Origin of the sequence: Novosphingobium sp. PC22D (assembly GCF_002556635.1) — a bacterium.
Taxonomy (GTDB): domain Bacteria; phylum Pseudomonadota; class Alphaproteobacteria; order Sphingomonadales; family Sphingomonadaceae; genus Novosphingobium.
On the sequence record NZ_MWMO01000008.1, the window covers coordinates 1 to 56,297 of the forward strand.

The window sequence follows — 56,297 nt, forward strand, 5'->3', positions numbered from 1 at the left end:
AACCGCTGAATCAACGACTTGGGCAGCCGTCAAGCTAACCCGCTGATACCACTCAACTTAATTTCAGATCAGGCTCTAAAGCGGCCAAGCCACCTTGGCTCAAACTGTAACTTCTAACTGAAACGAATAGCTAGAAGCAGCGCAGCCGGAGAAAAAGTGGTCACAATGCGCTTAACTGTGGCGAAGTTGCCCGGTAGGACCCACAAACTTTGCACCCGCCGGCCCACATACCAGCCAAGCGAAGCCGGACCCGTCGCCTGCGAATCGCAAGCTTGCTCTGCGCTGCATTCCACCAAGGATCGGCGCTGCCACAATCGAGACTCTGCACCGCCCCAGCGGACGGCAAGTACCCCCTCATTTTCCGTACCCATTCCATACGGAGCCAGCGGGAATTCGCTAAGTAATTGAAACGATGGTGCTGCTGGGGAGGATTGAACTCCCGACCTCACCCTTACCAAGGGTGCGCTCTACCACTGAGCTACAGCAGCGCTCCATGCGGGCGGCGCACGAAGGCGGCCCGGCAGGCGGGCGCTATTGTGCGCGGGAGGGGCGAATGTCAAGCGCGGCTTGCGCCGGAACGGCCCGCGAGGCATGGCGTGGCCATGGCCGGAACGCCCGAGAAGCCCGAACATCAGCCGACGCGCGAGGAACGCCTCGCGGCGAAGCTGCGAGAGAACCTGCGCAAGCGCAAGGCGCAGGCGCGCGCCGCCGGATCGGCGATCCCCGGCCCGTCGCCCGACGCACGCGATGGCGAAAACGAATCGGGCGTACTTTTCAAGACGCCGCCGAAAAGCTAGGGGGTGCCGCTCCTGAACAAGGGAGCTCAGACCTTGCCTCGACTCATTCTCGTCCGCCACGGCCAGAGCCAGTGGAATCTCGAAAATCGCTTCACCGGCTGGTGGGACGTCGATCTCACCGAAAGGGGCGAGGCCGAAGCGCGCGCGGCGGGCGAGCTGATGAAGGCCAAGGGCATGCTTCCCAACGTCGCCTTCACCTCGTTCCAGACCCGCGCGATCAAGACGCTGCACATCGCGCTCGAAGCGGCCGGGCTCCTGTGGATTCCCGAGACCAAGGACTGGCGGCTCAACGAGCGGCACTACGGCGGCCTCACCGGGCTCGACAAGGCCGAGACGGCGGCCCGGCACGGCGCGGACCAGGTCAAGATCTGGCGCCGCAGCTTCGACACGCCGCCCCCCGATCAGGAGCGCGGCAGCGAATTCGATCTCTCGGCCGACCCGCGCTACGCCGGAATCGACGTGCCGATGACCGAGAGCCTCAAGGACACGATCGCCCGCGTGCTGCCCTATTACCAGAGTTCGATCGTCCCGCACCTCAAGGCGAGCGCGCGGTCGACGGTGCTGGTCTCGGCGCACGGCAACTCGCTGCGCGCGCTGGTCAAGCACTTGTCGGGCATTTCCGACGACGAGATCACCGGGCTCGAGATCCCAACCGGCCAGCCGATCGTCTACGACATGGACGAGGATCTCAAGGTGCTCGACCGTTACTACCTCTCGGAGCGCTGAGTTGCCGAGCACGCCCGTCGCCTCGTCCTCCTGCGCCCCCGTCGCCATCATCATGGGCAGCCAGTCCGACTGGCCGACCATGGAGCGCGCCGCGCAAGTGCTCGACAAGCTGGGCGTCGCCTACGACGCGCGGATCGTCTCGGCCCACCGCACGCCCGACCGTCTGGTGGCCTTCGCGAAAGGCGCGGAGGCCGAGGGCTTCAAGGTGGTGATCGCGGGCGCGGGCGGCGCCGCGCACCTGCCGGGCATGGTCGCCGCGATGACGCACCTGCCGGTGCTCGGCGTCCCGGTGCAGTCGAAGGCGCTCTCGGGGCAGGACAGCCTGCTTTCGATCGTGCAGATGCCCGCGGGCATTCCCGTCGGCACGCTGGCGATCGGCGAGGCGGGCGCGGCCAACGCCGGCCTGCTCGCCGCCGCGATCCTCGCCACGAGCGATGCCGACCTCGCCGATCGGCTCAAGGCCTACCGCGCCACGCAGACCGCGAGCGTCGCCGAGCGTCCGGCCTGATGCCGCGACACGCCCGGACCCGAAACGAGTGATGATCGCCCCAGGCTCGACCATCGGCATCCTCGGCGGCGGCCAGCTTGGCCGCATGCTCGCCGTGGCCGCCGCCCAGCTTGGCTATCGCTGCCATATCTTCGCGCCGGAAGCCGATTCGGTCGCCGCCGAAGTCAGCGCCGAATTCACTTGCGCCGAGTGGGACGACGCCGAAGCCATGGCGCGCTTCGCCAGGTCCTGCGCGGTCGTCACCTACGAGTTCGAGAACGTGCCCGTGGCCCCGCTCGCGGCGATCGGCGAGGTGCCGCTGCGCCCGCACCCGCGCGCGCTGGAGACGGCGCAGGACCGGCTCGCCGAAAAGCGCTTCGTTGCCGGGCTCGGCGGCAAGCCCGCGCCGTTCGCGCCGGTCGACGACCGCGACGACCTCGCCGCCGCGATCCGCGAGATCGGCACGCCGGGCATCCTCAAGACCCGCCGCGACGGCTACGACGGCAAAGGCCAGTGGCGGATCAGGACCGCCGCCGATGCCGAGGCGCTCGACTGGCCGGGATCGCCGCTGGTCTACGAAGGCTTCGTCGATTTCTCCGCCGAGTTCTCGGTGATCGCGTGCCGCGCCGCCGACGGCACGATCCGCTTCTACGATTCGCCCGCCAACCGCCACGAGAACGGCATCCTCGCGCTTTCGGCCGCGCCCGCGCCCGCGGCCGTGCTCGAACAGGTCGGCGCCGCGCGCGAGCTGGCCGCCGAGATCGCGCAGGGGCTGGGCTATGTCGGCGTGCTCACGCTCGAATTCTTCGCCACCGAGGGCGGCCCGGTGTTCAACGAGATGGCGCCGCGCGTGCACAATTCGGGCCACTGGACGATCGAGGGCGCGGTCACCTCGCAGTTCGAGAACCACATCCGCGCGATCTGCGGGCTGCCGCTGGGCGACACCGCGCTCGCGGCCCGGGCGGTCGAGATGCGCAACCTCATCGGCGAGCAGGCCGGCGACTGGGCCGCGATCCTCGCCGACCCCGGCAACCATCTGCATCTCTACGGCAAGAGCGAGATCCGCGCCGGACGCAAGATGGGTCACGTCACCCGGCTGACGCTCTGAGCGCCGTGAGCAGCGACCTTTTCCTGATCTACGCCCGCGCGGAGAACGGCACGATCGGCAAGGACGGCGCGCTGCCCTGGCGGATTCCGGCGGATCTCAAGCGATTCAAGGCGATTACCATGGGCCGGCCGATGATCATGGGCCGCAAGACCTTCGAAGGTTTCGCCGCGCCCCTGCCCGGGCGGCGCCACATCGTCCTCACGCGCGACACCGGCTGGCGCGATCCGGCCGCGGAGATCGCGCATACGCCCGAGGCCGCGCTGACGCTCGCGGGTCAGGGCGAGGTCGCGGTGATCGGCGGGGCCGAGGTGTTCGAGGTGTTCCTGCCGCTCGCCGGACGCGTCGAGCTGACCGAAGTCCACGCCGATTACGCGGGCGACACGCATGTCCCGCCGCTCGGCCCCGAATGGCGCGAAGTGGCGCGCGAAGACCATCCCGCCAGCGAGACGAGGCCCGGCTTTGCTTTCGTCACCCTCGTGCGCGACCTATAGGCGCTTCACGCCATGATTCGTCTCGACCACCGCGACCCCCTGCCCGACGCCATGCGCGGCGCCATCCTGGCGCTGGGCAACTTCGACGGCTTCCACCAGGGCCACCAGGCCGTGATCGGCGAGGCGGTGCGCTGGGCGCGCGAGGAAGGCCGCCCGGCGATCGTCGCCACCTTCGATCCGCATCCGGTGCGCTATTTCCAGCCCGACGCGGCGCCGTTCCGGCTGACCTCGCTCGACCAGCGGGAGGAGCTGTTCGGCGAGGCCGGGGCCGACGCCATGCTGGTGTTCCACTTCGACGGCGCGATCGCGGGCATGACCGCGAGCCAGTGGACCGAGGAAATGATCCATGCGCGGCTCAAGGTGGCGGGCGTTGTCACCGGGCAGGACTTCGTCTTCGGCAAGGGCCGCAGCGGCTCGGCGCAGGCGCTGCGCGCGCTGTGCGAGCCGTTCGAGATCGAGACGCGCGCGGTCGCGCCGGTGCACGATTCGGAAGGGACGATCTCCTCCAGCCGCATCCGCGACGCGCTCAAGGCGGGCGACTGCACCACCGCGCGCCGCCTGCTGACGCGCCCCTTCGCGATCCGCGGCACCGTGCAGCACGGCGACAAGCGCGGCCGCACCATCGGCTTTCCGACCGCGAATCTCGATCTCGGCACCTACCTGCGGCCGCGCTACGGGATCTATGCGGTCACGGGACGCCTGCCCGGCGATCGCACGGTCATCGGCGCGGCCAATCTCGGCGTGCGCCCCACCTTCGATCCGCCCAGGGAACTGCTCGAGCCCTATTTCTTCGATTTCTCGGGTGACCTTTACGGCGCCGAGATCGAGGTCGCCTTCCACCATTTCCTGCGGCCCGAGGCGAAGTTCGATTCGCTCGAAGCGCTGACCGAGCAGATGCAGCGGGATTGCGAGACCGCGCGCAAGCTTCTAGGTGCGCTGCTTTAGTGTCCGTCAAAAGTCGCCCGCCGGCGGCTTTCGGATGAGCATAGCAGGCGACATGAGCGAAGAGCGCGACTACAGAAACACCGTCTTCCTGCCGAAGACCGATTTCCCGATGAAGGCCGGCCTCCCGCAGAAGGAGCCGGGCCTGCTCGCGCGCTGGCAGGAGATCGATCTCTACCGCCGGATTCGCGAGGCGCGCGAGGGCCGCGAGAAGTTCATCCTCCACGACGGCCCGCCCTACGCCAACGGCGACATCCACGTCGGCCACGCGCTCAACCACGTGCTCAAGGACATGGTGGTGCGCACGCAGAGCCTGCTCGGCAAGGACGCGCCCTACGTCCCCGGCTGGGACTGCCACGGCTTGCCGATCGAGTGGAAGGTCGAAGAGGAATACCGCAAGAAAAAGAAGAACAAGGACGAGGTTCCGCCGGAGGAATTCCGCGCCGAGTGTCGCGCCTACGCGCAGAAGTGGGTCGACACCCAGCGCGAGCAGTTGAAGCGCCTCGGCATCGGCGGCGACTGGGACAACCCCTACCTGACGATGGACTTCGCCGCCGAGGCGACGATCGTCGCCGAACTGATGAAGTTCGCGCGCTCCGGCCAGCTCTACCGCGGCGCCAAGCCGGTGATGTGGAGCCCGGTCGAAAAGACGGCGCTGGCCGAAGCCGAGGTCGAGTACGAGGACATCACCTCGACCCAGATCGACGTCGCCTTCGAGATCACCGAATCGCCGATCCCGGAGCTGGTCGGCGCCTATGCGGTGATCTGGACGACCACGCCTTGGACGATCCCGGTGAACCAGGCCTTGGCCTATGGGCCGGAGGTCTTCTACCTGCTCGCGCAATCCGGTGAGCGGCGTGTACTGGTCGCGGGCGACCTCTATCCTTCGTTCACGCAAAGGGTGTCTGGTGAATGGAGCCAGGTGACCGACGACGCCGGGCAACCCATCGTTGTCAAAGGCGCCGACCTCGCCGGCACCGTGGCGCGCCACCCGATGCACGACAAGGGTGAATTCTTCGCCCGCCCGCGTCCGTTCCTGCCCGGTGACTTCGTCACCACCGAGAGCGGCACCGGGCTCGTCCACATGGCGCCCGACCACGGCGAGGACGACTTCGACTTGTGCAAGGCGCACGGCATCGAGCCGGTCTTCGCGGTCGAGGGCGACGGCAAGTACCGCGCCGACTGGGCCTGGCTCGGCGGCGAGGGCTCGGTGATCAATCCCAAGTTCAACGCGCCCGACGGGCCGATCTGCTCCGACCTCAAGTCCGCTGGAGGTCTGCTCGCCGCGTCCGCCGACTACCGCCACAGCTATCCGCATAGCTGGCGCTCGAAGGCCAAGGTGATCTTCCGCTGCACGCCGCAGTGGTTCGTGCCGATGGACAAGCACGGCGTGCTCGAACACGAGGATACGCCCGCCGAGGCGCGTTGGGAGAACGAGGGCGGATCGCAGGAGCCCAGCCCCTCGCTGCGCCAGCTCGCGATGGAAGCGCTCGGCAAGACGCGTTTCGTGCCCGAGAAGGGCCGCAACCGCATCGGCGCGATGGTCGAGGGGCGGCCCGACTGGGTGCTCTCGCGCCAGCGCGCGTGGGGCGTGCCGATCACGCTGTTCGTGGAGCGCAAGACCGGCCAGTACCTCGCCGATCCCGAAGTCAATGCCCGCATCGTCGCGGCGGTGCGCGAGCAGGGCGTCGATGCCTGGTCCGACGCGCGCGCGCAGGAATACCTCGGCAATGCCTACAAGGCGGAGGACTACGAGCGCGTCACCGACATTCTCGACGTCTGGTTCGATTCGGGCTCGACCCACGCCTTCGTGCTCGAAAGCGGCAAGTGGCCCGACCTCAAGCGGCCTGAGGGCTATCAGGGTCCGCCCGCCGACCTCTACCTCGAAGGCTCCGACCAGCATCGCGGCTGGTTCCAGTCCTCGCTGCTCGAAAGCTGCGGCACGCGCGGCCGCGCGCCCTACAAGGCGGTGCTCACCCATGGCTTCACCATGGACGCCAAGGGCGAGAAGATGTCCAAGTCCAAGGGCAACACCGTCAGCCCGCTGAAGGTCATGGAGCAGTACGGCGCCGACATCATCCGCCTGTGGGCGCTGTCGGTCGACTACACCGAGGATCACCGCATCGGCGACGAGATCCTCAAGGGCGTGGCCGACCAGTACCGCAAGCTGCGCAACACCTTCCGCTACATGCTCGGCGCGCTGGCCGGGTTCGAGGAGGCCGAACGCCTCCCCGTCGCGCAGATGCCCGAACTCGAGCGCTACGTGCTGGCGCTGCTCGGCGATCTCGACGCCACGCTGCGCAAGGCCGTCGACGACTTCGACTTCAGCGACTACGTGCGCGCGCTCGTCGACTTCTGCAACGAAGACCTCTCGGCCTTCTTCTTCGACATCCGCAAGGACTGCCTCTACTGCGACGCGCCTTCGGACCCCAGGCGCCGCGCCTATCGCACGGTGCTCGACACGCTGTTCCACGCGCTGGTGCGCTATGCCGCGCCGGTGCTGGTCTTCACCAGCGAGGAAGTGTGGACCACGCGCTGTCCCGAGCAGGGCAGCGTGCACCTGCTCGAATGGCCCGAGGTGCCGCAGGCCGAGGCCGACCGGTCCTACTGGGAGGGCCTGCGCGCGCTGCGCGAGCGCGTGACCGAGGCGATCGAGCCGCTGCGCCGCGAGAAGACCGTGCGCTCGAGCCTCGAGGCCGAAGTGACCGTTCCCGCCGCCGCCGTGCCCGCCGGCTGGTCCGACGCCGACCTCGCCGAACTGTTCATCACCGGGACAGTGCATCGCGGCCAGGACGAGGCGGTGACCGTCACGCCCACCGATGAGCACAAGTGCGGCCGCTGCTGGCGGCATTTGCCCGACGTACCGCAGGACGGCGCGCTGTGCGGCCGCTGCGAGAGCGTGGTCGACGCGATCGAGGCCGAGGCATGAGCCGCGCGGTCCGCAACCGGATTGCCGGCCTCGTCTTCGCGCTGGCGATTTTCGTCATCGACCAGGCCTTCAAGGACTGGGTGCGGAACGGGCTCGACCTGCGCGAGGTCGGCCTTGTCGAGATCCTGCCCTTCTTCGACTTGCGCTGGACCCAGAACTACGGCGTTTCGCTCGGCATGCTGACAGCAACCTCGGTCGAGATGCGGTGGATTCTCGTCGCGCTCACCAGCGCGATCGCGCTGTTCGTGTTCGTGTGGATGATGCGCGAGCGCAAGCTGGTCGACATCGCCGCGCTGGCGCTCGTGCTCGGCGGCGCGCTCGGCAACATCCGCGACCGCTTCCAGTTCGGCTACGTGATCGACTATGCCGACCTGCATTTCGGCGAGTTCCGCCCCTTCCTCATCTTCAACATCGCCGATGCCGCGATCACCGTCGGCGTGGTGATAATCCTTGCCCGTTCCCTGCTTTCGCGCGACAAGCCCGATCCTGCGAACGAGCCCGAAATCGCCCCGGAGAGCTGATTCAATGCGTATGATTTCCAAGACCGGCAGCCTTGCCCTCGTTTGCGCGGGTGGCCTGCTCCTGTCCGGCTGCGGCAGCACGGGCCTGTTCAACCGCGACCGTCCCGACGAGTTCGCGGTGCAGCGCCAGACGCCGCTGATCGTGCCTCCCGACTTCTCGCTTACGCCGCCCAAGCCGGGCGAACCGCGCCCGACCGACCGCGCCTTGCAGGAGCAGACGCTCGACGCGCTGTTCGGCGGCCCCTCGGCGCGCAGCGACGTGGAAAAGGACGCGATCGCCAAGGCCGGCAGCTCCGCTCCGGGAATCCGCTCGAATGTCGGCGATTTCAGCACCAACACGGTGTCGAAGGGCCAGGTCACGCAGCAGATCCTCGCCGCGCCCGAAGGCGACGGCCGCGACGCGCAGACCAAGATCGGCGCCTGAGTCTTTCCGCCCGGCGGCCTGCGCCTCCGGTTGCGTCCGCCGGCGCGGCACGCGCGGTCAGTCGCCCGAGGCGGCGTCTTCCCCGTCTTCCTCTTCGGGCAGGTGCGTGACGAGCAGCTTGTCGATGCGCAGCCCGTCCATGTCGATCACCTCGAAGCGCCAGCGCTGGTCGGTGAAATGCTCGCCCTCGCGCGGGACCTTCTTCATCACCGCCAGGACATAACCGGCGGCGGTCGCGAATTCGCGGTCCTCGGGTAGCTCGAGCCCCAGCCGTTCGCCCAGCGAATCGACCGGCATCGCGCCCGAGACCAGCAGCGTGCCGTCCTCGCGCTCGATCACCAGCGGATCGTCGCCCTCGTCCTGATGGCTGACGAAGGTGCCCGCGATCGCGGTCAGCACGTCGGTCGGGGTCACCACGCCGTCGAGGTGGCCGTATTCGTCGTGGACCATCGCCATCGTCACTTCGGCGACCTGCAGCTTGCGCAGCGCATCGATCGCGTCGAGCTGGTCGGGGATCACTTCGGCCTTCTTCACCAGCGCGGGAATCGCGACCGAGCGGCCGTCGATCAGCGCCGAGAGCACGTCGCGCACCTTGAGCACGCCGACGATCTTGTCGACCGAGCCATCCGCCACCGGCAGCAGCGAATGCGGCGTCGACAGGACCATCTCGCGCAAGTCCTCGTCGCTCGCCGAGATGTCGATCCAGTCGATCTCGGTGCGCGGCGTCATCAGCTCGCGCACAGGCCGTTCGGCGAGCTTGAGGACGCCCGACATCATCGCCCGCTCTTCCTCCTCGATCACGCCCGAACGCATCGCCTCGGCGAAGATCATCTGCAGTTCCTCGGCCGTGAGCCGTTCCTCGCCGCCGCGACGCACGCGCAGCAGGGTGAGCAGGAGGTTGGAGGAGCGGTCGAGCAGCCAGACGAACGGCGCCATCACCTTGGAAAGCCACACCATCGGCCGGGCCATCAGGATCGCGATCGGCTCCGCCGCGCGCAGGGCGACCTGTTTGGGCACGAGTTCGCCGATCACGAGGTTGCCATAGGTCGTCGCGACGATGACGAGCACGAAACCCACCTCGTCCGCGATGTCCGCGGGCATGCCGACGCGCGCCAGCCGGTCACCGACGGGGCCGCCCAGGCTCGCGCCCGAATAGGCGCCGGCGATGATCCCGACCAGGGTAATACCGATCTGCACCGTCGAGAGGAACTTGCCCGGATCGGCGGCGAGCGCCAGCGCGGCCTTGGCGGCGCCGCTGCCTTTTCCGGCGCTCATGCGCAGCTTGGCGGTACGGGCGGAAACGATCGCGAGCTCGGACATGGCGAAGAGGCCATTGAGCAGGATCAGTCCGATGATGATGAGGAGGTCAGTCCAGGGAAAGGGCGTCACAATGCGTTTGCGCTAGCAGAGATTGCACCAAACGCGAAGGGCTCTGGCGGATCTATCGCTTCGGGCAGCAAAGCGGCGATGGAACAGGCCCGAGCCGGAAGCGTTGAATGCGCGTCATTCGCTTGGCATTCATGTTCACTAGTACACGCAAGCGCCGTCACGCGTAAATAAGACAGAGAGGCACCAGCCATGCAAAGAACCCGACTTCTCACCTCCGCCGCCGCCGCGTTCGCGCTCGTCACCGTTTCGGCCTGCGTCACCGATCCAAACACCGGCGAGCAGAAGGTCTCGCGCACCGCGATCGGCGCGGGCGGCGGCGCGGCGCTCGGCTATCTGCTCGGCTCCGTCATCGGCGGCAAGACCGCGCGGATCGTCGGCGCGGGCATCGGCGGCGTCGCGGGCGGCGCGATCGGCTACCAGAAGGACAAGCAGATCCGCGAGCTCAAGGAGCAGACGGCGGGCTCGGGCGTCGACGTCTCGGACACCGGCGACGGCATCCTGCTCAACCTGCCCGACGTAACCTTCGCCGTCGATTCGACCGCGATCACACCGTCGTTCCAGTCGACGCTGAGCAGCGTCGCGCAGAGCATGAACGAGTACCCCAACAGCCTGATCGACGTTTACGGCCACACCGATTCGACCGGCTCGGACGCCTACAACCTCGACTTGTCCAAGCGCCGCGCCGACGCGGTGGCGCGCTATTTGATCTCGCAGGGCGTGAACTCGGCGCGCATCCAGACGCAGGGCATGGGCGAGAGCTATCCGGTGGCCGACAATTCCACCGAACAGGGCCGCGCACTCAACCGCCGCGTCGAGATCAAGATCACCCCGGTCTCGACCGCCGAAGCCGGCGGCGCGCAGTAACGGCATCAAGAAAAGGGGGCCGGTCGGCTGACCGGCCCCCTTTTGCGACCCAGGGCTATGGGCGGATGGCTCGTCGAAGAGCCAGGCGGAATCAGGCCCGCTTGCGGTGATCCTCGAAGCGCGTATCGTCGACGAGCCTGGGCACGATCCGGGCCAGACCCTCGGCGATCATATTGAAGTTGCTCTCGGCCTGCCTCAGCCTGTCGGTGGTGTCATCGCCGCCGGCGCGCGCCACGTCGGCGCGGGCGGTGGAGAGCAGTTCGTAAGAGTTACGCAGTTCAATCAGCATCATGTTGCGAAGCGGCATGGATTTTTCCTTGTTCTTTAACCTGATCCCCTTCCGATGGCCTGAATTTACCGATCGGTCACAACGCCTCAACTGCTCTTACTGTCAGGTATCAACCGGTTATACCGCGCGCGCGGTCCCCGAGGCGGTCGACCGCCGCGGCGTGGATCGCCGGGGCCGTGCAGAGCACGCCGAAAGCGCGCGGATCGCGCTTGTTGAAATTGAGCGGCTCGCCGAACGCATCGGTGACCGCCGCGCCCGCTTCGCGCGCGATCAGGCCCGCCGCGGCAATGTCCCATTCGTAGCCCCAGCGCAGCGTCGCCACGAGGTCGGCTTCGTCGGCGGCGACCATCGCCATGCGCAAGGCGATCGAATTGGGCTGCTCGACCGCGACCAGATCGGCGTCCTCGTCACCCAGCCGCCACGCGGGTACTCTTGCGCCCGGCAGCCCGGCGCGCGTGCTGGCGGCTAAGCGCGCCCCGTTGCGGCGGCTGCCCCGGCCCGCCTCGCCCCACCAGAACTCGCCGCCCTCCTCGCGCGCCCGCGCGGGCGCGAAAAGGCAGGCCATGAGTGGACGATTGGCGCTGACCAGCGCGACCGAGATGGCCCAGCCGGCGCGGCCACGGATATAGTCGCGCGTGCCGTCGATCGGATCGACCAGCCAGACGAGCTGCTCGGCGAGTCGCGCCGGGCGATCGGCGGTCTCCTCCGAAAGCCAGGCCGCCGCCGGCAGCAGCGCACCGAGTTCCCGCCGCAGGAAGGCGTCGACCGCGAGATCGCTGGCGGAGACGGGGCTGTCGTCGCCCTTGTCCCAGACCTCGCAGACGTGTCCGTCGCCGGGCCAGGCGGCGAGCGCGATCGCACCGGCCTCGCGCACGACGGCTTCCAGTCGGGCGCGGTCTAACATCGATTCGCGGCGGCGCGGGGCATTCGGTGGGACTAACCTTCCTGTCAGGTCCGGAAAATTGGGTGGCTAGCGGGACTTTTCAAGCAGCGAGCGATGTGCTTATGCGGCATCGCACAAGGCTCATGCGCGCCTGCACCGGTCATTCCAGCAGAAAGCGATCTCGCGATGAACATTCACGAATACCAAGCCAAGGACCTGCTCGCGAAGTACGGCATCGGCATTCCCGCCGGCCACGCAGCACTCACCGTCGAAGAGGCGGTCGAGGGCGCCAAGAAGCTCCCCGGGCCGCTCTACGTGGTGAAGGCGCAGATCCACGCCGGCGGGCGCGGCAAGGGCAAGTTCAAGGAACTCGGCCCCGATGCCAAGGGCGGCGTACGGCTTTCGAAGTCGATCGAGGAAGTCGAGGCGAACGCCAGGGAAATGCTCGGCAACACCCTCGTCACCATCCAGACCGGCGAAGCCGGCAAGCAGGTTAACCGCCTCTACGTGACAGACGGCGTCGACATCGCCAAGGAATACTACCTCTCGATGCTCGTTGATCGCGCCACCGGCCGTATCGCGATGATCGCCTCGACCGAGGGCGGCATGGACATCGAGGAAGTCGCCCACTCGACGCCCGAAAAGATCGTCACGATCACGATTGACCCGGCCGAGGGCTTCCAGCCGCACCACGGCCGCGCGGTGGCGTTCGGCCTCAAGCTGACCGGCGATCTCAACAAGCAGGCGCAGAAGCTCGCCAAGCAGCTCTACACCGCCTTCGTCGATCTCGACTGCGCGATGCTCGAGATCAACCCGCTGGTCGAGACCCAGGACGGCAACCTGCTCGTGCTCGACACCAAGATGAGCTTCGATTCGAACGCGCTGTTCCGCCACCCCGACGTGATGGCGCTGCGCGACGAGACCGAGGAAGACCCGGCCGAGATCGAAGCCAGCAAGTACGACCTCGCCTACATCAAGCTCGACGGCGACATCGGCTGCATGGTCAACGGCGCCGGCCTCGCCATGGCGACGATGGACATCATCAAGCTCAACGGCATGTTCCCCGCGAACTTCCTCGACGTCGGCGGCGGCGCCACGACCGAGAAAGTCACCGCCGCGTTCAAGATCATTCTGGGCGATCCCAACGTGAAGGGCATCCTCGTCAACATCTTCGGCGGCATCATGAAGTGCGACGTCATCGCCGAAGGCATCGTCGCGGCGGCCAAGGACGTGAACCTCTCGGTTCCGCTGGTGGTCCGTCTCGAAGGCACCAATGTCGAGAAGGGCAAGGAAATCCTCGCCAATTCGGGCCTCGCCATCGTTCCGGCCAACGACCTGGGCGACGCCGCCCGCAAGATCGTGGCGGAGGTCAAGGCGGCCGCCTGACCCTGCTCTTGCGCGAATACCGCGAAAGGCCGGCCCTACCTGGTGGGGCCGGCCTTCGTGTATCGGAAGACGAGTTCGCCGGTCGAACCGTCGCCACGCCTGAACACGACCGCGCTGACGAGGCCGTTCTCGCCGTCGCGGCGCATCGTCAGCCCGTCGAAATAGACGGCTCCGTCGGCGATGGCGACGAGCGGAAAGCTTTGCACCTCGGCCTTTTCTTCCCAGCCCTTGAGCCCGGCGTCGAAGTGCTTGAGCCTGAGCACCAGCGAACCGTCCGCCTCGACGATGTGGACGAATTCGGAAAAGGCGATCGCGCCTTGCGCATCGGTCTGCACGAAGTGGCCGACGATCGCCCCCGCCAGCGGCGGGGAATAGGTCTCGATCGCCGCATGGCCGTCGATACCGGTTCCCTCCCAGTGGCCCGCCAGCCATGCGAGCGATTCGATTGCGGCGGGCGGCGGCACATGCCCGGGCGGCGCCACGCGCGTCTCGTCCGCCATGGCGGGCGGGCTCGACAGCGCGGCAAGGAACATGACGAGACAGACTGGCTTCATCGAACCGCCTCCTGCAGGGTCGTCGCCTTCCGAATCACGGGCCGCCGAGAGGGCGACAACTTTTCCGGGACACCATAGCAGGGGTTGACGGCAGCCGCGCGGGACGCAATGGCGTTGCCCGCATTTCAGTTTAATCGCGCGACTAAACCAACGGGTCGCGCGCCACCAGCGAGAGGACGGATATCCATGAAGATCCTCGTACCCGTGAAGCGGGTGATTGACTACAACGTGAAGCCGCGCGTGAAGTCCGACGGGACCGGCGTCGATCTGGCCAACGTCAAGATGAGCATGAATCCCTTCGACGAAATCGCCGTCGAGGAAGCGATCCGCCTCAAGGAAGCCGGGTCCGCCGAAGAGATCGTCGCGGTCTCGATCGGCCCGGCCAAGGCGCAGGAAACGCTGCGCACCGCGCTTGCGATGGGTGCCGACCGTGCGATCCTGGTCGAGACCGATGAAGAGGTCGAGCCGCTGGCCGTCGCCAAGATCCTCAAGGCGATCGTCGATGAGGAGGCGCCCGGCCTCGTCATCCTCGGCAAGCAGGCGATCGACGACGATTCGAACCAGACCGGCCAGATGCTCGCCGCGCTGCTCGGCCGTCCGCAGGGCACGTTCGCCAGCAAGGTCGTGATCGAGGGCGACAGCGTCTCGGTCACGCGCGAGGTCGACGGCGGTCTCGAGACGGTCAAGCTGGCGATGCCGGCGGTCGTCACCACCGACCTGCGGCTCAACGAGCCGCGCTATGCCTCGCTGCCCAACATCATGAAGGCGAAGAAGAAGCCGCTCGATACCAAGGCGCCCGGCGACTACGGCGTCGAGATCGCGCCGCGCCTCAAGACGCTCAAGGTCTCCGAGCCGCCGGTGCGCCAGGCGGGCATCAAGGTGCCCGACGTCGACACGCTCGTCGCCAAGCTCAAGGACATGGGAGTAGCCTGAGGGCACAGCCCGGAAAGGACCAAGTACGATGAAGACTCTCGTTTGGGTCGAACACGACAACACGTCGGTCAAGGACGCGACGCTTTCCGCCGTCACCGCCGCTTCGAAGCTCGGTGAAGTCCACCTGCTCGTCGCGGGTTCGGGCTGCAAGGCCGTGGCCGAGGCCGCCGCGCAGATCGCGGGCGTGGGCAAGGTCCATCTCGCCGACGACGCCGCCTACGAGCACGGCCTCGCCGAGAACGTGGCGCCGCTGATCGTCGATCTGATGGGCCACCACGACGCCTTCGTCGCGCCCGCCACCACCACCGGCAAGAACATCGCGCCGCGCGTCGCCGCGCTGCTCGACGTAATGCAGGTTTCCGACATCCTCTCGGTCGAGGGCGAGAAGACCTTCACCCGCCCGATCTACGCGGGCAACGCGATCGCCACGGTCGAATCGGGCGATGCCAAGCTGGTCGTCACCGTGCGCGGCACCGCCTTCGAGAAGGCCGCCGCCACCGGCGGTTCGGCCGCCATCGAGGACGTCTCGGGCGCGGGCGATGCCGGCCTGTCGAGCTTCGTGGGCGCCGAGATCGCCGAGAGCGAGCGCCCCGAGCTGACCAGCGCCAAGATCATCGTCTCGGGCGGCCGCGCGCTCAAGGACGGGCCGACCTTCGAGGAATACATCCTCCCGCTCGCCGACAAGCTCGGCGCCGCCGTCGGCGCCAGCCGCGCCGCGGTCGATGCGGGCTATGTACCCAACGACTACCAGGTCGGCCAGACCGGCAAGATCGTCGCGCCGGAAGTCTACATCGCCATCGGCATCTCGGGCGCGATCCAGCACTTGGCCGGGATGAAGGATTCCAAGACGATCATCGCCATCAACAAGGACGAGGACGCGCCGATCTTCCAGGTCGCCGATATCGGCCTCGTTGCCGACCTGTTCAGCGCCGTACCGGAACTGACCGGCAAGCTCTGACGCACAGCGCTCTGGCGATCACCAGAAACCCCGGTCGGGAACGGCCGGGGTTTTTGTTTGCCGAAACTCTGGATATTTGTCCCGAACCATTTGAAAGGCGGATAATGACGGCTCGCGATGCTCTGGCGACGTTGGTGGTTGCAGCGCTTCTTGTCCCGCCCCCGGCGGCCTTCGCGACAGAACCGGAAACGACCGCGCTCAAACCGCAATCGCCCTGGTTCGTCGACTGGAACCCGACGACGTGCACGCTCGGTCGATCCTTCGGTAGCGAGCAGGAGCCTGTGGCGCTGAGGTTCGAGCGCGCCGAGCCGCGCGACGGTTTCCAGATGGTCTTCGTCGGACAATGGCTTCAGCGTGTGAAGGCGGGCACCCCGCTGGAACTTCGCTTTGGGACCTATCCCGCCGAAGATGTGCGATACAGCTCCGGACTAGGCAAGGCGACAGATGACGTCCCCGTGGTCTTCGTCAGCAGCCCGGGAATCGTCGAGCCAGCGCTGGAAGAAGAGGAGGACGAGGCCTGGCGCGTCAACCCAGGCCCTCGCGTCACGCCGGAGATGGAGGCCGCAGCCGATTCGGTCACCCTGGCAACGCCCGATCACGCCCTGCTCCTGGAAACGGGGCCGCTGGACAAGGCCTTCGCCGCGCTTCGCAAGTGTACCGACGATCTCGTTTCGCAATGGGGCCTCGATCCTGCGGTCCAGGCCAAGCTGCAGCGCCGTCCCATCCCGAAAGTATCACCCAGCCGCTGGATCGGACCGCAAGACTATCCCTTGAAAGCACTGCGCAAGGGAGAGCAGGCGATCCTGATCTTCCGTCTCCTGATCGATGCCGAAGGCGAGCCGACCGGCTGCGAGATATTGCGAGCCTATGCCGGGTTCGACGAATTTTCGAAGAGCACTTGTGCCCACATCAGGACGCGGGCACGCTTCGAACCGGCGCTCGACGCCAACGGACAGGCGGTCCCCTCCTACTACGTCAACACCGTTCGCTTCGCCATTCCTTGACCGATGGGACAGCCGGGCCGCCCGCAAAGAGGGAGAGAACGATGGACCAGGCAGCGCAAGACCGATTGCAGGAGCTATGGGATCACCACGAGATCCGCCAGCTCCTCGCCACTTATTGCCACGGCTGCGACCGCGACGACCTTGCCGAGATGGCGAGCGTCTACACCGAAGAAAGCTGGGACGACCATGGCCGCAACAAGTGCGACGGCAAGCAGTTCGCGCGGATCGTGCTCGACGAGGCGCGTCAGACGATGCGCGTCGTCAGCCATCAGCTCGGCCAGTCGCTGGTCCGCGTTGCCGGCGAGAGCGCGGCGGCCGAAACCTATTTCGTCGCCACGCTCGGCAGTCCGGCCGAAACGGGAGAGAAGCTGACCCAGCTCGGCGGCCGCTACGTCGACAGCCTGGTGCGCGAGGACGGTGCGTGGCGGATCAAGGAGCGGCTCTGCGTGCGCGACTGGTCGACGACGGGGCTGATCGATCCCGGCTATCTCGAGAATTCGGGCTTCATCGAGGGCCGGCGCGACGCTGCGGACGTTTCCTGGTCGCGGCTCGGCCTCACGCCGGAGGCCGCCTGAAGCCCCTCAGGCGCGGATGCGTTCGTAGAGGTTGAGCGTCACCGGCTCTGCGGTGTCGTCGGCTTCGTGCTGGCGGTAGAAGCAAAAGCCCAGCCGCGCGGCGAGCCGTTCGGAGGCAGTGTTGCCTTGCTCGATCATGCAGGCAATCCGCGTCGCGCCGATGGTTGCGTCGAACCAGGCGAGCGCGGCGCTCATCACTTCGCCCGCGACCCCGCGCCCCCACCAGTCGTGGCGCACGATCCAGCCGCCTTCGGGCACGTCGTCGATCCCGATGTCCGCACCGAAGCCGCGCCAGCTATGGAACACGCCGCAGTTGGCGATCAGCTCGTTCGAGCCTCGCGGCCGGACGTAGAACGTGCCGTAGCCGTAAAGCGCCCAGCTTCCGGCATTGCGCATCAGCCGCTCCCACTGCGATTTCTCGTCGCGCGCGGTCTGGCCGAGGAAGCGGCGCGTTTCATCGTCCGCGACCAGCCGGCACAGCGATGCAAGATCGTCGCGGTGCGGAAGCCAGAGTTCGAAACGCTCGGTCTGAAGCACGGGGCCAGTCGTCACAGCAAGCGCTCCACGGCATGGATCGCAAGGCCGACGAGCCCGCCGACGAGCGTTCCGTTGATCCTGATGAACTGGAGGTCGCGGCCCACCGCGCCCTCGATGCGATCGGTGACGGTGCGCGCGTCCCAGCGCTTGACCGTCTCGGACACCAGCCGCACGATCTCGTCGCCATAGCGCGAGACCGCGCCGACAAGCGTTCGCCGCGCGAAGCGGTTGATCTGAACCTGGAGCCGCGCGTCGCCGCGAACCGCCGCGCCCAGCTCCATCATCATCGCGGTGAAGCGGCCGCCGAGCTCGGCATCGGGATTGCGTGCCGCCTCGATCAGCGCGAGGCGGATGCGCTGCCACACGCCGTCCCACCATTGCCCGATCGCGGGATTGGCGAGCATCTCGCGCTTCGCCTTCTCGATCCTTTCGCGCGTCTCGGGATCGTGGACGAGGTTCCAGGCCAGTTCCTCCAGCATCGTCTCGACCTTCAGCCGCAAGGGATGATCGGGCATCACGATCATCTCGGCGAGCAGCTTGTAGAGCCCGTCGAGCACCGAATTGGCGATGCGTTCGTCAATACCGGTCCAGCGCAGCAGCGCGTTGGCGCGCTCGCGAATCATCGTGCGCACGAGTTCTTCGTTGGCTTCGAGGGCATTGCCGGCCCAGCGGACGGCGCCTTCGATCAGCGGCAGATGGCGGCGGTCGGCGATCGCCGCGCTGAGCATCTGGCCGAGCAGCGGCGCGATCTCCAGCTTTTCGAGCTGCTGGGCGAGCCCGGCGCGGACCTGATTGCCGATCCGTTCGGGATCGAGCGATTCGAGTACGTCGGCGAACAGGCTGCCGGCCCCCTCGCGCAGCCGCGCTTCGCCCTCGCGGTTGGGCTCGGCGAGGAATCCCGCCAGGCTTCCGGCGAGGTTGAAGCCGATCAGCCTGCGCGCGACGACCTGCGGCGTAAGGAAGTTGTCGCGCAGGAACGCGGCCATGGTATCGGCGATCCGGTCCTTGTTCTCGGGAATGATCGCGGTGTGCGGGATCGGCAGGCCGAGCGGGCGGCGGAACAGCGCGGTGACCGCGAACCAGTCGGCCAGCCCGCCGACCATCGCCGCCTCGGTGAAGGCGATGGCGAAGCCCCAGCCGGGATGCGGTCCCTCGAAGCGGCGCAGCAGCACGAAGGCGAGGGCCATCGTCACCAGCAGGCCGGTGGCGATCAGGCGCATGCGCCGGGCCTTGTCGACTTGACTCGATCCCGGCCCCGCCTGCCTGCTGGACGCGCGCATCACCCGCTTATTCGGCCGGAAGCGCATCCCCACCGCTGCGACGGCGACGCTCTTCCTCGGCATGCTCGGGATCGTATGTCAGCATCGACTTGCGCAACCTCGGGCCGATCCGCTTCTCGAAACCGTCGGCGAGGCTGAAGGCGGCGGGCACGATGACCAGCGTCAGCGCGGTGGAGAGCAGCAGGCCGCCGATCACCACGATCCCCATCGGCGCGCGCCACGCCGCGTCGCCCGAGAGCGAGACGGCGGTCGGCACCATGCCCGCGGTCATCGCCACCGTGGTCATCACGATCGGCTGCGCGCGCTTGTGGCCCGCATCGATGATGGCGTGCACCTTTTCCACGCCCTTGGCCATTTCCTCGATCGCGAAATCGATCAGCAGGATCGAGTTCTTGGCGACGATGCCGAGCAGCATGAGGATACCGATGTAGACCGGCATCGACACGGGCTCTCCGACGATGGTCAGCGCGATCAGGCCGCCCAGCGGCGCGAGCAGCAGCGAGGCCATGTTGACCAGCGGCGAAACGAAGCGCTTGTAGAGCAGCACGAGCACCGCGAAGACGAGGAAGATCCCGCTGATCACGGCGATCAGGAAGCTGTTGACCATCTCGGCCTGCCACTTGTCCTCGCCGACCGCGTCGTTGGAAACGCCGGTGGGCAAGTTCTGCATGATCGGCAGTTGCTGGATCTGCTCCATGATCGGGCCCTTGACCTTGCCCTCGCCGAGATCGGCGCCGACGAAGACGCGGCGCGACTGGTTGTAGCGCTGGATCTGCGTCGGCCCGGCGCCGAAACGCACTTCCGCGACGCGCTGCAAGGGCACCGAGCCGCCGCTGGTGGTGGGCACCGGCAGGTTCTCGATGGTCGAAAGGTCGCGCCGCGAGGAGCGCGGCAGGATCACGCGGATCGGCACCTGGCGATCGTTGAGCGAGAACTTGGCCGCGTTCTGGTCGATCTCGCCAAGCGTCGCGATGCGGATCGTCTGGCTCAGCGCGGCGGTCGTCACGCCGAGCTGGGCGGCAAGGTCGAGGCGCGGCACGACCACCAGTTCGGGCCGCTTGAGGTCGGCGGCGATACGCGGCGCGATGACGCCGTCGATGCCGCGCATCTGCTCGACCAACGTCTGCGCGGTCGCGTTCAGCAGGTCCGGATCGCTTCCCGAAAGCATGACCGAAATGTCGCGCCCGGTGCCGAAGCCGCCCGACTGCGAGGCGAAGCTGACGCGCGCGTCGGCGAACTTCTGGAGCTGTGGCGCGAGCCGGCGTTCGAACTCGATGCTCGTCGTCGCGCGTTCGGCCGCGGGCTTGAGCGTGATGTAGAGCGTGGCGCGCGCTTCGCGCGAGGCCTCCATGACGCGCAGCACTTCGGGCTGCTCCTCGACCAGGTCGGTGACGCGACCGGTCAGCGCCGCGGTCTGCTCGATCGTGGTGCCGGGCACCATCTCGATGTTGATCCGGCTGAAGTCGTTGTTCTCGTTCGGCTGGAACTGCTGCGGCGCGCCCGCGAGCAGCGCGAAGGTCAGCACCAGCGCATAGACGCCGCCGCAGAACGCGTAGAAACGGTGGTCGTGCGCCCGCGCGGCGATGCGGTCGCTGATGTAGCGGTACCAGTCGCCGAACTGGCCGAGCGAACCGAGCACCCGACGGAACAGCTTGCCGATGAAGATCGCCGCGACCGGGATCACGACCGGCGCGGCGACGGCCGCGACGACGAAGGCCCAGCGCTCCCCGAGGCCGATGGCCTGAAGACCGGCGTTGATTCCCTGGAACAGGAAGAAGGAGCCGGCGACGCCCACCGCGAGGATCGCGAGAATCGCGAGAATGCCCAGCGGATAGTACCAGACGTGCGCGCGAACCTTCTCGAGCTGCGCCTTGAGGCGCTTGGCCTCGCCGCTGTCGAGCGTCCAGGTCAGCACGCGCATGTAGATGTCCATGGCGCGGCCCTCACCGTGCTCGGCGACACCGTGGGCCTTGAGGAAATAGGCCGCGACCATCGGCGTGATCAGGCGCGCGACGGCCAGGCTCATCAGCACCGCGGCCACCACGGTCAGGCCGAAGGCCTTGAAGAACTGGCCGGGAATGCCGCCCATCAGGCCGACCGGCAGAAACACGGCGACGATCGAGAAAGTCGTCGCGACCACCGCGAGACCGATCTCGTCGGCCGCGTCGATCGCGGCCTGATACGCGGTCTTGCCCATGCGCATGTGTCTGACGATGTTCTCGATCTCGACGATGGCGTCGTCGACCAGCACGCCCGCCACCAGGCTCAGCGCGAGCAGCGAGAGGAAGTTGAGCGTGAAGCCCAGCATGTCCATGAACCAGAAGGTCGGGATTGCCGAGAGCGGAATCGCGATCGCGGCGATGAAGGTCGCGCGCCAGTCGCGCAGGAACAGGTAGACGATCACGATCGCCAGCACCGCGCCCTCGACCAGCATCTCCATCGAACTCGAATACTGGTCCTTGGTGTACTCCACCTGCGAGAAGAGACGGGTGAAATGGACGTTGGGATTGTCCTTCTGGATCGCCTCCAGTTCCTTCATCGCGGCGTCGTAGACGGTCACTTCCGAGGCCCCGAGCGCGCGCTCGAAGCCGAAGGTGACGACCTCGCGGTCGTTCAGCTTGGCGATCCGGCTCTGTTCGGAATACCCGTCGTAGACCTGCGCCACGTCGTCGAGCCGGACTGTGCGGCCGCCGCCGAGATTGATCCGCGTCTTCGAAAGCTCATAGGCGGTATCGGCATTGCCGAGCACGCGCACCGACTGGCGCGAGCCCGCGATCTCGGCCTGGCCGCCGGCGGCATCGGTATTGACCGTGCGCAGCACGTTGTTGATGTCACGCGCGGTGACGCCGAGCGACTGCATCCGCGCGGGATCGACAACCACGCGGATTTCGCGGTCGACGCCGCCCTGGCGCTCGACCGAGGCGAGCCCCTCGATCGCGAGCAGACGCTTGGCGACGGTATCGTCGATGAACCAGCTGAGCTGCTCCATGGTCATGTCGTCCGCCTTGACCGCGAAGAACGCGATCGGTCCGCCGCCGCCGGCCTCGACCTTGGTCACCTGCGGCTCGAGAATGCCCTCGGGCAGGTCGGAGCGGATCTGGTCGACCGCGTTCTTGACCTGGTTGGTCGCGACATCGGCGTCGGTGCCGATCGAAAACCGCACGAAGGTGGTCGAGTTGCCTTCCGACGCGGTCGATTCGATTTCCTCGACCCCGCTGATCGAGCGCGCCGCGGCTTCGACCTTCTGGGTGATCTGGTTCTCGATCTCGGTCGGTGCGGCGCCCGGCTGCGTTACCTGAACGAGCACGCCGGGAAACTCGATGTCCGGCATGTTGTTCACGTCCATGCGGCTGAACGCGACAATGCCCGCGATCATCAGGCCGATGAAGAAGACGATCGGGATGATCGGATTGCGGATCGACCATGCCGAGATATTGCGAAGATCCATGATGGCTACCCGGTCATCCGCCCTGCGTCACCAGTTTCGGATCGACGAGGTCCCCGTCGTTGAGGAACCCGCCGGCGCGCAGCACGATCTTCTCCGTGCCGTCGAGACCCTTGGTCACCGAAATCCCGTCCGCGGTGACGATCCCGGTCTGGACCGCGCGGCGATGCACCTTGTTGTCCTTGCCCACGACGTAGACGAAGCTGCCCTGATCGTCGTTGAGGATCGCGGATTCGGGAAGCATCGGCGCGACCACCGAGCCCGAGGTGATCCGGGCCGTGGCGAATCCGCCCGGCCGCAGTTCGGGCGAATAGGACAGCGCGATCCGGGCGATGCCCTGACGGTTCGCTTCCTCGATCGTGGGCGAAAGCTGCCAGATCTGCCCGGTGAAGGTCTTGCCCGATCCCACGGGCGTGACTTGCGCGGTAACGCCGACCGACAGCTTGGCGAGATCGTCTTCGCTGAGCCGTGCGCGCAGTTCCATCTCGCCGCCCTTGGCCAGCCGGAACAGCACGCCGGTCCCCGGCCCGACCACCTGCCCGGGCTCGACATTGCGTTCCAGCACCAGTCCGGCGGCCGGCGCGAGGATGTTGAGCCTGCGGGTGCGTGCCTGGAGTTCGCCGAGCTGCGCCTTCGCGACCTTGACCCGCGCCACCGCGGAATCGCGGGTCGCGGTCAGACGATCGACGTCGGCGGTGGAGATGAAGCCGCGATCGACGAGCTTGAGCGCGCGATCGAGGTTGGACTGGGCGAGCCGCGCGTCGGCCTCGGCCACGTCGACCTGCGCGGCGAGGCTCGCGATTTGCTGGGTCTGGACCGAACGGTCGATCACCGCGAGAACCTGCCCCGCATCGACCCAGTCGCCGGCGTCGACGAGCACGCGGTCGACCGCGCCGCTCTCGCCCGAGGCGCCGACCGGCATTTCGCGGCGCGCGGCGAGCGAGCCGGTCGCGGTGATCCGTCCGGTGACGGTCGAGCGGCCGGGCTCGACAACGGTTACCGCCGGGACCTGCTCTTCGCTCGATGCGGCGAACTCGGGCTCGGCATTGCGATGCGAGAGGAACCAGATCCCGATCACCACCACGGCGATGACGGCCGCGATCAGCCACAGCCTCCGGCGCGCGGCGCGCGCCTGTGTGCCTTCTTCCCCGAGCGGGTCGTAGTGCGAGGCCTGTTCGTCCTGCGCGCCCGTGTCCAGTTTGGCTTCGTAGTTCATGGCCACCATTGCTCGATGTATCCGCTTCGCATGCTTGCCCCAGGATACACGATTGATTTTCCGACCCGGCCGGCGTCCCTCGAGACGAACGGCAGGCCTCCCGTTGCGATAGCGACCGGCACTAGCCCCCTACCCGAATAGTGGCAATGCGAAGGCTGCCGCACTGCAACACGGATCGACGAACGACTTCGCCGGGGCCTTCGCCGATCAGAGCAGCCGCCCGCGCTGCGCCAGATTGACCCACGCAAGCTCGCTGAGAGCACCCGGGAACCGCGGGCGCCCGCCCGAGGCACGGTCGCACGGGTGCGCGCGCAAGGTCCGGACACCGACAAAGGCCACGCTCGCGCCGATGTTCATCGCGGCGCCGCGGCTCCTTACAAGCCTCGCCAGCCAGCCCAGAACACCGCCCGTGAGCAGCGCAACGATAAAATCGATCATTTGCCAGTCACTCCACCGCCCATCCCGGCGGACGCTCTGCGGCGCCGTCTAGTAAGGCAAGAACGCCTAGGGCGGCGAGAATACTCCCGCCGCCCGAAAAAGACAGTGAAATAATGGTGATCCGGCCGCGAGGCGCTTCAGTACTTCTGCTGGCGCTCGTATTTCTCGCGATAGTGTTGCAAACGGGTCACTCTTAGGCCGGGCATGCCCGAACGATCGACTGCGCGCTGCCAGGACGCGAATTCTTCGAGCGTGAGCTGATACCGCTCGCAGACTTCGTCGATCGTGAGCAAGCCGCCGTTGACCGCCGCCACGACCTCGGCCTTGCGGCGCACGACCCAGCGGGTCGTGTCGGGTGGGGGCAGCGAATCCAGGGTAAGCGGCTCGCCGAGCGGACCGATAACCTGGGCTGGACGAATTTTCTGGTTCTCGATCATTCCTATCCTCGGCCGCCGGTTCCGGTTGTACCGCCGACAAGACCGGTTCTGCCTGTCAGGCGCTTGCGATTGCCTGAATCGGTAAGGTTAACGCCGCAGTTGATAGCCGCGTATGTATGAAGCCGATCAGCCACTTCGCGCGCGAAGCTGCCCCGTGCGTGACGGCGCGACACCTGCACGAGCACGCGCGAGGCATCGCGCGCCGCGAGCAGGCGAGCTTTCAGGGCATGCCAGTCGGGAGGCGCGGCATCGCCGTGCCCCTGCCGTGCCGGTCGCCGCCTGACGCCGTCGATCAGATCGAATGCAAACTCCATGGCTGCCGTCATAGCGCGGCGTAGGTCACCAGCAGGTAAATCCGCGCTTTACCTGCTGGTGACCATTGTTAACCCCGGCCCGGTGTCGCTCTGCGGAAGTTTGCGGAGTTCGCTCAAGGTGTTGGCGCGCGGGGGCCGGGGCTGTATGGCGCGGCGGACATGCCCGCCGATCTCACCCTGCCCGGCCTCGATGCCGCCGACGCCTTCCAGCTCGAGGGTCCAGTCCGCGCGCGGCGGATCGTCGTGGCCATGTCGGGCGGCGTCGACAGCTCGGTCGTGGCCGCGATGGCGGCGGCGAGCGGCGCCGAGACGATCGGCATCACCCTGCAGCTTTACGACTACGGCGCGGCGACGGGCCGCAAGGGCGCGTGCTGCGCGGGCGACGACATTCGCGACGCGCGCGCGGTCGCCGACCGGCTCGGGATCGCGCACTACGTGTTCGACCACGAGTCCCGCTTCCGCGAGGACGTGGTCGAGCAGTTCGCCGACGATTACCTCGCCGGGCGCACGCCGATCCCGTGCATCCGCTGCAACATGGGGCCCAAGTTCACCGATCTGCTGCAAATGGCCCGCGATCTCGGCGCGGACTGCCTCGCGACCGGGCACTACGTCCGCCGCGTCTCCGGGCCGGGCGGGGCCGAGCTGCACCGCGCCGCCGACCCCGCGCGCGACCAGAGCTATTTCCTCTATGCGACGAGCGAGGCGCAGCTCGATTTCCTGCGCTTCCCGCTCGGCGGCCTGCCCAAGACCGAGACGCGCCGCATCGCCGAGGCGGCGGGCCTGCGCAACGCGGCCAAGCCCGACAGCCAGGACATCTGCTTCGTGCCCGACGGCGACTACGCGCGCATCGTCGGCCAGTTGCGGCCCGAGGGCGAGGCGGCGGGCGACATCGTCCACGCCGCCACCGGCGACGTGCTCGGCCACCACCGCGGCATCATCCATTACACCGTCGGCCAGCGCCGCGGGCTGGAGATCGGCGGGCAGCCCGAGCCGCTCTACGTCGTCGGCATCGAGGCCGAGACGCGCAGCGTGCTGGTCGGCCCGCGACGGATGCTCGCGGTGTCTCGCGCGCACGTATCGGCGACGAGCCGGATCGGCGCGCTGCCCGAAGGCCCGCTCACTGCCAAGGTCCGCTCGCTGGCGAAGCCGGTTCCGGTGGTGCTCGAAGGCCCGCTCGGCGAAGGCGCGGACTCGGCGATCCGCTTTCTCGAACCCGAGTACGGCGTCGCCCCCGGGCAGGCGGCGGTGATCTACGCCGGCGAGCGCGTCGTCGGCGGCGGCTGGATCGAGGCGACCGAAGCGGCGGGCTGATCAGCGCTCCCAGGGCTCGAGCCGGCAACCCGCCTCGGCGCTGTAGCTCGCGGTCTGGTGCGCCAGCAGCGGAACCCTGGCGATGACCTGCTTGGCCGCTGCGTCCTCGGACAGGAAGACGAAGCCGCTGCCCTCGCCCAGATCACCCTCGCAGACGTCGAGATCGCGCTGCGCGACATAGCGGCACGCGCAGCCGACGCGCGCCGCGACCGAAGCGTCGATCGTCGCCCGCGCCGCGAGCGAGCGCCAGCATACCGCCAGCGCCAGGACGAGCGCGAGCAGCGCCAGCAGCGCGAGATTGCGTTTCCAGCGCGAGGGCTGCCGCTCGCGATGGTGGACCGTCTTGCCTGTTGCCATCCTCTCCTGCCTGTCCCATCACGCCGCGCAGCATGGCCCGGCCCTTCCTGCTCCCTATCCTCGCGGCCCTCGCGCTTCCAGCCCTTGCCGGATGCGGCGGGGGATCTTCGAACGCGCCGCCGCCACCGCCGAGCGCCGAATCGCAGGCGGCCATCAGCGATGCCGGCGGAGCCCCGCGTGAGGCTCTGGGCCACGCGATCGACGCGCTGTTCGACGATGCGGGCGTGGGCCGCACCGACGCGCTGCTGATCTACAAGCGCGGCAAGCCGATCGTGGCGCGCTATCGCCAGGGCATCGACGCGAAGACGCGCCTTCCCGGATGGTCGATGAGCCAGTGCGTGACCGGGCTGATGATCGGCCAGCTCGTGAGCGACGGACGCCTGCGGCTCGACGAGACCGCGCCGGTCCCTGCCTGGCAGCGCTCGGGCGACCCGCGCGGGGCGATCACCTTGCGCCAGCTCCTGCAGATGCGCTCGGGCCTGCGCCATTCCGAAACCGCCGCGGGCGATGCCGCCTCGGACCGCATGCGCATGCTGTTCCTCGACGGACGCGACGACATGGCCGGCTATGCCGAGGCGCAGCCGATGCGCGCGGTGGCGGGCAGCACCTTCGGCTATTCGAGCGCGACGCCGGTGATCCTCGCCGATCTCGCCGCGAGGGCGCTCACGCCGAGCCCGAACCCCGAGACGCGGCGCAAGGCCGTGTCGGATTACTTGCGCAATCGCGTGCTCGGACCGATCGGCATGACGCGCGTGGTCGCCGAGTACGACCGCGCCGGCACGCTCATCGGATCGAGCATGATCCACGCCAGCGCGCCCGACTGGGCCCGGCTCGGCGACTTCATCCGGCACAAGGGCTCGGTCGGGGGCGCGCAGCTCTTGCCCCGTCGCTGGATCGAGTTCATGCGCCGGCCCTCGCCGCGCAACCCGGGCTACGGCGCGCAGCTATGGCTCAACGCGCCGCAACCCGACGGGTCCGACCGGCTGTGGCCGGGATGGATCTCGGACCAGGCATTCGGCTGTCTCGGCGAATACGGGCAGTATCTCGTCGGCTCGCCCGACCAGTTGCTGACGCTCGTCAGGCTCGGCCACAGCGAGGGCGAGCAGGAGCAGGCGCTGCATCGGCACCTCGGTGAGATGCTGGCGCTGTTTCCGAGCAACTGACGCGCGGGCTCACCAGCGGAAGCGGCCCTCGACCACGGTCACGCTCGGCCCCGCGAGCCAGACCCGCTCACCCTCGAGGCGGCAGGCGAGCCGTCCGCCGCGCGCCGAGGCCTGATAGGCGGTGAAGCGGTCGCGGCCGAGGCGCCGCGTCCAGTAAGGGGTGAGCACCGCGTGCGCCGACCCGGTGACGCTGTCCTCGTCGACACCCGCGCCGGGCACGAAGACGCGGCTCACGATGTCAGTGTCGCGGCCCGGCGCGGTCACCGTGAAGGAATCGTTGCCCAGTGCCGCCAGCGCCTTGACGTCGGGCCGCACCATCCGGACCTGTTCCTCGCTCTCCAGGACGAAGAGGTTGTAGTGGTCGGGATTGCGGCGAGTCTCGACCGGAACGATGCCCAGCGCGGCGGCGGCCTCGGGCAAGTCGGCGGGTTCGGTGGCGATCGCCGGCAGCGCGACCTCGAGCATTTCGCCCGCGCGCCGCACCTCGAGCACGCCCGCCTTGCGCGTCGCGAAGCGCACCGCCGCGCGGTCCGGCTCGAGGCCGAGGAGAACGTGGCCAGAAGCGAGCGTCGCGTGGCCGCAGAGCCGGATTTCCTCGGTCGGGGTGAACCAGCGCAGTTCCCAGTCCGCCTGGCCGGACGCGTCGCGCACCAGGAAGGCGGTCTCGGCGAAATTGTTCTCGGCCCCGATCGCGGCGAGCTCCGCGTCCTCGGGCCAGGCATCGAGGATCATCACCGCCGCCTGGTTTCCGGCGAAGGGGCGATCGGCGAAGGCATCGACATGCCAATAGGGAACTTCTGTCATCGTGACCTTCTTTCGGTTGTGGTCCGCGGGGCGGGGCCGGACATCGCCGGGCGGTCGTGCGGCAGGACATCGACGGCCGCCCGTCCGGTTTCGTCGACGTACCCGTTCGGATCGGTGTGGATCAGGATCTCGACGTCGGGAAATTCGCTTTGCAGCCGCTCCTCGATGGCGTCCATGACCCGGTGCGCCTCGCGAACGGTCATATCGGGATCGACCCAGACGTGAAACTGCACGAAGTCGCGGTTGCCCGAGGTGCGCGTGCGCAAGTCGTGCACCCCGGTGATGTCGGGATTGCGCGCGAGCACTTCGAGAAAGCGCGCCTTTCGCTCCGGCGGCCACTCGTGGTCCATGAGCTGGTCGAGCGCCGCCTGCGAGGCGTGCCAGGCGCCCCATCCGAGCCAGGCCGAGATCAGCAGTCCGAAGCCCCAGTCCGCACCCGCCACCCCGAGATAGCGGTCGAGCGCAAGAGCCGCGATCACCGCGAGGTTGAGCAGGAGATCGGACTGGTAGTGGATGTTGTCCGTGGTGATCGCGATGCTGCCGGTCCGCCGGATGACGAAGCGCTGCCAGCTTACCAGCGCGAGCGTGGCGACGATGGCCACGAGCGAGACCGCGATGCCCGTCTCGGCGGATTCGGGCCGGGCGCCCGCGAGCATCTGTTCGATCGCGCGCGCCGCGATGCCGATCGCCGAGATCGAGATCAGCACGATCTGGAACAGCGCCGCGATCGCCTCGGCCTTGCCGTGGCCGAAGCGGTGCTTGTCATCGGCGGGGCGCGAAGCGATCCACACCGCCGCCAGCGTCGCGAGGCTGGCGATGAGATCGAGCGTGGTGTCGGCAAGGCTGCCGAGCATGGCGATCGAACCGGTGGTCCAGGCGGCCCAACCTTTCAGCCCGAGCAGCAGCGCGGCCACCGCGATGCTTGCGCCGGCGGCCGAGCGGCGCAACCGTTCGCCACTCATGTGCCGGCCTCGCGCATGATCGTTCGTGTCTCGCTATTCATGACCTTCATGGCCCGTGTCGCTCAAGGATAGAGCAGCGTGCTGGCCCAGCCGGCCCCTTCGCGGCGAAATTCCCGCCGCTCGTGGAGACGGAATTCGCGGTCGTGCCAGAATTCGATGAGCTGCGGCTCGACGCGAAAGCCGGTCCAGTGCGGCGGCCGATCGACATCGCCCCCGGCGAAGCGGTCGCGCGCCTCCGCGTAACGCGCGAGGAAGGTCTCGCGGTTGTCGAGCGGACGCGACTGGTCGGAGGCGACCGCGCCGAGCTGCGAATCGCGGGCACGGCTGTGGAAGTAGGCGTCGGCGGTCGCATCGTCGACGCGGCTTAACGGCCCCTCGATGCGAATCTGGCGGCGCAGGCTCTTCCAGTGGAACAGCAGCGCGACGTTCGGATTGGCGAGGATCTGCGTGCCCTTGCGGCTCTGCTCGTTTGTGTAGAACACGAAACCGTCGGGCCCGTGGCCCTTCAACAGCACCATGCGCACCGAGGGCTTGCCGTCGGGCGTCGCGGTGGCGAGCGCCATGGCATTGGAGTCGTTGGGTTCGCTCGCCCGCGCCTCGGCCATCCATGCATCGAACAGGCCGAAGGGGTCGGTGTGGGGGATCAGGTCCTCGGTCAATTCTGTCGGCATGGCGTACCCCTATCTGGTCCGGTCGAGGCCGCGGCCGTCCTGCGGCTTCGCAAGCAGGCGCGGCGTCCTTCGTTCCCGTCCGCGATAGCGCCGCGCCGGTCGGCTGAAAAGCGTGGCTTGCCGAGACCGCAAGGCGACCCTAGCTATGCTGCATGGTTGCCGATCCCTATTCCACTCTTGGTGTTGCGCGCGGAGCGAGCGAGAAGGAGATCAAGTCCGCTTACCGCAAGCTCGCGAAAGAGTTCCACCCCGATACCAACAAGGACAATCCCAAGGCCGCCGAGAAGTTCAGCGACGCGACGCGCGCCTACGACCTCCTGTCCGACAAGGACAAGCGCGCGCGCTTCGACCGCGGCGAGATCGACATCGACGGCAATCCGACGATGCCGTTCGGCGCCGGCGGCGGGGGCGCGGGCGGTCATCGCGGCTTCGGTGGCAGCGGCTTCGAGGGGTTCAGCAGCGAGGGCGTCGATATCGGCGACATCTTCAGCGAGATCTTCGGCAGCCGCGCCGGTCCGGGTGGAGCCGCGGGTGGCGCGCAGCCGGGCGGCGGCTTCTCCGGTTTCGGCGGCGCACGCGGGCGCACGCGCGCGGCGCCGCGCGGTGCGAACGTCGCCTATCGTCTCTCGGTCTCGCTGCCAGACGCGGCGCGCCTCGCACCGCAGCGGATCACCTTGTCCGACGGCAAGACCATAGACCTCAAGCTGCCGCCCGGTCTCGAGGACGGCACCCAGATGCGCCTCGCCGGCAAGGGCGAGCCCGGGATGGGCGGCGCCGGCGATGCGCTGGTGACGATCCAGATCGAGCCCCATCCCTTTTTCCGGCAGGAGGGCTCGGATGTCCGGCTCGACTTGCCGGTCTCGCTCGACGAGGCGCTGTTCGGCGCCAAGGTCCGGGCACCGACGGTGGATGGCGCGGTCATGCTCTCGATTCCCGCCGGCAGCAGTTCGGGCAAGATCCTGCGCCTCAAGGGCAAGGGCTTCACCCGCAAAGACGGCTCGCGCGGCGATCAGCTCGTCACGCTCGAAATCGTTCTTCCGGACGACATCTCCGAGCTTTCCGCCCGGCTCGAGGGGTGGAAGCAACCGGGCAACGTGCGCGACAAGCTTGGCGTCTGATCCGCCGCGTCCTATGTGACGCAAGTGGAGGAGCAGCTGCGGACAGGTTCGGGGGCGCAAGCCGATCTGACGCCCGAGGGGCGCCGGCGCGAGGCACTGCGCGGACACGAGGGTCTGCAGGCCCGGCTTCTCGCGACCGCCGGTCCGGGCACGCGCGCTTTCACCGTCGTTCGGCGGATCTGGACCGGGGCCTGGAACGACGGTTTCATTCACGCGGGCAACCTCGCCTACATGACGCTGCTTGCCCTGTTTCCCTTTTTCATCGCGGTCGCGGCGATCTTTTCCGTGATCGGCGAGCAGGGGCAGCTCGATGCCTCGATCGGAGCGGTCCTCACGTCCTTCCCGCCGAGAGTGGCCGAGGTCGTCGGGCCCGTTGCGCGAGACATCGCCGCGGCTCGGCAGGGCTGGCTGCTATGGGTCGGCGGGCTGTTCGGCGTGTGGACCGCGACGAGCCTGATCGAGACGATACGCGATATCCTCCACCGGGCTTACGGCACGCCCGAGACACACGCGTTCTGGCATTATCGCCTGGTTTCCACCGGAGTGATCTTCGCCGCAGTGCTCCTGCTGCTCGTCTCGCTCTCCGGGCAAGTCCTGCTGTCGGCCGTCCAGGAAGTCGTGCGCGCCCTCTTTCCCGGCCTCAATCCGCTGTTCGACGAGTTCGTCTTCACCCGGCTGGTGAGCGCAGGGGCGCTGTTTTTCTCGATCTACTTCCTGTTCGTTTCGCTCACGCCTTCGCGTTATCAGGCCCGGCGCTATCCCAAATGGCCGGGCGCGGCGCTCGTCACGGTCTGGTGGCTGGTCGTGACCTTCGCGATGCCGCGCGTGCTGCGCACCTTCTTCACTTACGATTTGACCTACGGAAGCCTCGCCGGGGTCATGATCGCGCTTTTCTTTTTCTGGCTGGTCGGACTAGGAATGGTCGTAGGCGCAGAGCTCAATGCCGCGCTGGCCGTCTCGCCCGAAGAGCAGGAAATGCTGGCGCGGGCCACCGGAGGCACGAAGTCTGTCGACGTAACGACACAGGAATGAATGGCATGGATGGATTGATGCAGGGCAAGCGCGGCTTGATCATGGGCCTGGCGAACGACAAGTCGTTGGCCTGGGGCATTGCGCGCAAGCTGCGTGAGCAAGGGGCCGAGCTGGCCTTCTCCTATCAGGGCGCCGCACTGGAAAAGCGGGTCCGGCCTTTGGCGGAGAGCCTTGGGTCCGATCTGCTGATCGATTGCGACGTGGCCGACATGGACAATCTTGATCAGGGTTTCGCGGCGCTCGCTTCCCGGTGGGAGACGATCGACTTCGTCGTCCATGCGATCGGCTTTTCCGACAAGTCGCAGCTTCGCGGCCGCTACTACGACACGACGCTCGACAACTTCCTGATGACGCTCAATGTCTCGGCCTACAGCCTTGTTGCCGTGACCAAGCGGGCAATGCAGATGATGCCCGAGAGTGGCGGGTCGATCCTCACCTTGACCTATTACGGCGCCGAGAAAGTCGTTCCGCACTACAATGTGATGGGCGTGGCCAAGGCGGCGCTCGAGACGAGCGTCAAATACCTCGCCAACGACCTCGGTCCGCGCGGCATCCGCGTCAACGCGATTTCGGCGGGGCCGATCCAGACGCTCGCGGCGCGGGGCATCGGCGACTTCAACTACATCCTCAAGTGGAATGAGCTGAACTCGCCGATGCGCCGTAACGTGACGATCGACGATGTCGGGGGCGGGGCGCTCTATCTGCTCTCGGACTTGGCTTCGGGCGTGACCGGCGAGATTCACCATATCGACGGTGGCTACAACGTGATCGGTATGAAGCAGGAGGATGCGCCCGACATCGCGCTGAGCTGACCGGGCACCACTTACCGAGCGAGATGAAGGCCACGCCCGCGAGCCGCGGGCGTGGCCTTTTTCGTGTCTGCGGCTGACGGGGCGGCGTCGCATTCGTCGCGCCGCTTCGGCGCGAGGATCGCGATGGCCCCTTGATGCAAGGACGTACCCGCCTGCTCATCGCGTCCGCAGAGGCCGGCGGGCTGTCGCGGCCGGGGGCTGCTGCGTCAGGGACCGTCGGTGTCGCCGGCCGGATGCGCCGCGCACACAAAAAAGAGGGGCCGTCTTTCGACGGCCCCTCACTATCAGGGTAGCTTAAGAACGATCTTAGATGATCGCCGACGTGTAGACCTCAAGCAGCTGCGTCGGGGTGAGCTGCGTGAAGTTGGCGTTGGTCATCTCGCTCCAGTTGCCGATCGCGAACTTGTCGAGATCGTCGTAGGTGGCGAGCTCGGTCGTGCCGAGGAAGGTCACCGTGGCATTCTCGACGCCCGGGGCGTTGTCGACCTGGTACCAGTGACCGACGTTGTCGCTGTCGACGGTGATGATCACGCTCGACTGGAACGGATCGTCGATGTCGGTGTCGGCGGCCTGAACCAGATCCTCGAGCTCACCGGCGGTATCGGTCGCCGCGCTGCGGTCGATCAGAACGACGGAAGCGTCGGTCCAGTCGATCGAACCCAGCACACCGGTGTCCGTACCCACGCCATCGACAGCGTTGATGAACTCATCCGGGCCCTGCTGGCCGAGGATGTCGCTCACGTCGAAGATGTCGTAGCCGAGCTCGAACGACGAACCGTCATCCGAAGCCGCCTCCAGCGTGAAGCCGAAGCCCGCGCCGTCGGTGGAGTCCACCGCGTAGTCGAGGTTCGGGTCCGTCGCGTCGACGATCGCCGGCGGGATGTTGCCGTCGTCGGCAGCAACCAGCGTCAGGACAGCGCCCGAGACCGAAACTGCGGCGATATCGTCGCCCGGATCCGTGCCGATATCGTAGGTCGCGATGAAGTCGGCCGCGAGACCGGCAGCCACATCCGCCGGGGTATCACCCGGCTCGATCTCGTAGCTGGCCGTGAAGGTGTCGAAGGTCACATCGACAGTCTCACCCGGCGTCAGCGAGGTGGACGTACCCGCGAAGTCGAAGGTGATGTCCTGCGTTTCCGGACCGAAGACCGGAACGATCGCATCCGCGAAGTCACCGTCTTCGTCGCTCTCGATGATCACCGTCGTCGGATCACCAGCGTCGATGAACGCGTCGCCAAGCGTGCTCTGTGCATCGATGGCGTCGCGGATCGCGATGGCAACCTCTTCCGGCGTATCGTCGGCACCATCCACGGTCACAACGATCTCTTCACCGAGAACGCTGATGAGGAACTGGCCGCCCGTACCGTCGTCCACACCGCCGGTGACGGTGATGGTCTGGACTTCCGGCTCCGGATCCGCACCCACGTCGGTCGAAGCCGCCGTGAAGTTGTAGATGTAGTCGTCGCCGAAGAGTTCGGAGTCGGTGTAGACAACATGCTCAATCGAGTTTTCGTTCGACGAGAGGACGAGCGTGTCGTCGCCGGTCGAAAGATAGACGCGGTTGTTGTTGATGTTGTCCGAGTCAACGCCGTCGAGGTCGAAGAAGACACCCGAGCTGGCGATGTCGCGGCCGAACTCACTGTCGAAACGACCGAAGGTCGGATCGCCGAGGTCGTCCTCGATCGCCGTGCCGTCGGCTTCGAAACCGAGCGACGCGAGCGTCGCGATCTGCGTCGCCGAAAGCGCGCCGATCGTGCCGACACCGTTCGCAACCTGCGTGCTGGTCAGCGTGCCGTTGCTGAAGAGCGACACGTCGAGGTCGGTCTCGACCATCTCGCCGTCGATCAGCGAGCTGACGATCAGCGTGCGGCCCGGACCGTCTTCCGCGACGAGAACGTCGTAGAGCGGGTTCGGCTCACCGTTCGGCAGGAGCGGCGAGTTGATCGCGTCCTTGATCGCCTGATTGATCGAGAGATCGTTGATCGTGTAGCCGGTCGAGGCGTTGCCGCCCGTGGCACCGACCGAGACGCTCACTTCGATGTCCTGGAAGGTCACCGTGAGGCCGACCTTGGCGATGCCCGAGATCTGGGCAACGCCCTGCGAGAGCAGGTCGTTCACGTCGGTGTTGACCGCGTTGAACACCCAGGTCGCACGATCGCCGTTGAAGGTCTGGAAGGTGAACCCACCCTCAGACACGAACTCCTGATCGAAGCCCGAGTTGTCGGTGTAGACAACGTCGTGTTCCGAACCGGTGTTGATGATCGCGGCCGTCGAACCCCAGGTGTTGACGAAGTCCTCACCCGAGCCGGTCTCGATGACGACGTTCGAGTTCAGGACGTGGTTCACGTACCAGAACGGGGTGCCGCCGAACGCGAAGGCCAGCAGGCCACCGTCCAGTTCGTTGGCGACGAACTGGCCGTCACCGATCTGGAAGAGCACCGCGTCGTCGCCGGCACCCGTCGAGGTGTAGAACGAGAAGTCCTCACGCGCCGAGTTGCCGATGAACGCCGCGTTGTCCTGCGACAGGCTCATGCTGAACAGGTCGTCGCCATCACCGAACAGGTAGGTGGCGGCAACGTTGTCGCCCGGGGTCTTGCCGTCTTCCGGATTGAAGACCGGATCGTTCGGGTCGATTTCGGGGTCGATGTCGAGCAGATCGAGGTACTTCGGCGTGAAGGCCGAGGTCAGCGCGGCAAAGAGGGTGAAATCGTTGTCGAACCCGGTGGCGTCCATGGTCTGGACGTCGACGAGACCGTAGTTGCGGTTCGACACCACGTCGAGGAACGTCGGCAGGACGTCGTTCGGCGCGGCAAGGTCGATCAGCGCCGACGAGTTGCCCGTCTCGGGGTCCAGCACGTCCGACGACGTGAAGCTGTTGCCGATCGTGAGGCTCGCCGTGGCGCCCGCACCCGACGTGACATAGACTTCACGCAGGGTGTTGTTGGTCGAGGAGAGCGAGGACAGGTTGCTGTCCATCTCGTCGTTGCCGAGAACTTCGAGGTTGAAGCGCTCGACGCCGCCGTCGTTCATGCCGCCGACCTGGAAGTCACCGCCTTCACCGGCGCGACCGACCTTCTGCACCGAGAGGTTCGCGGTGATCAGGTTGAAGGTCTCTTCCGGCGGAGTCGCGAAGACTTCCTTCTGGTAGTCGGTCTGCGGCGGGACCGGGCTGGTGGCGATGAAGCCGACGGCCTCGAGTTCACGACCTTCGGTGTCGGTCAGAACGATCTCGTAGCCGCTCGCGTCCTGGTCGATGCCATCGTCAGCAGTGCCGACAACGCCGTCCGGGCCAGGCGTCACGCCGTCCGGGTCGGTAACGGTGAAGAGGTCACCGACCGAGACCTCGATGCTGTCGAGGCCCATGTCGTCGAGCGCGGTCTGAACCGAAGCCGCGAGCGCCTGATAGGCGGCGAGGCCCGACAGACCGTTCGAGCCGTCGTACGCGATCGTGTATTCGACGCCATCGACGGTGATGACGAGCTGATCGAACGGGTTGGTGAGCAGCGGCTGCGTGTTGTCGATCTCGTTGTCGATGTCGAGCAGCTGGATGGTCAGCGACGAGTCGGCAACCGTCGGCGCGTTGGCGGTGAGGTAGTCCTCATCGAACAGCGCGATGAAGTCCGCGGCCTCTTCCACCGAGCTGGCGCCGGCGGTGTGGTCCATGTGGAACTCGATGTCCGAGGTCACACGGTAGTCTTCGAGGTCGGGGGTCGACAGAAGGCTGTCGAGATCGTTGAGCGTGTTGATGTTGTAGATGCGCAGGCTGGCATCCGAGAAGTACGACGTGAACGACTCGGCGCCGTAGATGTCCTGAGCATCGACCTCGACGAGGTCTTCGAAGTTCGGGAAGTTCGCGACGTTGTCGTAACCCTGCGCCTCGAACCAGAAGTTCTCGACGTCGGTCGTGATCGGCGCGATCGGCGAGAACGAACCGGTGTTCAGCGCGGCCGCTTCCTGGATGGTCGCCCAGAGAAGATCGGTGCCGGCGCCGCCGTCGATCTCGTCGCCGCTGCCGAGCTGGTTGGCCTGCTCACCGGCGGCGTTCTGAACCACGCGAGCGCGGAAGATGTCGTTGCCGGCGAGATCGCCGTAGTCTTCGCCCGGCTCGATGATGTCGTTGCCGACGGTGAGACGGATGGTGTCGCCGGTCGGGGTCGGGGTCGGGGTGGGAACGACGACGACGCCGTCGCCGTCGAGAACGGTTTCACCGTCGGTGGCGATCACCTGGTCGCCGAGCGTGAAGCCGTCGTCGCCGATGATGAGAACGCGGTCATCGTCACCACCGTCGGAGCCGTTGAAGATGATCGTCGAACCATCGGCACCGGCGGGGATGAGGATATCCGCGCCGCTGGCGTTGGTGAGGATCAGGTTCGCGCCCTCGAGCGTGGCGGTGTAGTCCGAGGCGAGACCGTCGATGTAGATGGTGTCGCCGCCGCGGTTGAACGACGGGTCAAAGATAACCTGAGCGTCGCCGGCAATGAACACGGTCTCGGCACCGTCCGCGGTGCCGAAGATCGTGTCGGGGTCAAAGGCGCCGTAAACGCCGCCGGTTTGACCGGGATTGAGAATAATGCGGGCCATAAATGTGCTCCCTGATAGAACCTAGATGCAACCCCCCCTTAGGGGCACATGCTTAACCAAATGAGATGAACTCGGAACCGAAGCCAACGGCCGTTTCGGCAGTCGCTTCGTTGTAGACGACAGCGCCGTCCGGCAGGATGTCTTGAATGATGATGTCATTGAAGTTCGTGCCGTCACTGAACGTGATGCGCAGGTCGTTGCCCGAGCTGGCATAGGAGTAGTCGGCGGGGTCGCCGAGGATCGTGATCGTGTCGTCTTCGCCGACGCCGGTCAGGATCACGTTGGTGATAACCGTCGCATCATCGACGAAGTTGACCGAGGCGTCCGCCGCGTCGTCGAGCGTCACCGCCGTGCTGGTGGTGCCGACGTCGATCGACACGTTGGCCGGGCCGGTCGGATCGTTCGGGTCCATGTCGTCCTCGACGACGATGTTGATCGTCTGCGTGGCCGATTCGCCGTCCGGATCGGTGGCGGTCAGCTCGAAGGTGTCCGTGCCGAAGTAGTTGGCGTCGGGCGTGTAGACGATCGTGCCATCGTCGGCGACCGCGACGGTGCCGTGCGAAGGATCGGTGAAGGTATAGGTCAGGTCGTCGCCATCGGGATCGGTGATGGTCGGCGTGACCGTGATGTCGGTGTCTTCGGTGCCGGTGATCGTGACGACGTCGTCGGCCGCGACCGGCGCGTCGTTGATTCCGGTAACCTCGATGGTGACGGTCTGCGTGGCCGAAGCCGTGCCGTCGCTGGCCGAGACCGTGACGCTGGCGTCGCCGCTGAAGTCAGCCGCGGGGATGAAGGTCACGACGCCGCCGTCGGTGACAGTGGCGGTGCCGCCGGTCGCCGAGCTGATCGAGTAGGTGATCGGATCGCTGTCCGCATCGGTGGCGGTCACGGTGAAGGTCGTGCCATCCGAGTCTTCGTCGATCGCGTCGACGGTCGGCGCGGCGCCGAAGACGGGGGCGCTGTTCAGCGGGGGAAGATCCTGATCCTCGTCATCGCCACCGTCCGCGAGGACGGCGATGCCGAGGCCGACGAGCGCGACCGCGCCGATCAGCAGGACGGTACCGCTCGGGCCGCCGTTGTCGTCCGCCTGGGCGTAGCCCATCGAATCAACAAGGCTTTCCTCGGTCACCAGCGAACCCGACGCCTCAGCGGCCTGGGCCATTTCACCGGCAAACGAGAAATTGGCGGCAAGTGCGTTTTCGGAAGTCTCCGTGCGGGCTTCTTCGCCCTCCTTCGCGTCATCCGCCTGAGCGAGAATGACCTTGGCAGATTCTTCCGTGACGCGGGCTTCCTTGCCGACGACCTTAGCGTCGTCGTCCTGGACAGGCTGCGCCTGCTCGGCCGCATCGACCGGCTTTCCCTTTTGGACCAGCGGCTTAGCAACCTTTGCCGGCGCCGTTACGATTTTAGTGCTCATCTATTCCCCCAACATGGAACCGAGGCTCGGGATAAATCTACTCCCTGCAATTCGTGCGTTAACAAGCCCATCGGCACTTTGCCAAAGCTATTAAAACCACAAAAATGCCATTTTGGTGGTGTGCTGGCGGTTTCGTCGAGTCCTCGCAACCCCCGCGATCGCGAAGGGATCGTAAGTCGATGTAAAATGCTTGGACTCTGCCGCAACCATGCGGAATTTCGCCCTTTTCCAAGGCTTGTTGATTCTCTGCAACATATCCGGGTTTTTGCGGGACCCGATCCGCGGCCGCTGCGACGTCACCGCAGCGGTGCGGATTTGGGAGCTTATCGCTCGGTCATCGCCTCGCCCATGGTCTTGTTGATCGGCTTGGTCAGATAGTGCCAGACCGTGTTCTTCCCGGTGAGGATCTCCGCGGTGGCGGTCATGCCGGGCTGAATCTCGATCTGCTCGCCCTTGAGGTGAGGCTTCATCGGACTCGTGTCGACCTGAACGTGGACCCGGTAGTAGACCTGCTCGCCGGCCTGGGTCTGCTCGGTGAGGGTGTCCGGGCTGATGTAGATGACTTCGCCGTTGGCCGACCCGTAGATTCCCGCATCGTAAGCGTCGAACTTGACGCTGGCCTTCTGGCCGACGCGGACGAAGGCCACATCCTTGGGCGACATCTTGGCTTCGACGATCAGTTCGTCGCCCGTCGGCACGATGCTCATCACCTCGTCGCTCGGCCGCAACACGCCGCCCAGGGTGGTGAGCTTGATGTTCTTAACGATCCCGTCGACCGGTGCGTAGATCTTCGTGTCGGAGAGCGCGTCGGTGCGCTGCGCGAGCACCTCGCGGGCCGTCACGAGGTCCTCTTCGGTCTTGGTGTACTCGGTCTGCAGATCGGAAAGGTACTTGTTGCGCACGTTGACGATCTGGGATTCGATGTCGGACACGCTGCGCTGCAGCCGCAGCACGTCGGCGCGGCTGACGTCGCCCTGCTCGAGCAGGGGCATGTTCATGTTGAGCTCCTGCTTCATCAGTCCGAGCATCTGGCGCAGAGCGCTGACCTGATCGTCGAGCGCCTGCCGCCGCTTGGTGTAGAGCAGCGTCTGGTTGTTGACGAACTCGGGCCAGGCCTTGACCTCGGGCGGGAAGGCGAGCGGCCGGTCGAACAGCTCGGCGTTGATCCGGGCCATGGTCGACATCAGCGAGGCGACCTTGCCCTGCGCTTCGGCGACCGAGGCGCGCAGCTTCACGTCCTCGAGCTGGACGAGTTGCTGGCCCTTCTCGACCTTGTCGCCCTCGCGCACGAAGATCTTCTCGATCTGGCCGCCGTCGGTGCTCTGGATGACCTGGATTCGGCCAGTGGGAATCACCTGGCCCGGCGCGCGACTCACCTGGTCGAGCTCGGCCCAGAACGACCAGGCCACCGCGCCGACGATGAAGGCAACGACGGCGAAGACGACGACCGTCGAGTGGTTGAGCCACCGGTTTCGGAAACTGGCGGAGACCATTATGCCTTAGCTCCTTCCTGGCTTTTCTTGGGCGTGACCGTGATCTGGCGCCCTTGCGACTTGGTTTCGGGCTGCTTCTGCGGGCGCACGCGCTTCATCACTTCGGCGGTCGGGCCATCGACCGCGACCTGGCCGTTCGCGACCAGCATGACGCGGTTGACGAGGTTCACGAGCTGCAGCTTGTGCGTGACGAGAATCAAGGTCGTCTCGGGCGAGAGCCGCTGCGTGATCGTGCGCAGGACCAGCGCCTCGGTATCGACGTCGAGATTGGAGGTCGGCTCGTCGAGCAGCAGCAGCTTGGGCTCGGCGAGCAGCAGGCGGGTCAGGCCGGTGAGCGTGCGCTGACCGCCCGAAAGACCGCGCCCGCCCTCGCTGATCGGCAGCTCGAGGCCGCGCGGGTGCGCGGTGATGAGCTGCGCGAGCCCGGTCTGCTGCGCGACTTCCATGATCTTGTCGTCGCCCGGATCGGGAATCCCGAGCGTCAGGTTCTCGCGCAGGCTGCCGTTCACCAGGCGATAGTCCTGCGGCAGGTAGCCGATCGCGTTGCGCAGGACCTCGTCGGCCACCTGGGTCATGTCGAGCTTGTCGATCAGGATCTGGCCGGATTGCGGCGGATAGAGCCCGCTCATCAGCTTGAGCAGCGTCGACTTGCCCGAACCGACGCCGCCGATGATGGCGATGCGCTCGCCTTCGGCGATCTCGAGCTTGGGCACGACCACGCCCGACCGGCCGCCCGGGTAGGCGAACTCGACGTTCTTGAACTGGAGATGGGGCGAGAGGCGCGCGGGGCGCAAGACCTCAACGTCGGGCGCGCGATCGGTCGGCAGCGCGAGAATCGCGTCGAGCATGCCGAGCGCGGAGCGCGAATAGCTCCACTGCACCAGCAGCGAGGGCAATTGCGCCACGAGCGGTCCGTTGACGCGGCTCGCGAGGATCGAACAGGCGATCAGGGCGCCTAGCGAGATGTTGTTGTTGAACACCTCCACCGAACCCCAGGCGATCAGGCTGATGTAGGTCACCTGCTGGAGCACGCCGAAGATCGAGCCGGCCTTGGCCTGCAGCTTCTTGGTCGGAACTTCCGATTCGTGGAGCTCATCGAGCAGCGCGCTCCAGCGCGAGAGCATGTACCACTGCCCGCGATTCGCCTTCACCGTCTCCGCCGCGTCGAGCGCCTCGACGAGCAGGCCGTTCTTGCGGTTGTTGCTGATCTGGGTCCGCTCGGTGTCCTTGCGGATCAGCCGCGCGAAGAGGAGCGCGATGCAGATCGCCAGCGGGAACGCGACCGCGAGCACGATCGCGATGACGCCGCCGAGCATCGCGACGACCGCGATGAAGAGCAGGGCGAAGGGCAGGTCGGCGAAGGCAAAGATGATCCCCGAGGAAATCATCTGGCGCACCTGCTCCTGTCCGCGAAGCTGCGCGGCCATCGTGCCGACCGAGGTCGGGCGCGTGTCGAGCCGAGCTTCGGCGGCGCGCGAGAAGAAGAACTCGGACACTTCGGTGTCGATGTGCGCCGCCTCGCGCTCCATCAGGTTGGCGCGCACGACGCGCAAGGTGAAGTCGAAGGCGAAGGCCGCGAAGACGCCCACCGTCAGCACGAACAGCGTCGAGAACGCGCCGCGCGGAACGACGCGGTCATAGACCTGCATCGTGTAAAGGCTCGTCACCAGCGCGATGAAGTTGACCACGACCGTGGCGATGATCGCCACGACAATCACGTTCTTGCGGCGCATGACCGCAGCCTTGAAGACATCGATCGACTTGGTGAACTGCTGCTGGCCCGCAGGCAGCGGAATGACGAGATCGTAGAGCCGCGCCTTGCTGACGTCGTGCCAGACGGCGGGAATGCCGTTGGCGACGACCTGCACGCGGTTGTCCGATTCGAGCCGCTCGGCGACCGCCCAGCCGTGATCGGGATGGAAGATCAGCAGCGGGAACTCGTTGGCGCGCGGCGCGGTCCGCAGCAGCGACGGCGGCGCCCACCCGATCGCGGCGCAGAAGGCGGCGAGACCGTCCTCGTCCTCGCGCTCGACGTCGCGCGCGGCATCGGCCCAGTGCGGCTGCAGTTCGATCCTGCGCAGCCGCGCGAGGTCCGATATCGATATATGGATAGGATTGGCCACTGTTACTGCCCCGTTTCCTGGATGATCGGCGTGCGAGCCTCGGCATTGCTCCCGACTTCGGCCTGGTCGGCGAAGATCGGGCGCCAACGGCCGCTTTCGAGCAAGAGCTTGGCGGCGGTCGCCAAGGCGGTCATTTCGGCGTCGGTCTGGCCGATCGCGTTGTTCACGGCCTCGCGCAGCGCGTTCATCACGTCGAGCCACGAACGGCGCCCCGCGATGAACTGCCGGGTATAGCTCTCGCTGACCCGCGCCGAAGTTAACGCGGCATCGCTCGAAATGGCCGCGCGCGCCTTCGCCGCTTCGAAGTTGATGATGTCGGCTGCGACGTTCCGGCGCAACTCCTGTTCGGCGACGCGCACGTTCTCGATCGCGGTCTGGATTCGCTGTCGCGCGCTGCTCACGTCCGAGAAATTGCTGAGCCCCCCGCTCGTCTGCGAACGCAGGACCACGCCCACCCGGCTGCCGTAGATCTCGGAATAGGAGTATTGCGCGCTCACCTGCGGCAGAATCTGCGCCTGGGTGAGGTCGAGCTGGGCCCGGTTGACGTCGGCCTCGGCCTTGCGGCGGTTGATCTGCGGATCGAAGGCGACCGCCTGTTCCTCGAGGCTCTCCTTGGCGGGGAGGTCAATGCTCGGATCGAAATGGGGAATCGGCCCGAGGTCGTAGCTGGGGTCGGCGACGAGCTGGGCGAGGATCCGCAAGTTGGTCTCCCGCGAGGCGCGGCTGACGGTATATTCCTGCTCGATCTGCGCCGCGCGCGAGCGGGCCAGTTCGAGGTCGGCCTGCGGGCTCACTTCCTGCGCGACGCGCCGCTCCATCGTCTCGACCAGTCGTCGATGCTCGGCGAGGCTCTCGGCCAGGAGCTGCTGGCGCAGGGTAAGCCGCGCGATCTCGTAGTAGACCTGGGTGACGGTGAGCGCGAGGCTCTGCACGGTCTCGACATATTGCGCCGAAGTGACGTCTTCCTCCGCCTTCGCGCGGCGGATGTTGGCGGTGATTCGCCCGCCGGCCCAGATCGGCTGCTCGACCGAGATCTGCGGCTGCGGCGAATTGGTGTCGTCGAGGTACGAAACGTTCCCGTCGATCGACGGGAAACGCTGCCACTTCGCGGAGCGGACGTCGGAATGGGCGGCGCGCAGGGCCGATCGCGCGGCCTGGGCGGAGGGGTAGTTGCGCGTCACGATATGCACCGCCTCGTCGAGCGCGGGCGGCACCAGCGCGGGCGGTTCGCTCCAGCCAATGATCGGCAGTTGGCCCCGGTCCACTTTCGGGGTCGGGGGCCCGTAGAGTTCATTGGGGCCGACCGCGGGGCGCGCCGGTCCGCTTGCCATCGGGATCGGTTCGGCGAGCGAGTCGTCACCGGCGGCGACCGGCGCCGACGGATCGGCCTCGATCGCCGTAGCCTGGGGCTGCGCCGCGGCCATCGCCCCGGCTTCGTCCGTCCGGGCGGTTTCGGTATCGGCGAAGGCGTCGTCGAAGGTCGCGGCGTCGGATGCGGTGTTCGACGGCATTCCGGACGCGGGGGGCGCATCCGGAATGCCGTCAGGGGGGGTAGCGGGAACCCGGAGCGAATCGCCGGCGGCGTCGCTGCCCGCGGCCGCCTGCGCGAACGCGGTCTGGCACAAGGCGGGGGCGACGGCGCTCGCGGCCGCCACGCCCGCAAGGGCGAACCAGGCGGATGGGCGGCGAGCGCGGCGAGACGCGGCAAAGGCTTTCGAATCGGTCAAGGCTGGCATTCCCGGTTCACGTAATCCTGGTCAGAGTTGGTCGGACGAAAGCGGTACCGACGGATCGAGGCTGAGATTGCGGACCCGCTGGTCTCCCTCGTCCTTGGCCTGCGATACGAGGCCAGCCTGCTTGAGCCGCTCGAGCACGGCATAGAAACCACGATAGGATACTCCCGCGAGTTGCATTGCCGTCGTCACCGACAACGTCCCCTGCAGCTTGAGGTGAATGAGCACGCGCGCTTCCGGGGTCAGGATGCGGATGCCGTTCTTCTCGAATATCTGCGCATCGAGCTCGAGGAGGTTGCGCCAACTGCGCTCGCCCCGTCGCGGATCGGGCCGCGCGGGTTCCTGGCTCTTGCCGCCATCGTTGCTACCGGTATTGTCCCGGTCGCGCCCACCACGCGAATTGGTCACTTAACCCCTGCACTATTTAGCTGCAAATTCCGCATGCAATTATCACATTGATTTTTCGATGCGCGGCCAACTAGTGTCATTTTGGCGCGATATCCAGCAAAAGTTCCAGATTGTCACCAAAGCTGTGGAAAACTGGTCCCCGCCCGTGAGGCGAAACGCCGCCGGGTCGCCGCGCACCGTGGCCGCATGACCGACCGATATCGCGTGCTCGGAGGCGTCGCGAAGCCGGCCGGTGCGGCGCCGGCGCGGTCGCCCTGAAAGGCCGCATCGGGCGCGCCGAAGCGCAATGGGCGCCGGTTACGCCCGGAAATCCAAGACTTTCCGGAAGCACCTCTGGCGAGGAGCAACCACGCCGGGCGAACCCGCGCCAGCGTCCCGCATTTGCTTGACGATGATGCGACGGTCGGGTGGCCGCTATCGGTGGAGAGGCCGGCGCGCATGCGATCACAAAATGGACAATTCGTGCCAAGGCGGTGGCAATATGAATTTTTCGGGTTATAGCTTGCGCGGTTCCCGGCCCGATGGGCTGCGCCGAGGGAACTGCTGCCGATCTGGCAGCAATTCGATGAGACCCATCACTCCGCATCGCGCGGGAAGCGGCCGGGACGAGGCCGCGCCGCGCGATCGGGGGCAGCGGGGCGATCGCCCCGGAAGGAGTAGCATAGATGGCCAGTCAGGCCCTGGCAGTCCCTCTGCACGGCGTGCAACCGGTCGCCGAAACCAAGGCGCCCGCCGTGCTGGTCGTGAACGACGACCGCGAATGCACCGCCAACTGCGCGCGGATGCTCGAAGACCTCAATTACATCTATTTCTGCGCCGGATCGGCCCGCGAGGCGCTGGAGCGGCTGGCGCGCGAACCGTCGATCCAGATCATCCTGGTCGACCTGCACATGCCGGCGATGGACGGTTTCGTCCTGATCGAGGAAGCGCGGGCCCGGCTCGGCGGATCGCGACCGCTGGCGGCGGCGATGATCACCAACAAGCTCACCACCGAGATCGCGGTAAAGGGCCTCCATGTCGAGGCGGTCGACGTACTGTGCCGCCCGCTTCAGTTCGACGCCTATTCGAGCGCGCTGCGCCGGGCGATGCGCTACCTCAGCGCGCGGCGCGAGATCGCCGACGGCGCGAGCATGTCGAACTTCAGCCAGCAGCTCTCGCGGCTGGTCTCGGTGCTCGAGGGCAAGACGCTCGAGCCGCGCCAGGAAACGCGGATGACCGACAAGGAGATCGGAGCGACGTTGCGCGCGATCATCGCCTCGCGCTCACTGCGCAACCGCTTCTTCCCGAGCCAGATGTTCGCCGATCCGGCCTGGGACATCCTGCTCGATCTGACCCGCGCCAAGTTCGACGGGCAGCAGGTCTCGGTCTCGAGCGTGTGCATCGCCGCCTCGGTGCCGATGAGCACGGCCTTGCGCTGGGTTCGCCAGATGACCGATGCGGGCCTGCTGCGGCGCTGGACCGATCCGAAGGACCGGCGCCGCGACCTGATCACGCTGACCGACACCACCGCCGCGCACATGCGCGACTATCTCACCGCGGTGAACGGGATGCTCACGAAGCTGTAAGGCCGTGGCGGGCCGGACGCGGGAACGTGTTGCCGCGTCCGGGCCCCGCCACCCTCAGTCGTTCGGCGTTTCGCCGGCCTCCTCGGCCATCTTCTTGGCGACGTCTTCCTGCGCCTTCTTCTGGAAGTATTCGCGCTCGGCCGCTTCGACGCGGGCCTGCTCGTCGGCCGCCTCTTCGTCAATCTGCGAGAGCCGGCGCTGGCGCTCCGCGTCGATCAGCTCGCTGAACCGGACGTCGGATCCGTTGGCCCGCTCGGCATAGGCCGCGTTGATCAGCTTCTGCGTGCAGCCGGTGCTGCCGCCCGCGCCGACCGGCGAACAGCTCAGCGTGCCGGTCTGACCGATCGTCTCGTAAGCGAGGACCTTCTCGTTCCACGCCTCGCTCTGTGGCGAATCGATGCCGCGCAGCGGCTCGGGAATCCGATAGCGCTCCGATTCGTCCTTGCGCGCGCAGATGACGATGTCGCCGCCTTCCGATTTCGGACAGGGATCGTCGCCGTAGACGATGACCTGGTTGATCCGCTCGCCTTCGCTCTGGGCCTGCGCCGAGCCTGCCATCGCGAGGCTCGCGCCAAGAGTGGCGACTAGGACGGCAATTCGATCGAGGCGGCGCATCGCATGGGCTCCTGCAGGCGTAAGGGCATGAAAGACATATAGGCTCGTGCCTATTGAATGATAGCTGAAGCGGGACGAATTGTCCCGAGCCCCCCGATGGTCAGAGGCGCTCGGAGAGACGAATCGCGACGCGGCACCCCAGCCGGATCGCGCCCGAGAGCAGCGGATAGGCGGGCGCGTCGCGTGCGCCCGCCTCGAAGGCGATGTCCCGATGCTCGCGCTCGTCGTCGCGGAACTCGCGTATCGCGCCGGCAAGTTCCGGGTCCTCGTCGCCCAGTTCGTCGAGTTGCTGCGTGTAGTGCCTGTCGATCTCGGTCTCGATCGCCGCGGTGCAGGCCATCGCGGCCTCCGGGCCGAGCAACGCGGTCGCCGCGCCCAGCGCATAGCCGGCGGCCGACCAGACCGGCTGCAGCACCGTCGGCCGCACGCCGCGCTCGGTCATCATCGCGTCGAACCGCTCGCGATGGCCCACTTCCTGCGCGGCCATGCCGGCCACCAGCGAAGCGTTCGGAGCACGGTTGCCCATGACCGCGATCTGACCTCCGTAGATTCGGGTGGCCCCGAATTCCCCGGCCTGATCGACCCGCAGCATGCGGGCGGTCTTGTCGCTCATGACGCGCTCCCTTTTCTCGTCAGCAGAAACGCGATAGCCAGCGCCGCCGCGCCCGAAAAGAGGAAGTTCCAGCCCGCGAGCGAAATCCCGAACAGGCTCCAGGGCGCGACGTCGCAGCGAATCACCGGCGCGCCCATGATCGCCTCGAGCGGATCGGCGCCATGCCCCAGCGCATTGCCGGTGCAGGCGGTCAGGCCTTCCCACCAGCCGTACTCCACTCCGGCGTGAAAGCCGCCGATCAGGCCGGACACCGCGATGGCGAGCGCGGCGAGCGCCACGAACAGCCGCGCAGGCGGAATGACGAAGGCGAGTCCGGCCAGCGCCAGCGCGGCGAAGTGCGGATAGCGCTGCCACCAGCACATCTCGCAGGGATAGAGCCCGAAGACATACTGGCTGACATAGGCGCCGCCGAGCAGGAACAGCGGCGCGGCAAGCGCAAGGAAACGCGCCGCTCTGCTCGCCTCGCTCATGCCGGGCGCCTCAGCGCTTGCGCGCGGCGAGCGCCGGACCGCTCGCGGTGCGCTTGAGCGTCTGCACCGCGTAGTGAAGCTGGAAGTCCTCGATTCCCTGCTTCTTGAGCTCGTCCGCGGTCATCGCGAAGCGCGGGTCTTCCTTCTTGTCCTCTTCGAGCTTCTTGTCGTCGAGCGAGATCTCGTTGATCAGATGCCCCCGCAAGTCCGATTCGCGCACGGCCCGTTCGGCCCGGGCCTGTGCGTTCGGATCGGAGAGCTGGGGCACCTTGATGTCCGGCTCGATCCCGCCTTCCTGAACCGAATGACCCGAGGGCGTGTAGTAGCGCGCCGTCGTCAGCTTGACCGCGCTCGAACGGTCGAGCCCGATCAGCGACTGGACACTACCCTTGCCGAAGCTGCGCTCGCCCATGACGACCGCGCGCTTCTGGTCCTGCAGCGCGCCGGCGACGATCTCGGAGGCCGAGGCGCTGCCCGCGTCGATCAGCACGACGATCGGCAGCCCGCCCGCGACATCGCCCTTGTGCGCGCGATAGACGAGGTTCTCGCTGGAAAGACGCCCGCGCTGCGAGACGATATCGCCCTTCTCGAGGAACAGATCGGACAGAGCCACCGCCTCGTCGAGCGATCCGCCCGGATTCGACCGCAAGTCGAGCACGATGCCGGCAAGGCCGTCGCCGACCTGCGTCTTGATCGAGGAAATCGCTTCGTTGACGTCGCGGCCTACGTCGCGCGAGAACTCGTTCACCGAGATGATGCCGACATTGTCCTTCACCTCGTGCGTGACCGGCTCCAGCTCGATGACGCCGCGCGTCACGGTGACGTCGAAAGGCTCGTCGCGGCCGGGGCGGAACACGGTCAGCCGGATCGTGGTCCCCGCCGGCCCGCGCATCTTCGAGACCGCCTCGTCGAGATCGCGGTCGAAGTAGAGCACGCCGTCGAGGTGGGTGATGAAGTCGCCCGCCTTGAGCCCCGCCTTGTCGGCCGGGCTGCCCTTGAACGGCGAGATGATCTTGACCGCCCCGTCTTCCATGATCACCGACAGGCCGAGGCCGGTGTAGTTCCCGTCGATCATCGTTTCGAGCCGTTCGAGCGAGGCCCCATCGAGATAGCTCGAATGCGGATCGAGGCTGGCGAGCATGCCGTCGATCGCGCCGCGCAGCAGCTTGTCGTCATCGACGTCGTCGACGTAGTTTTCCTTCACGAGCTGGTAGATGGCGAACAGCTTCCCGAACTCCGGGCCCGAGCGGCCGTCGACCGCCGCCAGCCCCGCAGTGGTCGCGGGAATCAGCGCGACCGCGCTGACCAGCGCGGTGGCGCGAAACAGGGGAGCAAATTTCATCGCGGTCGGGCCTCTAGCAATTTCGGCCATTCTATGCGCCTTTGGCGGTTAACGCCAGATGGCCGGATCGCCAGACCGTTCCGACGAACGCCCGATCCGCCAGGACGAACGGCTAGCGAAGGTAGCGCAGCGGATTGACCGGCTCTCCGTCCTTGCGCAGCTCGACCCCCACCAGCGGCGATCCCGGCCCCGCCATGCCGAGCGGCGCGCCCGCGACCAGCTCGTCGCCGACGCGCACGTCGAGCCGGGCGAGACCGGTGACGAGCGAGGTCCAGCCGCCCTCGTGCTCGATGATGGCGATGCGGCCATAGCCGCGATAGGGCCCGGCGAAGGCGACTCGTCCCGCGGCGGGCGCGATGACTTGCGCGTTGGCGCGCGATTCGAGTTCGAGCCCGCGCGAACGGCGCTGGTTGGGAAGCGCCTCGGCGAAGCCCGAGACGACATGGCCGCCGACGGGCAGGACGTAGGCCCCGAGCCCGCGCGGCGCAGGGGCGAAATCCGCCGCCTCGATCACGCGCGATTGCTGCGGACGCGGCGGGCGCATGATCGGCCCGGGCAGCCGCGCCAGTTCCTCGCGCAATTCGCCCTGGCGACCCACTTCCTCGACCAGCGTACCCAGGTCGCCGGCCTTTTCCGCCAGCGCCAGCGCACGCTCGGCCTCGCGCGCGGCGGTGCCCGAGGCCGCGCGGCTGGCGAGCCGCTGGCGGCTTTCGAGCGTCGCGAGCTGCTTGCGCCGGTCGGCCAGCTCGGCCTCGGTGCGCTTGAGCGCCTCGGCCGCGGCCAGCGCGCGGCGTTCCAGTGCGCGGCCGCGCGCGATCTCGTCGCGCAGCGCGGCGGTCCGCGTCTCGACCTCGGGCAGCATGGTTTCGAGCAGCGCGCGCATGTGCATGGTGTCGCGCACCGAACCCGGACGCAGCAGCGCGAGCGCCGGCGGGCGGCGTGACAGCCGTTGCAGCGCGGCGGTGAGACGCACGAGCGGCCGCTGGCGCTCGGCCAGCCGGGCGCTGAGGCCCGCGCGCGCCTTGGCGACGAGCCGGGCCTGCGCCTCCTGCGCGGAGGCGGCCGCCTCGGTTTCCTGGATGCGCGCGGCGAGCGCCGCCGCCTCGCGCGCGGTGCGCTCGGCCTGTTCGGACGCCTTGCGCGCCTGCGCCTCGAGCTGCTCGGCGCGCGCGCGGGCCTGCCCGCCCTGACGGCGCGCGGCCGCCAGTTGCGCCTGGATCTCCTCGACCCCCGTCCCGGTCCCGAACCGGGCGCCGTCGACGGCCGACGCGCCTTGCGCCAGCACCGCTGCGGCACAGCCCGCCAGGGCCGTCGCTGAAATGAGGGTGATGCGCGCGGGGATCATGCCAGAAGTCCTAGCGCCCGCCTCGCGCGCCCGGCAAGCCCTGGCCCGCAAGCCTCAACCCGAGCGGTGATAGGGATGGCCCGCGAGGATGCTGGTCGCGCGCCAGAGCTGCTCGGCGAGCATGGCGCGGGCGAGCAGGTGCGGCCAGGTCATCGCACCAAAGGCGACCAGCAGGTCGGCGCGCGCGCGTGTCTCGTCGTCATGACCATCGGCGGCGCCGATCTGGAAACGCGCCTCGCGCACGCCGTCGTCGCGCCAGCGCCCGAGGATCGCGGCGAAATCTTCGGAGGTCATGGCCTTGCCGCGCTCGTCGAGCAGGACGAGGCGCCCCGGCGCCGCCATTTCGGGAATGCGTCCCCCGGTCTCGGGCAATTCGGTGTGCTTGAACGGCCAGGACAGCCGCCGGGCGTAGCGGTCGAGGAGGTCGGCCTCGGGGCTGCGGCCCAGCTTGCCCCGGGCGACAATGTGCAAAAGCATCCCTGCGCGCCCTCCCGCGGTTCGCGCGACTTGGTCAAAACGGCACCGGACCCCGGCGCGGGGCCGTCACGAAGCTACTCGTGCGCGCCGCTCAGGCTACCCCGGCGGCACCCTCTCCGAAGCCCCACATGCGCTCGAGATTGTAGAAGCTGCGCACTTCGGGACGGAAGAGATGGACGATCACTTCTCCGGCATCGACCAGAACCCAGTCGGCGGCGGGAAGACCCTCGATCCTCGGATTGCCGAAACCGGCGTTCTTGAGCCGTTCGGCCAGTTTCTGCGCCATGGCGGCGACTTGCCGGGTCGATCGGCCGCTGGCCACAACCATATAGTCGGCAATGCTCGATTTTCCTTCGAGCGCGATGGTCACCACTTCCTGGGCCTGATCGTCGTCGAGCGATTCCAGGACCAGCGACAAGCGAGGCTCGGCCTCGTCAGCCATGGCGATGGCGGCGGCGCCGGCCTTGACCGGCTGGATATGCGCCTGTGTCATCGAGTTTGTGTAGACTCCTCTCGTGCAAGTATTCGCAAGATGGGTTCCATCCCGCTTGCTGCAACCGCCATTTCGGAACGAGCGCTGATCGGAGCGTGAAAGCCAAGCCCCGAATGTGCGCCAGACCGCAAGGCGGCGACAGTCCTGCTCACGCGGTGGTACCGGAAATGGGACGATGCGTGATGTCGTCGCGCAAGGAGCCCGGAAGAGGCCTGGCGGCCCAGTCAGGATCGGCCTCGCGAAGCGCGGTGGCCGATCGTGGATCAGGATCGAAACGCAGTATCACAAGCGCCGGGGCGCTCCATCCGTCCCGGGTGAAGAGTCTGGACGCGGGCACCCGGTAACGCCCGAGCCAGGCCATCGCGGGGCTCGCGAAAGCATCGCCATCATAGCCCGGCCGGGCGATAACCGCAATCGGCATCGTGCGCGCGATCGCCCGCCAGTTCTTCCAGCGATGGAATTGCGCCAGATTGTCGCTGCCCATGAGCCAGACGAACCGGTTGCGCGGCCAGCGCGCGACCATCCGCCTGAGGGTGTTCCACGTGTAACGCGTGCCGAACTCGCGCTCGATCGCGGTGACGCGGATCGGCGCGCGGCGCGCCTGCTGGCGCGCCGACGCGAAGCGCATGGCCAGCGGGGCCATGCCCGCATCGCGTTTGAGCGGATTGCCGGGCGAGACCAGCCACCAGATCTCGTCGAGATGCAGCGCCTTGGCGGCGAAAAGCGATATCCGCCGGTGCCCGCCGTGCGCGGGATTGAAGCTGCCCCCCAATAGACCGATTCGGCTCACCGCGCGGGCATGGCCCCGGCCTGCGCGCCCGAGCGATAGGCCGCTTGTCGCTCGATCATCCAGCCGGGATAGGTCGAGCCGGCCGGCATCGCCCCATCGAGGCGGGCGATATCGTCGGGAAACAGCGCGAAGCGCGTCGCACCGAGATTGTCGGTGAGTTGCTCGGCCTTGCGCGCGCCGACGATGAGGCTGGTCACGACCGGCTTCGACAGTAGCCAGCTCAACGCAACCTGCGGCACGCTGGCGTCGTGGCGCCCGGCGATCTCGCGCATGAGCGCGACGAGATCGTAGGCCCGCTCCTTATCGATCGGCGGGAAATCAAAATTGGCGCGGCGGCCCTCGCCCTCGCTCTCGCGGGTGTACTTGCCCGAGAGGAATCCGCCCGCGAGCGGACTCCAGACCATCAGGCCCAGTCCTTCGCTTTCGAGCATCGGCACCAGCTCGGTCTCGAGATCGCGCCCGGCCACCGAGTAATAGGCCTGAAGCGAGGCGAACGATTCCCAGCCGCGCCGCTCGGAAATTCCCAGCGCCTTGACGATCTGCCAGGCCGCCCAGTTCGACACGCCGATATAGCGCGCCCGGCCCGAGCGGACGATGTCGTCGAGCGCGCGCAACGTTTCCTCGAGCGGCGTCGCCGGGTCCCAGCCGTGGATCTGGTAGAGATCGACGTGATCGAGCCCGAGCCGTTCGAGGCTGGCGTCGATCTGCGTCAGCAAGTGGTAGCGCGAGGCGCCGCGGTCGTTGACGCCACCGCCCATCGGCCCGAGCGCCTTGGTCGCGATCACGACATCACTGCGCGCCACCCCGAGATCGCGCAGCGCCTGCCCGGTCACGGTCTCGGCAAGCCCGCCCGAATAGACATTGGCGGTGTCGATGAAGTTGATCCCGCCTTCGAGCGCGGTCTTCACGATCGCGTTGGCCGCCTGCTGATCGAGCGATCCCATCGCCGACCATTGGCCGCCCCCGGCGAAGGTAATCGTGCCGAGGCATAGCTCGGACACGAAAAGGCCGGTCCGTCCCAACGGCTTGTATTTCATCGCTGACAATCTCCTCACGCTGGCCCGCAGATGGGATCGCGGAGCCGCGATCGCAAGCGCCGCGCGGACCGCCGCTCCGGCGCGGCGCGAACTCTCAGGGGCGCGTCTGGCCGCTGCCGCGCACGACCCACTTGTAGGTCGTCAGCCCCTCGAGCGCGACGGGGCCGCGCGCATGGAGCCGCCCGGTGGCGATGCCGATCTCGGCGCCGAGCCCGAATTCGCCGCCGTCGGCGAACTGGCTCGAGGCGTTGACCATGACGATCGCGCTGTCGACTTCGGCGAGGAACCGCTGCGCCGCCGCCTCGTCGGCGGTGACGATCGCGTCGGTGTGGCGCGAGGAATGCGCGTCGATATGCGCGAGCGCGGCGTCGAGCCCGTCGACCACGGCGACCGAGACGATCGCATCGAGATATTCGGTGTCCCAGTCCTCGTCGCTGGCGGCTCCGATCCGCGGGTCGAGCGCCCTTGCCCGCGCGTCGCCGCGCAATTCGCAGCCCGCGTCGAGCAATGCCGCGACCACGCTCTCGGACGCGGGAAAGGTGGCGTCGAGCAGCAGCGTCTCCATTGCCCCACAGATGCCGGTGCGGCGCATCTTGGCATTGAGCACGATGGCACGAGCCATTTCGGGCTCGGCGGCGGCGTGGACGAAGGTGTGGCAGAGGCCGTCGAGGTGGGCGAGCACCGGCACCCGCGCATCGGCCTGGACGCGCGCCACGAGGCTCTTGCCGCCGCGCGGCACGATCATGTCGATCAGGCCCGCCGCGGTCAGCATGGCGCCCACCGCCGCGCGGTCCTGCGTCGGCATGAGCTGCACCACATCGCCCGGCACGCCCGCCGCCTCGAGCCCGCGCGCGAAGGCGGCGAGGATCGCGCGGTTCGAGTGGACCGCCTCGCTGCCGCCGCGCAGCAGCGCCGCGTTGCCCGAGCGCAGGCAGAGCGCGGCCGCATCGGCGGTGACGTTGGGGCGGCTTTCGTAGATGATTCCGATCAGGCCGATCGGAATGCGCACCCGCGACAGGACGAGGCCGTTGGGCCGCTCGCTCGCGTCGATCACCTGGCCGAGCGGATCGGGCAGCGCCGCGACCTGCTCGACCGCGTCGGCGACGGCGTCGAGGCGCGCGGAATCGAGCCGGAGGCGGTCGAGCATGGCGCCGGACAGACCGTTCGCCTCGGCGGCGGCGAGGTCCTCGCCATTGGCCGCGACGATCGCGGCGCTGTCCTCGCGCAAGGCCGCCGCGGCGGAGCGTAGCGCGGCGGCGCGCGTTTCTCCGGAGAGCGTGGCGAGACGGCGCTGAGCCTGGCGACCGGCCCGCGCCAGCCGCGCGACCATCGCTTCGGGCGATTCCACGATCGTTTCCTGCATGTTCATGCCCGGGCGCCTAGCACCGGACGGCGAGATTGTCACCGCGCGGGCGGGACAAGACCGCTGCGCGCAAACCGATATCGAACGAGGATATCAGGATAGCCCTTGATATCGGGTTCCCGCGAATCAGGCGGTTCATCGCGTGGAGGGCTCGGTTCATCTTGATTCCGCACACGCGTAAGCTGACCTGATTCGCCATATCGCAATGCCGCTGCTAGCCGCTCGGACAAGCAATGAGGCAAGCGGGGTTGTCGAATTGAGTAGTCATACCGCCGGCGCGTTCGGGTCGCGCCTGCGGGCCACGTTTCCCGATCGCGAGTTTTTCATGCGATCGCGGGGTCAGGTCCGTTTTATCAAGATTTCGTCTCGTCTGCAGATCCTGGCAGCTTCGATCGTCGCCCTGCTGGTGACCGCCTGGATCGTCGTGATGGCGACGTTGTCCTTCATGCAATACGCGGCCAACCGCGACCGCGTGGCGCTGCTCGACCGCGAGGCCAAGGTCGCCAGCGCCGAGAGCCGGGTCGAGGAATACCGCGACGGCATCGACACGGTCGCGAGCGATCTCGCGCGGCGGCAGGACTTCATCGAGAAGATGGTCGAGGCCCACCTCGGCGATCTGCCGAGCGAAGCCGAAACCGGCGAAACGGTGACCGACAGCCGCGACGAAACCGCCAGGACGGTCGAGAAGATCAGCGCCGCGCTGCCCGAAGCCGGCGCGCTCGCGCGGATCGAGGCCGATCAGCTCGCGTTCGTCGAGCGGCTCACGCGTTATGCCGATCGCCGCGCCGAATCCGCCTCCGACGCGATTTCGCGGCTGGGGCTCAATCCCAATGCAATGGTGGCCACAGTCTCGAGCGCCGAGGGTGGTCCGCTGATGCGGCTGGCGACCTCGCGCGACGGCTCGCTCGATCCGCGTTTCCAGCGCCTCGGCATGAGCCTGGCCCGGATGGACGCGCTCGAACGCAGCCTTGCGGGCATTCCGCAGGTCAAGCCGACCAAGGTCCCCTACGTTTCCTCGAGCTACGGCTATCGCAGCGACCCGTTCACCGGCGTCGCGGCGTTTCATGCCGGCCTCGATTTTCCCGGCCCGCTCGGCTCGCAGATCTATGCCGCAGCCAAGGGGACCGTCAGCTTCGTGGGCAGAAAGCAGGGCTACGGCAACTGCATCGAGATCAATCACGGCAACGGGCTGATGACCCGCTATGCCCACTTGTCGCGCTTCGGCGCACGCGTCGGCCAGAAGGTCGGCATCGGCGATTCGATCGGCGCCATGGG

Annotated in this window: 53 protein-coding genes and 1 tRNA gene (1 of these 54 running past the window's edge); 22 read left to right on the plus strand and 32 right to left on the minus strand. The window is 67.2% G+C overall.

Annotated features, from left to right (window positions below):
- Positions 1 to 413: 413 nt before the first annotated feature.
- A tRNA-Thr gene (locus B2G71_RS12845) sits at positions 414 to 488 on the minus strand.
- A 114-nt stretch (positions 489 to 602) separates the two neighbouring features.
- Here B2G71_RS12845 and B2G71_RS12850 point away from each other — a divergent pair.
- From B2G71_RS12850 to B2G71_RS12890, 9 genes are read left to right on the plus strand one after another with little or no spacing between them, the layout of a single operon-like run.
- Positions 603 to 797, plus strand: a complete 195-nt coding sequence (locus tag B2G71_RS12850; protein ID WP_098106445.1) for a hypothetical protein — start codon at positions 603 to 605, stop codon at positions 795 to 797.
- Positions 798 to 830: 33 nt separating this feature from the next.
- Entirely contained in the window at positions 831 to 1,523 is a 693-nt protein-coding gene (gpmA, locus tag B2G71_RS12855) for a 2,3-diphosphoglycerate-dependent phosphoglycerate mutase (protein WP_098106766.1), read from the plus strand.
- Positions 1,524 to 1,575: 52 nt separating this feature from the next.
- A complete protein-coding gene (purE, locus tag B2G71_RS12860) occupies positions 1,576 to 2,031 on the plus strand; it encodes a 5-(carboxyamino)imidazole ribonucleotide mutase (RefSeq protein WP_098106768.1) in 456 nt (151 codons plus the stop codon).
- Between the two features lie 31 nt (positions 2,032 to 2,062).
- A complete protein-coding gene (locus B2G71_RS12865; protein ID WP_098106447.1) occupies positions 2,063 to 3,118 on the plus strand; it encodes a 5-(carboxyamino)imidazole ribonucleotide synthase in 1,056 nt (351 codons plus the stop codon).
- 5 nt (positions 3,119 to 3,123) lie between these two features.
- The gene (locus tag B2G71_RS12870) at positions 3,124 to 3,609 is read left to right on the plus strand and encodes a dihydrofolate reductase (protein WP_098106448.1); all 486 of its coding nucleotides are present in this window, start codon (positions 3,124 to 3,126) and stop codon (positions 3,607 to 3,609) included.
- 12 nt (positions 3,610 to 3,621) lie between these two features.
- Positions 3,622 to 4,554, plus strand: a complete 933-nt coding sequence (locus tag B2G71_RS12875; RefSeq protein WP_206049396.1) for a bifunctional riboflavin kinase/FAD synthetase — start codon at positions 3,622 to 3,624, stop codon at positions 4,552 to 4,554.
- A gap of 52 nt (positions 4,555 to 4,606) precedes the next feature.
- Complete coding sequence (gene ileS / locus B2G71_RS12880; protein WP_098106450.1) at positions 4,607 to 7,480, plus strand: isoleucine--tRNA ligase; 2,874 nt, start codon at positions 4,607 to 4,609, stop codon at positions 7,478 to 7,480.
- The gene (gene lspA / locus B2G71_RS12885) at positions 7,477 to 8,001 is read left to right on the plus strand and encodes a signal peptidase II (protein WP_098106452.1); all 525 of its coding nucleotides are present in this window, start codon (positions 7,477 to 7,479) and stop codon (positions 7,999 to 8,001) included. Before ileS ends, lspA begins: the two co-directional genes overlap by 4 nt.
- A 4-nt stretch (positions 8,002 to 8,005) precedes the next feature.
- Positions 8,006 to 8,425, plus strand: a complete 420-nt coding sequence (locus B2G71_RS12890) for a DUF3035 domain-containing protein (protein ID WP_098106453.1) — start codon at positions 8,006 to 8,008, stop codon at positions 8,423 to 8,425.
- A 57-nt stretch (positions 8,426 to 8,482) separates the two neighbouring features.
- Here B2G71_RS12890 and B2G71_RS12895 read toward each other — a convergent pair whose 3' ends face one another.
- On the minus strand, positions 8,483 to 9,814 hold the full coding sequence (locus tag B2G71_RS12895; RefSeq protein ID WP_098106454.1) for a hemolysin family protein: 1,332 nt from the start codon (positions 9,812 to 9,814) through the stop codon (positions 8,483 to 8,485).
- Positions 9,815 to 10,003: 189 nt separating this feature from the next.
- Between B2G71_RS12895 and B2G71_RS12900 the strand changes: the two genes are divergently transcribed.
- Positions 10,004 to 10,678 carry an OmpA family protein gene (locus B2G71_RS12900; RefSeq protein ID WP_098106456.1) on the plus strand — a complete coding sequence of 225 codons (675 nt, stop codon included), beginning with the start codon at positions 10,004 to 10,006 and terminating at the stop codon, positions 10,676 to 10,678.
- Between the two features lie 91 nt (positions 10,679 to 10,769).
- On the opposite strand, the gene B2G71_RS12905 is transcribed toward B2G71_RS12900, so the two are convergent.
- A complete protein-coding gene (locus B2G71_RS12905) occupies positions 10,770 to 10,985 on the minus strand; it encodes a hypothetical protein (protein ID WP_098106458.1) in 216 nt (71 codons plus the stop codon).
- 91 nt (positions 10,986 to 11,076) lie between these two features.
- Positions 11,077 to 11,871: a 3'(2'),5'-bisphosphate nucleotidase CysQ gene (locus B2G71_RS12910; protein WP_098106459.1), complete on the minus strand. Its 795-nt coding sequence runs from the start codon at positions 11,869 to 11,871 to the stop codon at positions 11,077 to 11,079.
- Between the two features lie 165 nt (positions 11,872 to 12,036).
- On the opposite strand from B2G71_RS12910, the gene sucC reads away from it, so the two are divergent.
- Positions 12,037 to 13,236 carry an ADP-forming succinate--CoA ligase subunit beta gene (gene sucC / locus B2G71_RS12915; protein ID WP_098106461.1) on the plus strand — a complete coding sequence of 400 codons (1,200 nt, stop codon included), beginning with the start codon at positions 12,037 to 12,039 and terminating at the stop codon, positions 13,234 to 13,236.
- A gap of 35 nt (positions 13,237 to 13,271) precedes the next feature.
- Here sucC and B2G71_RS12920 read toward each other — a convergent pair whose 3' ends face one another.
- Positions 13,272 to 13,790, minus strand: a complete 519-nt coding sequence (locus tag B2G71_RS12920) for a DUF6265 family protein (protein WP_098106463.1) — start codon at positions 13,788 to 13,790, stop codon at positions 13,272 to 13,274.
- 186 nt (positions 13,791 to 13,976) lie between these two features.
- Between B2G71_RS12920 and B2G71_RS12925 the strand changes: the two genes are divergently transcribed.
- The 4 genes from B2G71_RS12925 (at position 13,977) to B2G71_RS12940 (ending at position 17,260) form a co-directional block, all read left to right on the plus strand.
- Positions 13,977 to 14,723, plus strand: a complete 747-nt coding sequence (locus B2G71_RS12925) for an electron transfer flavoprotein subunit beta/FixA family protein (protein ID WP_098106465.1) — start codon at positions 13,977 to 13,979, stop codon at positions 14,721 to 14,723.
- Positions 14,724 to 14,751: 28 nt separating this feature from the next.
- Entirely contained in the window at positions 14,752 to 15,681 is a 930-nt protein-coding gene (locus B2G71_RS12930; protein ID WP_098106467.1) for an FAD-binding protein, read from the plus strand.
- A 104-nt stretch (positions 15,682 to 15,785) separates the two neighbouring features.
- Complete coding sequence (locus B2G71_RS12935) at positions 15,786 to 16,685, plus strand: energy transducer TonB (protein ID WP_098106469.1); 900 nt, start codon at positions 15,786 to 15,788, stop codon at positions 16,683 to 16,685.
- Between the two features lie 41 nt (positions 16,686 to 16,726).
- Entirely contained in the window at positions 16,727 to 17,260 is a 534-nt protein-coding gene (locus B2G71_RS12940; RefSeq protein WP_098106471.1) for a nuclear transport factor 2 family protein, read from the plus strand.
- Between the two features lie 6 nt (positions 17,261 to 17,266).
- On the opposite strand, the gene B2G71_RS24515 is transcribed toward B2G71_RS12940, so the two are convergent.
- From B2G71_RS24515 to B2G71_RS12975, 7 genes are all read right to left on the minus strand, one after another.
- On the minus strand, positions 17,267 to 17,812 hold the full coding sequence (locus tag B2G71_RS24515) for a GNAT family N-acetyltransferase (protein WP_098106473.1): 546 nt from the start codon (positions 17,810 to 17,812) through the stop codon (positions 17,267 to 17,269).
- On the minus strand, positions 17,809 to 19,017 hold the full coding sequence (locus tag B2G71_RS24520; protein WP_098106773.1) for a DUF445 domain-containing protein: 1,209 nt from the start codon (positions 19,015 to 19,017) through the stop codon (positions 17,809 to 17,811). Before B2G71_RS24520 ends, B2G71_RS24515 begins: the two co-directional genes overlap by 4 nt.
- Positions 19,018 to 19,084: 67 nt before the next feature.
- Positions 19,085 to 22,525 (minus strand): efflux RND transporter permease subunit, encoded by a 3,441-nt coding sequence (locus tag B2G71_RS12955; protein ID WP_098106475.1) that lies wholly within the window; start codon positions 22,523 to 22,525, stop codon positions 19,085 to 19,087.
- 13 nt (positions 22,526 to 22,538) lie between these two features.
- Entirely contained in the window at positions 22,539 to 23,738 is a 1,200-nt protein-coding gene (locus tag B2G71_RS12960) for an efflux RND transporter periplasmic adaptor subunit (RefSeq protein ID WP_098106775.1), read from the minus strand.
- Positions 23,739 to 23,945: 207 nt separating this feature from the next.
- Positions 23,946 to 24,176 (minus strand): hypothetical protein, encoded by a 231-nt coding sequence (locus B2G71_RS12965; RefSeq protein WP_098106477.1) that lies wholly within the window; start codon positions 24,174 to 24,176, stop codon positions 23,946 to 23,948.
- 137 nt (positions 24,177 to 24,313) lie between these two features.
- Entirely contained in the window at positions 24,314 to 24,613 is a 300-nt protein-coding gene (locus B2G71_RS12970; protein ID WP_098106478.1) for a DUF1153 domain-containing protein, read from the minus strand.
- Positions 24,614 to 24,615: 2 nt separating this feature from the next.
- Complete coding sequence (locus B2G71_RS12975; protein ID WP_141521569.1) at positions 24,616 to 24,927, minus strand: hypothetical protein; 312 nt, start codon at positions 24,925 to 24,927, stop codon at positions 24,616 to 24,618.
- Between the two features lie 159 nt (positions 24,928 to 25,086).
- Here B2G71_RS12975 and mnmA point away from each other — a divergent pair, with 159 nt between their 5' ends.
- Positions 25,087 to 26,238, plus strand: a complete 1,152-nt coding sequence (mnmA, locus tag B2G71_RS12980) for a tRNA 2-thiouridine(34) synthase MnmA (protein WP_098106481.1) — start codon at positions 25,087 to 25,089, stop codon at positions 26,236 to 26,238.
- Here the strand turns inward: mnmA and B2G71_RS12985 are convergent, their stop codons facing one another.
- A complete protein-coding gene (locus tag B2G71_RS12985; RefSeq protein ID WP_098106483.1) occupies positions 26,239 to 26,595 on the minus strand; it encodes a hypothetical protein in 357 nt (118 codons plus the stop codon). It abuts the gene before it with no gap.
- Positions 26,596 to 26,627: 32 nt separating this feature from the next.
- Here B2G71_RS12985 and B2G71_RS12990 point away from each other — a divergent pair, with 32 nt between their 5' ends.
- Positions 26,628 to 27,758: a serine hydrolase gene (locus B2G71_RS12990; protein WP_098106485.1), complete on the plus strand. Its 1,131-nt coding sequence runs from the start codon at positions 26,628 to 26,630 to the stop codon at positions 27,756 to 27,758.
- Positions 27,759 to 27,767: 9 nt separating this feature from the next.
- Here the strand turns inward: B2G71_RS12990 and B2G71_RS12995 are convergent, their stop codons facing one another.
- The 3 genes from B2G71_RS12995 to pdxH all read right to left on the minus strand — a co-directional run bounded on the left by B2G71_RS12995 (position 27,768) and on the right by pdxH (position 30,195).
- The gene (locus B2G71_RS12995; RefSeq protein WP_098106487.1) at positions 27,768 to 28,562 is read right to left on the minus strand and encodes a PhzF family phenazine biosynthesis protein; all 795 of its coding nucleotides are present in this window, start codon (positions 28,560 to 28,562) and stop codon (positions 27,768 to 27,770) included.
- Positions 28,559 to 29,524, minus strand: coding sequence for a cation diffusion facilitator family transporter (locus B2G71_RS13000; protein WP_098106489.1), 966 nt, complete (start codon positions 29,522 to 29,524; stop codon positions 28,559 to 28,561). Before B2G71_RS13000 ends, B2G71_RS12995 begins: the two co-directional genes overlap by 4 nt.
- A 62-nt stretch (positions 29,525 to 29,586) precedes the next feature.
- Positions 29,587 to 30,195, minus strand: coding sequence for a pyridoxamine 5'-phosphate oxidase (gene pdxH, locus B2G71_RS13005; protein ID WP_098106491.1), 609 nt, complete (start codon positions 30,193 to 30,195; stop codon positions 29,587 to 29,589).
- Positions 30,196 to 30,347: 152 nt separating this feature from the next.
- Between pdxH and B2G71_RS13010 the strand changes: the two genes are divergently transcribed.
- Genes B2G71_RS13010 through fabI form a run of 3 tightly spaced genes read left to right on the plus strand, consistent with a single transcriptional unit; the run spans position 30,348 to position 33,157 of the window.
- On the plus strand, positions 30,348 to 31,313 hold the full coding sequence (locus B2G71_RS13010) for a J domain-containing protein (RefSeq protein ID WP_098106493.1): 966 nt from the start codon (positions 30,348 to 30,350) through the stop codon (positions 31,311 to 31,313).
- Between the two features lie 24 nt (positions 31,314 to 31,337).
- A complete protein-coding gene (locus B2G71_RS13015) occupies positions 31,338 to 32,345 on the plus strand; it encodes a YihY/virulence factor BrkB family protein (RefSeq protein ID WP_240530149.1) in 1,008 nt (335 codons plus the stop codon).
- 5 nt (positions 32,346 to 32,350) lie between these two features.
- Complete coding sequence (fabI, locus tag B2G71_RS13020; protein WP_098106495.1) at positions 32,351 to 33,157, plus strand: enoyl-ACP reductase FabI; 807 nt, start codon at positions 32,351 to 32,353, stop codon at positions 33,155 to 33,157.
- A 306-nt stretch (positions 33,158 to 33,463) separates the two neighbouring features.
- Here fabI and B2G71_RS13025 read toward each other — a convergent pair whose 3' ends face one another.
- The 6 genes from B2G71_RS13025 to B2G71_RS13050 form a co-directional block, all read right to left on the minus strand.
- Positions 33,464 to 37,738, minus strand: coding sequence for a hypothetical protein (locus B2G71_RS13025; protein ID WP_098106496.1), 4,275 nt, complete (start codon positions 37,736 to 37,738; stop codon positions 33,464 to 33,466).
- Positions 37,739 to 37,790: 52 nt separating this feature from the next.
- On the minus strand, positions 37,791 to 39,155 hold the full coding sequence (locus tag B2G71_RS13030) for an Ig-like domain-containing protein (RefSeq protein WP_098106498.1): 1,365 nt from the start codon (positions 39,153 to 39,155) through the stop codon (positions 37,791 to 37,793).
- A 323-nt stretch (positions 39,156 to 39,478) separates the two neighbouring features.
- Entirely contained in the window at positions 39,479 to 40,648 is a 1,170-nt protein-coding gene (locus tag B2G71_RS13035) for an HlyD family type I secretion periplasmic adaptor subunit (protein WP_240530150.1), read from the minus strand.
- Entirely contained in the window at positions 40,648 to 42,771 is a 2,124-nt protein-coding gene (locus tag B2G71_RS13040) for an ATP-binding cassette domain-containing protein (protein WP_098106501.1), read from the minus strand. The genes B2G71_RS13035 and B2G71_RS13040 overlap by 1 nt, the downstream gene beginning before the upstream one ends.
- Positions 42,772 to 42,773: 2 nt before the next feature.
- Positions 42,774 to 44,498, minus strand: coding sequence for a TolC family protein (locus B2G71_RS13045; RefSeq protein WP_141521570.1), 1,725 nt, complete (start codon positions 44,496 to 44,498; stop codon positions 42,774 to 42,776).
- A gap of 30 nt (positions 44,499 to 44,528) precedes the next feature.
- The gene (locus B2G71_RS13050; RefSeq protein WP_098106505.1) at positions 44,529 to 44,912 is read right to left on the minus strand and encodes a MarR family winged helix-turn-helix transcriptional regulator; all 384 of its coding nucleotides are present in this window, start codon (positions 44,910 to 44,912) and stop codon (positions 44,529 to 44,531) included.
- 665 nt (positions 44,913 to 45,577) lie between these two features.
- Between B2G71_RS13050 and B2G71_RS13055 the strand changes: the two genes are divergently transcribed.
- Positions 45,578 to 46,477 carry a response regulator gene (locus B2G71_RS13055; RefSeq protein ID WP_098106507.1) on the plus strand — a complete coding sequence of 300 codons (900 nt, stop codon included), beginning with the start codon at positions 45,578 to 45,580 and terminating at the stop codon, positions 46,475 to 46,477.
- Between the two features lie 54 nt (positions 46,478 to 46,531).
- Here B2G71_RS13055 and B2G71_RS13060 read toward each other — a convergent pair whose 3' ends face one another.
- From B2G71_RS13060 to B2G71_RS13105, 10 genes are all read right to left on the minus strand, one after another.
- On the minus strand, positions 46,532 to 47,092 hold the full coding sequence (locus tag B2G71_RS13060) for a hypothetical protein (protein WP_098106509.1): 561 nt from the start codon (positions 47,090 to 47,092) through the stop codon (positions 46,532 to 46,534).
- A gap of 100 nt (positions 47,093 to 47,192) precedes the next feature.
- On the minus strand, positions 47,193 to 47,705 hold the full coding sequence (locus tag B2G71_RS13065) for a demethoxyubiquinone hydroxylase family protein (protein WP_098106512.1): 513 nt from the start codon (positions 47,703 to 47,705) through the stop codon (positions 47,193 to 47,195).
- Positions 47,702 to 48,175 (minus strand): disulfide bond formation protein B, encoded by a 474-nt coding sequence (locus B2G71_RS13070; RefSeq protein ID WP_098106514.1) that lies wholly within the window; start codon positions 48,173 to 48,175, stop codon positions 47,702 to 47,704. Before B2G71_RS13070 ends, B2G71_RS13065 begins: the two co-directional genes overlap by 4 nt.
- Before the next feature lie 10 nt (positions 48,176 to 48,185).
- A complete protein-coding gene (locus B2G71_RS13075; protein WP_098106516.1) occupies positions 48,186 to 49,517 on the minus strand; it encodes a S41 family peptidase in 1,332 nt (443 codons plus the stop codon).
- A gap of 112 nt (positions 49,518 to 49,629) precedes the next feature.
- Positions 49,630 to 50,862: a peptidoglycan DD-metalloendopeptidase family protein gene (locus B2G71_RS13080; RefSeq protein ID WP_098106518.1), complete on the minus strand. Its 1,233-nt coding sequence runs from the start codon at positions 50,860 to 50,862 to the stop codon at positions 49,630 to 49,632.
- 54 nt (positions 50,863 to 50,916) lie between these two features.
- On the minus strand, positions 50,917 to 51,339 hold the full coding sequence (locus tag B2G71_RS13085; protein WP_098106519.1) for a 23S rRNA (pseudouridine(1915)-N(3))-methyltransferase RlmH: 423 nt from the start codon (positions 51,337 to 51,339) through the stop codon (positions 50,917 to 50,919).
- A 91-nt stretch (positions 51,340 to 51,430) separates the two neighbouring features.
- On the minus strand, positions 51,431 to 51,781 hold the full coding sequence (rsfS, locus tag B2G71_RS13090; RefSeq protein ID WP_098106779.1) for a ribosome silencing factor: 351 nt from the start codon (positions 51,779 to 51,781) through the stop codon (positions 51,431 to 51,433).
- A gap of 199 nt (positions 51,782 to 51,980) precedes the next feature.
- On the minus strand, positions 51,981 to 52,622 hold the full coding sequence (locus tag B2G71_RS13095; protein ID WP_098106520.1) for a nicotinate-nucleotide adenylyltransferase: 642 nt from the start codon (positions 52,620 to 52,622) through the stop codon (positions 51,981 to 51,983).
- Positions 52,619 to 53,659, minus strand: a complete 1,041-nt coding sequence (locus B2G71_RS13100; RefSeq protein ID WP_098106522.1) for an aldo/keto reductase — start codon at positions 53,657 to 53,659, stop codon at positions 52,619 to 52,621. Before B2G71_RS13100 ends, B2G71_RS13095 begins: the two co-directional genes overlap by 4 nt.
- Positions 53,660 to 53,753: 94 nt before the next feature.
- Entirely contained in the window at positions 53,754 to 55,028 is a 1,275-nt protein-coding gene (locus B2G71_RS13105) for a glutamate-5-semialdehyde dehydrogenase (RefSeq protein ID WP_098106524.1), read from the minus strand.
- Between the two features lie 319 nt (positions 55,029 to 55,347).
- Here B2G71_RS13105 and B2G71_RS13115 point away from each other — a divergent pair, with 319 nt between their 5' ends.
- Positions 55,348 to 56,297 carry the 5' portion of a M23 family metallopeptidase gene (locus B2G71_RS13115; RefSeq protein WP_168176355.1) on the plus strand. Its footprint extends 127 nt past the window's final position, so the window shows 950 of its 1,077 coding nt (coding positions 1-950); it begins with the start codon at positions 55,348 to 55,350; the stop codon falls past the right edge of the window.

Bases quoted from the DNA above. Each gene is read 5' to 3' on its own strand.
- B2G71_RS13000 (WP_098106489.1), bottom strand. From the start codon at position 29,524: ATGAGTGGCGAACGGTTGCGCCGCTCGGCCGCCGGCGCAAGCATCGCG.
- B2G71_RS12995 (WP_098106487.1), bottom strand. From the start codon at position 28,562: ATGACAGAAGTTCCCTATTGGCATGTCGATGCCTTCGCCGATCGCCCC.
- B2G71_RS13075 (WP_098106516.1), bottom strand. From the start codon at position 49,517: ATGAAATTTGCTCCCCTGTTTCGCGCCACCGCGCTGGTCAGCGCGGTC.
- B2G71_RS12865 (WP_098106447.1), top strand. From the start codon at position 2,063: ATGATCGCCCCAGGCTCGACCATCGGCATCCTCGGCGGCGGCCAGCTT.
- B2G71_RS13080 (WP_098106518.1), bottom strand. From the start codon at position 50,862: ATGATCCCCGCGCGCATCACCCTCATTTCAGCGACGGCCCTGGCGGGC.
- B2G71_RS12900 (WP_098106456.1), top strand. From the start codon at position 10,004: ATGCAAAGAACCCGACTTCTCACCTCCGCCGCCGCCGCGTTCGCGCTC.
- B2G71_RS12955 (WP_098106475.1), bottom strand. From the start codon at position 22,525: ATGGATCTTCGCAATATCTCGGCATGGTCGATCCGCAATCCGATCATC.
- B2G71_RS12985 (WP_098106483.1), bottom strand. From the start codon at position 26,595: ATGGCAACAGGCAAGACGGTCCACCATCGCGAGCGGCAGCCCTCGCGC.
- B2G71_RS12910 (WP_098106459.1), bottom strand. From the start codon at position 11,871: ATGTTAGACCGCGCCCGACTGGAAGCCGTCGTGCGCGAGGCCGGTGCG.
- B2G71_RS13055 (WP_098106507.1), top strand. From the start codon at position 45,578: ATGGCCAGTCAGGCCCTGGCAGTCCCTCTGCACGGCGTGCAACCGGTC.
- B2G71_RS13065 (WP_098106512.1), bottom strand. From the start codon at position 47,705: ATGAGCGACAAGACCGCCCGCATGCTGCGGGTCGATCAGGCCGGGGAA.
- B2G71_RS13105 (WP_098106524.1), bottom strand. From the start codon at position 55,028: ATGAACATGCAGGAAACGATCGTGGAATCGCCCGAAGCGATGGTCGCG.
- B2G71_RS12930 (WP_098106467.1), top strand. From the start codon at position 14,752: ATGAAGACTCTCGTTTGGGTCGAACACGACAACACGTCGGTCAAGGAC.
- B2G71_RS13010 (WP_098106493.1), top strand. From the start codon at position 30,348: ATGGTTGCCGATCCCTATTCCACTCTTGGTGTTGCGCGCGGAGCGAGC.
- B2G71_RS13100 (WP_098106522.1), bottom strand. From the start codon at position 53,659: ATGAAATACAAGCCGTTGGGACGGACCGGCCTTTTCGTGTCCGAGCTA.
- B2G71_RS12960 (WP_098106775.1), bottom strand. From the start codon at position 23,738: ATGAACTACGAAGCCAAACTGGACACGGGCGCGCAGGACGAACAGGCC.
- fabI (WP_098106495.1), top strand. From the start codon at position 32,351: ATGGATGGATTGATGCAGGGCAAGCGCGGCTTGATCATGGGCCTGGCG.
- B2G71_RS12925 (WP_098106465.1), top strand. From the start codon at position 13,977: ATGAAGATCCTCGTACCCGTGAAGCGGGTGATTGACTACAACGTGAAG.
- ileS (WP_098106450.1), top strand. From the start codon at position 4,607: ATGAGCGAAGAGCGCGACTACAGAAACACCGTCTTCCTGCCGAAGACC.
- B2G71_RS12935 (WP_098106469.1), top strand. From the start codon at position 15,786: ATGACGGCTCGCGATGCTCTGGCGACGTTGGTGGTTGCAGCGCTTCTT.
- B2G71_RS24520 (WP_098106773.1), bottom strand. From the start codon at position 19,017: ATGCGCCTGATCGCCACCGGCCTGCTGGTGACGATGGCCCTCGCCTTC.
- B2G71_RS13085 (WP_098106519.1), bottom strand. From the start codon at position 51,339: ATGCTTTTGCACATTGTCGCCCGGGGCAAGCTGGGCCGCAGCCCCGAG.
- B2G71_RS13070 (WP_098106514.1), bottom strand. From the start codon at position 48,175: ATGAGCGAGGCGAGCAGAGCGGCGCGTTTCCTTGCGCTTGCCGCGCCG.
- B2G71_RS12965 (WP_098106477.1), bottom strand. From the start codon at position 24,176: ATGATCGATTTTATCGTTGCGCTGCTCACGGGCGGTGTTCTGGGCTGG.
- sucC (WP_098106461.1), top strand. From the start codon at position 12,037: ATGAACATTCACGAATACCAAGCCAAGGACCTGCTCGCGAAGTACGGC.
- rsfS (WP_098106779.1), bottom strand. From the start codon at position 51,781: ATGGCTGACGAGGCCGAGCCTCGCTTGTCGCTGGTCCTGGAATCGCTC.
- B2G71_RS13060 (WP_098106509.1), bottom strand. From the start codon at position 47,092: ATGCGCCGCCTCGATCGAATTGCCGTCCTAGTCGCCACTCTTGGCGCG.
- B2G71_RS12875 (WP_206049396.1), top strand. From the start codon at position 3,622: ATGATTCGTCTCGACCACCGCGACCCCCTGCCCGACGCCATGCGCGGC.
- B2G71_RS12890 (WP_098106453.1), top strand. From the start codon at position 8,006: ATGCGTATGATTTCCAAGACCGGCAGCCTTGCCCTCGTTTGCGCGGGT.
- mnmA (WP_098106481.1), top strand. From the start codon at position 25,087: ATGCCCGCCGATCTCACCCTGCCCGGCCTCGATGCCGCCGACGCCTTC.
- B2G71_RS12970 (WP_098106478.1), bottom strand. From the start codon at position 24,613: ATGATCGAGAACCAGAAAATTCGTCCAGCCCAGGTTATCGGTCCGCTC.
- B2G71_RS13030 (WP_098106498.1), bottom strand. From the start codon at position 39,155: ATGAGCACTAAAATCGTAACGGCGCCGGCAAAGGTTGCTAAGCCGCTG.
- purE (WP_098106768.1), top strand. From the start codon at position 1,576: ATGGGCAGCCAGTCCGACTGGCCGACCATGGAGCGCGCCGCGCAAGTG.
- B2G71_RS12905 (WP_098106458.1), bottom strand. From the start codon at position 10,985: ATGCCGCTTCGCAACATGATGCTGATTGAACTGCGTAACTCTTACGAA.
- pdxH (WP_098106491.1), bottom strand. From the start codon at position 30,195: ATGCCGACAGAATTGACCGAGGACCTGATCCCCCACACCGACCCCTTC.
- B2G71_RS12990 (WP_098106485.1), top strand. From the start codon at position 26,628: ATGGCCCGGCCCTTCCTGCTCCCTATCCTCGCGGCCCTCGCGCTTCCA.
- B2G71_RS12920 (WP_098106463.1), bottom strand. From the start codon at position 13,790: ATGAAGCCAGTCTGTCTCGTCATGTTCCTTGCCGCGCTGTCGAGCCCG.
- B2G71_RS12850 (WP_098106445.1), top strand. From the start codon at position 603: ATGGCCGGAACGCCCGAGAAGCCCGAACATCAGCCGACGCGCGAGGAA.
- B2G71_RS13035 (WP_240530150.1), bottom strand. From the start codon at position 40,648: ATGGTCTCCGCCAGTTTCCGAAACCGGTGGCTCAACCACTCGACGGTC.
- B2G71_RS12975 (WP_141521569.1), bottom strand. From the start codon at position 24,927: ATGGAGTTTGCATTCGATCTGATCGACGGCGTCAGGCGGCGACCGGCA.
- lspA (WP_098106452.1), top strand. From the start codon at position 7,477: ATGAGCCGCGCGGTCCGCAACCGGATTGCCGGCCTCGTCTTCGCGCTG.
- B2G71_RS13025 (WP_098106496.1), bottom strand. From the start codon at position 37,738: ATGGCCCGCATTATTCTCAATCCCGGTCAAACCGGCGGCGTTTACGGC.
- B2G71_RS12940 (WP_098106471.1), top strand. From the start codon at position 16,727: ATGGACCAGGCAGCGCAAGACCGATTGCAGGAGCTATGGGATCACCAC.